This is a genomic window from Planktothrix pseudagardhii, from assembly GCF_904830925.1.
Taxonomy (GTDB): domain Bacteria; phylum Cyanobacteriota; class Cyanobacteriia; order Cyanobacteriales; family Microcoleaceae; genus Planktothrix; species Planktothrix tepida.
The window spans coordinates 1,903,159-1,960,829 of sequence record NZ_LR882967.1 but is presented as its reverse complement, the minus strand read 5'-3'; the positions used below and the strand labels follow the sequence as shown (position 1 = coordinate 1,960,829).

General features: G+C 39.9%; 47 protein-coding genes and 1 pseudogene (2 of these 48 only partly in view). 20 read left to right on the top strand and 28 right to left on the bottom strand.

Annotated features, from left to right (window positions below; all coding sequences use genetic code 11):
* On the bottom strand, positions 1–139 hold the 5' portion of the coding sequence (locus tag NMK36_RS08360) for an NB-ARC domain-containing protein (RefSeq protein WP_254173516.1). It extends 3,554 nt beyond the left edge of the window; only the first 139 of its 3,693 coding nucleotides appear in the window; the start codon lies at positions 137–139; the stop codon falls past the left edge of the window.
* A gap of 383 nt (positions 140–522) precedes the next feature.
* Complete coding sequence (locus tag NMK36_RS28945; protein WP_306341364.1) at positions 523–813, bottom strand: DUF2949 domain-containing protein; 291 nt, start codon at positions 811–813, stop codon at positions 523–525.
* A 376-nt stretch (positions 814–1,189) separates the two neighbouring features.
* On the opposite strand from NMK36_RS28945, the gene NMK36_RS08350 reads away from it, so the two are divergent.
* Positions 1,190–1,990 (top strand): DUF362 domain-containing protein, encoded by an 801-nt coding sequence (locus NMK36_RS08350; RefSeq protein ID WP_072720503.1) that lies wholly within the window; start codon positions 1,190–1,192, stop codon positions 1,988–1,990.
* Here NMK36_RS08350 and NMK36_RS08345 read toward each other — a convergent pair.
* The 6 genes from NMK36_RS08345 to NMK36_RS08320 all read right to left on the bottom strand — a co-directional run bounded on the left by NMK36_RS08345 (position 1,965) and on the right by NMK36_RS08320 (position 9,193).
* Positions 1,965–4,013: a HAMP domain-containing sensor histidine kinase gene (locus NMK36_RS08345; RefSeq protein ID WP_254173515.1), complete on the bottom strand. Its 2,049-nt coding sequence runs from the start codon at positions 4,011–4,013 to the stop codon at positions 1,965–1,967. The two genes, NMK36_RS08350 and NMK36_RS08345, sit on opposite strands and share 26 nt — an antisense overlap.
* Positions 4,014–4,105: 92 nt before the next feature.
* Positions 4,106–5,452, bottom strand: coding sequence for an ABC transporter substrate-binding protein (locus NMK36_RS08340; protein WP_254173514.1), 1,347 nt, complete (start codon positions 5,450–5,452; stop codon positions 4,106–4,108).
* A gap of 128 nt (positions 5,453–5,580) precedes the next feature.
* Positions 5,581–5,835 carry a hypothetical protein gene (locus tag NMK36_RS08335; protein WP_072720504.1) on the bottom strand — a complete coding sequence of 85 codons (255 nt, stop codon included), beginning with the start codon at positions 5,833–5,835 and terminating at the stop codon, positions 5,581–5,583.
* 59 nt (positions 5,836–5,894) lie between these two features.
* Positions 5,895–6,530 (bottom strand): ABC transporter substrate-binding protein, encoded by a 636-nt coding sequence (locus tag NMK36_RS08330; protein WP_245824308.1) that lies wholly within the window; start codon positions 6,528–6,530, stop codon positions 5,895–5,897.
* A 26-nt stretch (positions 6,531–6,556) separates the two neighbouring features.
* Positions 6,557–7,702: a GGDEF domain-containing protein gene (locus tag NMK36_RS08325; RefSeq protein WP_083580101.1), complete on the bottom strand. Its 1,146-nt coding sequence runs from the start codon at positions 7,700–7,702 to the stop codon at positions 6,557–6,559.
* 117 nt (positions 7,703–7,819) lie between these two features.
* Positions 7,820–9,193, bottom strand: coding sequence for a GH1 family beta-glucosidase (locus tag NMK36_RS08320; RefSeq protein ID WP_072720506.1), 1,374 nt, complete (start codon positions 9,191–9,193; stop codon positions 7,820–7,822).
* Positions 9,194–9,488: 295 nt separating this feature from the next.
* On the opposite strand from NMK36_RS08320, the gene NMK36_RS08315 reads away from it, so the two are divergent.
* Entirely contained in the window at positions 9,489–10,097 is a 609-nt protein-coding gene (locus NMK36_RS08315; RefSeq protein ID WP_186440415.1) for a hypothetical protein, read from the top strand.
* A gap of 94 nt (positions 10,098–10,191) precedes the next feature.
* Positions 10,192–10,398, top strand: coding sequence for a hypothetical protein (locus tag NMK36_RS08310; RefSeq protein ID WP_072720508.1), 207 nt, complete (start codon positions 10,192–10,194; stop codon positions 10,396–10,398).
* A gap of 163 nt (positions 10,399–10,561) precedes the next feature.
* Here the strand turns inward: NMK36_RS08310 and NMK36_RS08305 are convergent, their stop codons facing one another.
* From NMK36_RS08305 to NMK36_RS08260, 10 genes are all read right to left on the bottom strand, one after another.
* A complete protein-coding gene (locus NMK36_RS08305; protein WP_254173513.1) occupies positions 10,562–11,125 on the bottom strand; it encodes a CVNH domain-containing protein in 564 nt (187 codons plus the stop codon).
* 158 nt (positions 11,126–11,283) lie between these two features.
* A complete protein-coding gene (locus tag NMK36_RS08300; protein WP_254173512.1) occupies positions 11,284–12,372 on the bottom strand; it encodes a hypothetical protein in 1,089 nt (362 codons plus the stop codon).
* 119 nt (positions 12,373–12,491) lie between these two features.
* Positions 12,492–13,328 (bottom strand): hypothetical protein, encoded by an 837-nt coding sequence (locus NMK36_RS08295; protein ID WP_254173511.1) that lies wholly within the window; start codon positions 13,326–13,328, stop codon positions 12,492–12,494.
* 143 nt (positions 13,329–13,471) lie between these two features.
* Complete coding sequence (locus tag NMK36_RS08290) at positions 13,472–14,644, bottom strand: hypothetical protein (RefSeq protein WP_254173510.1); 1,173 nt, start codon at positions 14,642–14,644, stop codon at positions 13,472–13,474.
* Between the two features lie 126 nt (positions 14,645–14,770).
* Entirely contained in the window at positions 14,771–16,075 is a 1,305-nt protein-coding gene (locus tag NMK36_RS08285) for a hypothetical protein (RefSeq protein WP_254173509.1), read from the bottom strand.
* Between the two features lie 211 nt (positions 16,076–16,286).
* Positions 16,287–18,017 (bottom strand): hypothetical protein, encoded by a 1,731-nt coding sequence (locus NMK36_RS08280; RefSeq protein ID WP_254173508.1) that lies wholly within the window; start codon positions 18,015–18,017, stop codon positions 16,287–16,289.
* Between the two features lie 135 nt (positions 18,018–18,152).
* A complete protein-coding gene (locus tag NMK36_RS08275) occupies positions 18,153–18,704 on the bottom strand; it encodes a hypothetical protein (RefSeq protein ID WP_072720911.1) in 552 nt (183 codons plus the stop codon).
* Positions 18,705–18,855: 151 nt separating this feature from the next.
* Positions 18,856–20,412 (bottom strand): tetratricopeptide repeat protein, encoded by a 1,557-nt coding sequence (locus NMK36_RS08270; RefSeq protein ID WP_254173507.1) that lies wholly within the window; start codon positions 20,410–20,412, stop codon positions 18,856–18,858.
* Complete coding sequence (locus NMK36_RS08265; RefSeq protein ID WP_254173506.1) at positions 20,403–21,233, bottom strand: RNA polymerase sigma factor; 831 nt, start codon at positions 21,231–21,233, stop codon at positions 20,403–20,405. Before NMK36_RS08265 ends, NMK36_RS08270 begins: the two co-directional genes overlap by 10 nt.
* A gap of 280 nt (positions 21,234–21,513) precedes the next feature.
* Entirely contained in the window at positions 21,514–23,943 is a 2,430-nt protein-coding gene (locus NMK36_RS08260; protein WP_254173505.1) for a CHAT domain-containing protein, read from the bottom strand.
* 424 nt (positions 23,944–24,367) lie between these two features.
* Between NMK36_RS08260 and NMK36_RS08255 the strand changes: the two genes are divergently transcribed.
* The 9 genes from NMK36_RS08255 to NMK36_RS08220 all read left to right on the top strand — a co-directional run bounded on the left by NMK36_RS08255 (position 24,368) and on the right by NMK36_RS08220 (position 38,636).
* Positions 24,368–25,774, top strand: coding sequence for an FAD/NAD(P)-binding protein (locus NMK36_RS08255; protein ID WP_072720907.1), 1,407 nt, complete (start codon positions 24,368–24,370; stop codon positions 25,772–25,774).
* Between the two features lie 102 nt (positions 25,775–25,876).
* Complete coding sequence (locus NMK36_RS08250; RefSeq protein WP_072720905.1) at positions 25,877–26,263, top strand: hypothetical protein; 387 nt, start codon at positions 25,877–25,879, stop codon at positions 26,261–26,263.
* Between the two features lie 141 nt (positions 26,264–26,404).
* Positions 26,405–26,527: a hypothetical protein gene (locus NMK36_RS28760; protein WP_281250357.1), complete on the top strand. Its 123-nt coding sequence runs from the start codon at positions 26,405–26,407 to the stop codon at positions 26,525–26,527.
* 156 nt (positions 26,528–26,683) lie between these two features.
* Positions 26,684–33,496 (top strand): HAMP domain-containing protein, encoded by a 6,813-nt coding sequence (locus tag NMK36_RS08245; RefSeq protein ID WP_254173504.1) that lies wholly within the window; start codon positions 26,684–26,686, stop codon positions 33,494–33,496.
* 210 nt (positions 33,497–33,706) lie between these two features.
* Positions 33,707–34,090 carry a response regulator transcription factor gene (locus NMK36_RS08240; RefSeq protein WP_072720901.1) on the top strand — a complete coding sequence of 128 codons (384 nt, stop codon included), beginning with the start codon at positions 33,707–33,709 and terminating at the stop codon, positions 34,088–34,090.
* Positions 34,083–35,522 carry a sensor histidine kinase gene (locus tag NMK36_RS08235; protein WP_254173503.1) on the top strand — a complete coding sequence of 480 codons (1,440 nt, stop codon included), beginning with the start codon at positions 34,083–34,085 and terminating at the stop codon, positions 35,520–35,522. The genes NMK36_RS08240 and NMK36_RS08235 overlap by 8 nt, the downstream gene beginning before the upstream one ends.
* Positions 35,523–35,657: 135 nt before the next feature.
* Entirely contained in the window at positions 35,658–37,760 is a 2,103-nt protein-coding gene (locus tag NMK36_RS08230; RefSeq protein ID WP_254173502.1) for a hybrid sensor histidine kinase/response regulator, read from the top strand.
* 44 nt (positions 37,761–37,804) lie between these two features.
* Entirely contained in the window at positions 37,805–37,948 is a 144-nt protein-coding gene (locus tag NMK36_RS08225; protein ID WP_072720896.1) for a hypothetical protein, read from the top strand.
* Positions 37,949–37,997: 49 nt separating this feature from the next.
* On the top strand, positions 37,998–38,636 hold the full coding sequence (locus NMK36_RS08220) for a Coq4 family protein (RefSeq protein WP_254173501.1): 639 nt from the start codon (positions 37,998–38,000) through the stop codon (positions 38,634–38,636).
* 44 nt (positions 38,637–38,680) lie between these two features.
* Here the strand turns inward: NMK36_RS08220 and NMK36_RS08215 are convergent, their stop codons facing one another.
* Positions 38,681–41,011 carry a heavy metal translocating P-type ATPase gene (locus NMK36_RS08215; RefSeq protein ID WP_254175170.1) on the bottom strand — a complete coding sequence of 777 codons (2,331 nt, stop codon included), beginning with the start codon at positions 41,009–41,011 and terminating at the stop codon, positions 38,681–38,683.
* 460 nt (positions 41,012–41,471) lie between these two features.
* Here NMK36_RS08215 and NMK36_RS08210 point away from each other — a divergent pair, with 460 nt between their 5' ends.
* The 4 genes from NMK36_RS08210 to NMK36_RS08195 all read left to right on the top strand — a co-directional run bounded on the left by NMK36_RS08210 (position 41,472) and on the right by NMK36_RS08195 (position 42,910).
* Entirely contained in the window at positions 41,472–41,681 is a 210-nt protein-coding gene (locus tag NMK36_RS08210; protein ID WP_072720892.1) for a DUF2997 domain-containing protein, read from the top strand.
* Between the two features lie 46 nt (positions 41,682–41,727).
* On the top strand, positions 41,728–42,114 hold the full coding sequence (locus NMK36_RS08205; protein WP_072720891.1) for a DUF1257 domain-containing protein: 387 nt from the start codon (positions 41,728–41,730) through the stop codon (positions 42,112–42,114).
* Positions 42,114–42,572, top strand: coding sequence for a ferredoxin (locus NMK36_RS08200; RefSeq protein WP_072720889.1), 459 nt, complete (start codon positions 42,114–42,116; stop codon positions 42,570–42,572). Before NMK36_RS08205 ends, NMK36_RS08200 begins: the two co-directional genes overlap by 1 nt.
* A gap of 128 nt (positions 42,573–42,700) precedes the next feature.
* Positions 42,701–42,910, top strand: coding sequence for a type II toxin-antitoxin system HicB family antitoxin (locus tag NMK36_RS08195; protein ID WP_072720887.1), 210 nt, complete (start codon positions 42,701–42,703; stop codon positions 42,908–42,910).
* 150 nt (positions 42,911–43,060) lie between these two features.
* On the opposite strand, the gene NMK36_RS08190 is transcribed toward NMK36_RS08195, so the two are convergent.
* Positions 43,061–43,687 (bottom strand): AHH domain-containing protein, encoded by a 627-nt coding sequence (locus tag NMK36_RS08190; protein ID WP_254173500.1) that lies wholly within the window; start codon positions 43,685–43,687, stop codon positions 43,061–43,063.
* A gap of 224 nt (positions 43,688–43,911) precedes the next feature.
* Between NMK36_RS08190 and NMK36_RS08185 the strand changes: the two genes are divergently transcribed.
* On the top strand, positions 43,912–44,832 hold the full coding sequence (locus NMK36_RS08185) for a transposase (protein ID WP_254172698.1): 921 nt from the start codon (positions 43,912–43,914) through the stop codon (positions 44,830–44,832).
* Between the two features lie 205 nt (positions 44,833–45,037).
* On the opposite strand, the gene NMK36_RS08180 is transcribed toward NMK36_RS08185, so the two are convergent.
* The 7 genes and pseudogenes from NMK36_RS08180 to NMK36_RS08150 all read right to left on the bottom strand — a co-directional run bounded on the left by NMK36_RS08180 (position 45,038) and on the right by NMK36_RS08150 (position 52,721).
* Positions 45,038–45,322 carry a YiaA/YiaB family inner membrane protein gene (locus tag NMK36_RS08180; protein ID WP_072720879.1) on the bottom strand — a complete coding sequence of 95 codons (285 nt, stop codon included), beginning with the start codon at positions 45,320–45,322 and terminating at the stop codon, positions 45,038–45,040.
* Positions 45,323–45,434: 112 nt separating this feature from the next.
* Positions 45,435–46,322: a 2OG-Fe(II) oxygenase gene (locus NMK36_RS08175; RefSeq protein WP_254173499.1), complete on the bottom strand. Its 888-nt coding sequence runs from the start codon at positions 46,320–46,322 to the stop codon at positions 45,435–45,437.
* A gap of 153 nt (positions 46,323–46,475) precedes the next feature.
* The gene (locus tag NMK36_RS08170; RefSeq protein ID WP_072720877.1) at positions 46,476–46,949 is read right to left on the bottom strand and encodes a ribonucleotide-diphosphate reductase subunit beta; all 474 of its coding nucleotides are present in this window, start codon (positions 46,947–46,949) and stop codon (positions 46,476–46,478) included.
* Between the two features lie 387 nt (positions 46,950–47,336).
* On the bottom strand, positions 47,337–47,663 hold the full coding sequence (locus NMK36_RS08165; protein ID WP_245824329.1) for a ribonucleotide-diphosphate reductase subunit beta: 327 nt from the start codon (positions 47,661–47,663) through the stop codon (positions 47,337–47,339).
* A pseudogene (gene ltrA, locus NMK36_RS08160) lies at positions 47,647–49,456 on the bottom strand (group II intron reverse transcriptase/maturase). Before ltrA ends, NMK36_RS08165 begins: the two are co-directional and overlap by 17 nt.
* A gap of 554 nt (positions 49,457–50,010) precedes the next feature.
* On the bottom strand, positions 50,011–50,322 hold the full coding sequence (locus tag NMK36_RS08155) for a ribonucleotide-diphosphate reductase subunit beta (protein WP_245824328.1): 312 nt from the start codon (positions 50,320–50,322) through the stop codon (positions 50,011–50,013).
* A 140-nt stretch (positions 50,323–50,462) separates the two neighbouring features.
* On the bottom strand, positions 50,463–52,721 hold the full coding sequence (locus NMK36_RS08150) for a ribonucleoside-diphosphate reductase subunit alpha (protein WP_072720876.1): 2,259 nt from the start codon (positions 52,719–52,721) through the stop codon (positions 50,463–50,465).
* Between the two features lie 430 nt (positions 52,722–53,151).
* Here NMK36_RS08150 and NMK36_RS08145 point away from each other — a divergent pair, with 430 nt between their 5' ends.
* Positions 53,152–53,553, top strand: a complete 402-nt coding sequence (locus NMK36_RS08145) for a DUF4346 domain-containing protein (RefSeq protein ID WP_072720875.1) — start codon at positions 53,152–53,154, stop codon at positions 53,551–53,553.
* Between the two features lie 97 nt (positions 53,554–53,650).
* Here NMK36_RS08145 and psb30 read toward each other — a convergent pair whose 3' ends face one another.
* Entirely contained in the window at positions 53,651–53,782 is a 132-nt protein-coding gene (gene psb30, locus NMK36_RS08140) for a photosystem II reaction center protein Ycf12/Psb30 (RefSeq protein ID WP_072720874.1), read from the bottom strand.
* Between the two features lie 178 nt (positions 53,783–53,960).
* Between psb30 and NMK36_RS08135 the strand changes: the two genes are divergently transcribed.
* A complete protein-coding gene (locus tag NMK36_RS08135; RefSeq protein WP_254173498.1) occupies positions 53,961–54,749 on the top strand; it encodes a Uma2 family endonuclease in 789 nt (262 codons plus the stop codon).
* Positions 54,750–54,891: 142 nt separating this feature from the next.
* On the top strand, positions 54,892–57,671 hold the 5' portion of the coding sequence (gene ileS, locus NMK36_RS08130; RefSeq protein ID WP_254173497.1) for an isoleucine--tRNA ligase. The gene runs 112 nt beyond the window's last position; 2,780 of the gene's 2,892 nt are visible here — the first part of the coding sequence; it begins with the start codon at positions 54,892–54,894; its stop codon lies off the right edge, out of view.

Below are 57,671 nucleotides of genomic sequence, written 5' to 3'. Positions count from 1 at the left end.
ACTCTAAAGCAATTTCATGATATTTCTGACAATACCAAGTTCCCTGAATGACCGCTCGTTGTGCATCATTCAGGTGTTTTCCGGTTTTTTCAAAAACCAATGTATCGGTAATTGTCAGAGCCTCTTCAAAGTTCATCATGATCACAGATGCAACCAAGTTCATTACTAAGAGTGTATCCTGAACTTTTCTATCATAAGGTTAATTTTGAGTTCTTTGAGGAGATGGGGAGATAAAGCGATATTTCGTCAGGTTTATTCTGCTGTAACCGAAGGGTGAATGATTAAGGGTGATGTCGTCTCAAAAACAATTCCTGAAAAATCGACTGAAGGTTTAAACAGATAGGGATGGAATAATTTGTAACCCTTGAATAAGATTAAAGTCAGCCTTCAATGAAAGCTGACTTCGGGGAGTTAAATTGAGATTGTGGGCGTTGAAATCGTTTTGTTAAACGTCTTGACATAAACAAAATTTTTTCATATTGGATTAAGACACTTTTCTAAAATGGTTTAACCCCTGAAGAATTAAGCCACCAAAGAAGCCGAAAGATTAACGGTTTCCGTTCGTGAAGATTCGCAAAGATCCGGATGGGGATACAGTGTCGGTTTCGTTTCCATGATGCTGCCAAATCGCTCTAACCAATCAAAAATTCGATCAAGTTGTTCGAGTGTAATTAACCCATACTGCCACAGGATCATTGGTAACTGACCTGAATCCTGTTCTGGGTGGCGGAGTGCCATTGCAATTGAAGAAGCCGGGATCGCTAACTCCCACCGTAAAAATTGAATCAGTTGTGCTTGTTTAGGGGAAATCATAATTGAGGTTCCTACAAAAAAGAGGGGGTAAAAGTTAGACAACAGTAGAAATAAGATTCTACGATATTAATTCTATAGGGAATTGAGGGAAGTACAGTGATAGATATCGGGTTACTTCTGTGATTTAATCAACTGAATTGTGTGATCATCATCACAGGGGAAGGGATAACTTGACTGAGTTTCTACGAAATTTTGTTTTTAGAGTTCCCTAGAGACAATGTTGTTACGGTTTGGGTCAACATTGTTTTTTTATGATACCTTGTTCTTGAACTTTGAGTATCCTAGCTTAAAATTATTTGACAAAACTCTATTCATTAAAATTTTATTAAAAATTCATTAGAAAATTTCCCCTAAGATTACTATTTGAGATTGAGTTATGAGTCGTGATCGAGTCCAGGTGATCGGGTCGTCGAATTTTATCTATGAACCGCCCCAATCCGCACTAACGGCAAAACGGATTTTAGTGAAACCCAATTTAGGCTATCCTGTCCCGCCTCCTGTTACGGTCAGTCTGAAGGTATTAGCAACGGTACTGACCACTCTGCGACAGAAAAATCCCCAAGCTGAAATTTTCATTGTAGAAGGGGTTTGTTCTCCCGTGTCCCTGAGTGAAATTATTCGTCGTCTTGGGATTGATCAAATTTTAGGAGAAGGGATAGAAGTTTTTGATGCGGATACCTTACCTCTGACCGAATATCCGAATTTTTCCCCTCAACCGGTGCGGTTTAAATCCATGTTTGCTCCCAGACTATTAATGGAAGTAGACTGTCGGATTAGTGTGGCGGCTTTTAAACGAACAACTCTCAAAGGAGAACCCTTAATTTCTGCCTCTTTAAAAAATTTATATGGTTTGTTTCCTCGAAAACATTATCATGCTAGAAGTCTCTCCTCACGGGGACAATTACATCGTCCTTCTGTGCCGTTGATCTTACAGGATGTCTATTTCTGTATTGGACATTTATTTGATGGGGCTGTTGTGGATGGCGATCGCCAATTTATTAGTTTGGATTGGAAACCGGATCGAGGAAAATCAATTTCATTAGAAAAAGTTTTTTGGGGAGAAGATTTAATTGGTGTTGATCGAGAAGCCTGTCGGGTTGCGGGAGAAATGATTCCTAGTTATTTAGAACGGATTGATCAACTTCGCCAAATCACCCTGACTCAGAACGAAGAATAGGGAGTTTAATCATAAATTGTGTTCCTTCTCCAATTTTGGAGTCACATTTGAGTTGACCTTGATGCTGTTCAACAATAATTTTATAACTAATAGATAATCCTAACCCAGTGCCTTTACCAACAGGTTTTGTCGTAAAGAAGGGATCAAAAATTCGCCCTTTAATATCTGGAGGAATCCCTAAACCATTATCCCGAATTTCAATAGCAATCCATTCTTTATCCATCACCGTTGTCTGAATTATAATTTGAGGTTGTTTGATCACACAGGTTGGATTTTGATGTTCCCAGCATTCTTGTAAAGCATCAATAGCATTCGCAAGTAAATTCATATAAACTTGATTGAGTTGACCAGGATAGCAATTAATTAAAGGTAAGTCACCATAGTTTTTAATGACTTGAATTTCAGGGCAATAGGGGAGAGATTTAAGACGAGTTTGTAAAATTTGTAAGGTACTGTCAATTCCCTCATGAATATTAATTCTTTTTTGTTCAGATTCATCTAAACGGGAAAAGTTTTTGAGAGATAAAACAATTTCTTTAATTCGGTTAGCACCATCTTTCATCGATTGATAAACCTGGGGTAGATCAGTTTTAATAAATTCCAAATCAATTTCAGCAATAATTGCTTCAATTTCTTCCTGGGGTTCGGGATAATTTTTTTGGTAAACTTCCACTAATTGAATTAAATGTTTACCATAATCAGATGCAAAATCTAGGTTGCCATAAATAAAACTCACAGGATTATTAATTTCATGGGCAACCCCTGCTACTAAATGCCCTAAACTGACCATTTTTTCATTTTGAATCAGTTGAGATTGAGTTTGTTTTAATTCTTTTAAAGCATGAATCAGTCGTTGATTTTTATCTTCTAGTTCTTGAGTCCGTTCCGTTACTTTTAATTCTAAATTTCGATTATAATCTTCTAACTGATGATAATAAATTTGTAATTGAATCGTCATTTGATTAAAGGTTCGGGCGAGTAACCCAATTTCATTCTCACTTAAAATGGGGACTGTTTGCTGAAAATTTCCTTGACTAATAACACGGGCTGTTTTTACAATCGCTAAAATGGGTTGCACAATTTGGCGACCTAAAAAGAACATTGCGATCGCCATAACTCCTGATAAAATTAATCCAATCAATAAAATAGAACTGGCTAACTTACGGGCAGGAGTAAAAGCTTCCGTTTGAGAGCGTTCTACAATTAAAGCTAAATCTTTATTAGATAAAGAATAATAAACCCCGATCACAGGAACCCCTCGATAATTTCGATATAATCCTTCCCCACTTTTTCCCTGCATAGCTTGTTCAATTCCATCACTATTAATTCCATCAGGAAATTCATCTGATCCTAGCTTTTGAGACGCAATCAGAACATAACGATTAGATAAACCACTTCCCATATTTCCAACTAAATAAGTTTCTCCGGTTTTATCTAAATCAGTGCGTTGACGAATCACCTGATCAACTCGTTCTAAGTTTAAATGGGCTGCTAAAAGTCCTAAGCGTTTACCGTCTTGATCTAAAATTTGATCCGCTAACGTAATTTGGGGATAACCTGTAATGGGTGAACGATAAAAATTAGAAACAAAAGAGTTTTGATTATCCGATTGAATATCACTGTATTGCACTAAGGGTTGATATTTGCCGATTTGAGATGGGTCAGTTGAAACTAAAACTCGACCGCCACGAGACAAAATAAAAATTTCTTTTAACCCCGATTTTTCTCTCGTAAATGAACTTAAAGAAGCTTGTAATGACCTTTGAATATTTTTATAATCCTCACTAGATTTATCCAGGGTAAATAGTGTTTTTGCAGGAGTCCGAAGTTCAGGCATTTGAGCTATAGCTAAAACCACTTGACTTTGATCAAAGACCCAATGGTTGAGTTCTTCCCGTTTTAAGGAAGCTGCCATATTTAGTTCATTAAAAATTGAGTTTTTTAAGGATTCTTTAGCTTGATAAAAAGCCATATATCCAACGAGAGAAACAATGACTAACGATAAAATCAGAAAAGAACTCACAAGCTGGAATAATAAGCTTTTTTTCCAAAGATTCATAGGAAAAATTAGAATAGATGAAAGGGGATAAAATGTTACGATAAATCGGGAAGTAATCACTTCTGTTGCCACTGATCAAAAATTTCTTTGATCCGTTGAATTGCCTGATCGGTTGCCTGTTCTGGAGAGACCCCTTGAGTTAATACGGCTTTAATCGCTTGACCCCAAATATTTTCCGTTTGAACCTGAGCATAAGCGGGGTTGATAACATGATATAAAGGTTGAGTTTTATTGGATTGAAATTGTTGAGATGCCACTTTTAAATGAGGATCATTAGGATTTTGCCAAAAAGGATCATTCCAAAGTTGCCTCATAACCGGGAAATACCTTCCCCCAGTGCCTTGAACATAAGCACTAAGATTTTTAGGTTCAATGAGATAGGTCAGAAATTGTTGTGCTAGTTTTGGATTCTGAGCTTCCGAAAAAACCACCGCTTCTTTAACAGAAACTAAATGTTTCATCCGTTGACCCTTGGGGGTATTAGGAAAGAGTGCTGTCACCAGTTGATGTTGATAAATGTCTTGATCTTCCCGTTGGGAACCCGGAATGGATAAACTCGGATTGAGGGTCATAATGGTACTACGGTTCAAGAAATTAGTATTATTATCCGCATTCAACCAATTAATCGCAGCCGGGGGAACATTTCCCTGAAGATAAAAATTAGTATATTCATTCAAGGTATCTATAATTCCTTGACGAACAGTGGGTTGATCTAATTGTAAATTTCCCTGCTCATCGAAAAGTTGAACATCATGGGCAATTAAAAATTGTTCAAAAATTAAATAAGTATCTGAAGATTCAACGGACATCGGTAAACCTAAACCATAAATTTCCGTTTGTCCCGACGTTTTTAAATTAGCTTGAGCTTGTTGCCAAATCTGCCAAAATTCTGACCAATTTTGAGGTAAATTTTGAGGATCAATTCCCCCTTCTTGAAGTAATGCTCGCCAGTAGTGAATATGAAGCGTTTGCTCCATTAAGGGAATGGCATAATAAGACCGTTTTTGAGTAGCTTTATTCTTCAGATAAACTGATGCGATAGCACTGGGTTCATATAAGCTTTGAATCGGTTCCATCACCCCAGAAACATCCGCTAATTTTCCCTCCCAAGCCCATTGAGGAATTAAGGTAAAATCAGCCCGTTCGGAAAATAAAATATCTGGAGGATTTCCGACTTTTAAGGCTGTAATCGCTTCTTTTAAGGTATCATCTTCACTAAAAAAAGACAGCTTAACTTGATTCCCCGTTACTTGTTTCCAGTTCTCGACCACTTTTTCAATTGCTTCATCTTGTTCTGGATAATATCCTCGATTCCACCAGATGGTTAATTCTGATTTTTGTTGAATATTCTCAGGCTTTTTAGGGGATTGACTTGTACAAGTGATTAAAACGAAACTGACCATTAACAAGGCTATAAATCTTGCAAAGTGACGGGAAAATAAGTTTATTCTCATGGTTAGAACCATTTGGAAAATGTGGAGAAATTTAGGGTTTAGAATCAGGCAACTTGAAAAAGCTATCTTTTATTAGTTTACTCCTGAACTTTCCACTCGGCAAATATTGTTTGAATTTCAGCAATAGCCATCTCCGTTGCTGCTTCTGGAGATAAACCCTCAACAATGACCTGTTCTATTGCTTTTCCCCATACATTTTCAGCAAAAATTTGGGAATAGGGTGCAAACAGAATCGAAGACAACGGCGCAACAAAACGAAATTGTTCTGATGCGACCTTGAGATGGGGATCATTCGTATTATTCCAAAATGGATCTGATAACAGTTGTGGCATAACGGGGAAATAACGTCCAGCAGACCCTTTTAAATAGTTTAAAAGGATTTCTGGTTTTGCTAAAAAAGAGAGAAAACTTTTAGCTTCCTGGGCATGGGGAGAATTTTCATTTGTACCTCTTGCCAAAAAGCCCAGAAATTATTCCAATCTTTGGGAATATCACGTTCTTGAAATCCGGCTTCTTCCAGTAAATCTCGCCAATAATGGAGATGTAAAGTTTGCTGCTGAAGAGGTACACCGTAATAGCCAAATTTCTTAGATGTCTGATTGTAGAGATAAACCGATTGAATCGCGCTGGGAGTATAAAGGGTTTTGATAGGTTTAATAATATCGGAAACCTCAGCAACTTTACCTTCCCAAGCCGCTTTAGGATTGACGGCAAATTCTAACCGTCGATTATAAACAATATCGGGTAAATTTTGGGTTTCTAAGGCGTTTAGTGTTTGTTTTAAGTTTTCATCATCACTAAATAATGTCAGTTCTGCTTTGAGTCCAGTTTGTTGTTCCCAAGCTTTAATCACCGTTTGCAACGCTTCATCTTCTTCGGGATAAAACCCTTTTGTCCACCAAATAGTTAAAGGCGACTTGAGATTAGAAGTAGAGGTGTTTTGAGATAAATGTTGAGACTGTTCCGCACAAGTCACTAAAACCAAACTTATTATAAATAATAAGCTAAAAATCAAAAATTTTTTCATATTAACGATTGAGATTTCATTCAAAGTTAACACACGGATTTTTGATTCCGTTTCAGGCGTTTTTGGGTATACATTAATTCATCTGCTTGAGTGACTAATTCTTCCAGACGAGTATGATAACTGGGATTAAAATTAATACTGCCAACACTCATCGATAACTGAAAACTGAAAAAGCTATTTTCATTAAACTGATCAATTTCGTATTTTAAACGACTTTCTATATTTTCACAATAACCGATACAATTAGGAGCAAAAATTACAAATTCATCTCCTCCCAAACGGGCAACAATATCAGACTCTCGAAAGGTTTGTTTCAAAACTTGAGCCATAGCCCGAATCAAAGCATCTCCCTGGTCATGACCCCAAGTATCATTGACTATTTTTAAGCCATCTAAATCTATGAAAATGATCCAACAAGATGTGTGTAAACGTCGAGCTAACTTTAATTGTTGTTCAGCTAAAACAAAAAATCCCCGACGATTTAATAATCCGGTTAGTTCATCCGTTAAAGATAATTGTCTGACTTCTGCTTCTGCTTTTCGTCGTTCTCCAATTTCTTCAGCTAATTGTTGATTTAAAGTTTGTAATTGGGAAGTACGATGGCGGACTCGTTGTTCTAATTCAGAATAAACTTGAACATTTTCCATCGCTACTGCGGTTGTATCGGCTAAAGCTTGTAATAATTTCACTTCTTCAGCAGTCGGTTGATGCAAAATTGCCCAATAAATTCCAATCGCCCCAATCGGGTCAAGGGTACGAATGGGAACCATTGCTAAACTCTTAACAAAGGTGGGTTGATAGGCGGCATAGGGAACTCGTTCATCCCCATAAATATCAGAAATAATTGCAGGTTGACGATGAATCATTGTCCAACCTCCAAGACAAATTTCTATCGGAAATCTTTGACCTTTCCACAGAGGAGCAATGGAATCTTCATCAGCATAAAAACATTGATCCTGATCTCGCAAAACAAAACTCGCCCCGTCAGATTTGGTCAGTTCGCGGGCTGCGTGTTTAACAATCGTCATAATGGTTGGCAAATCCCGCGCCAGAGAAAGTTCCTGCACAACAGTAATTAACCGTTCCATCGCTTGATAATACCCAGGTTGGATACTGTGAGGTTCGCCCGATTGGAGAGCCGGGGTAATAGGGGAAGAAAGTATTGTATTCATAACAAAAGTTAGCTAGGAGAAATAAATAAAAATATTAAACTCTCGGCTAAAACTGAATTTTTTGCTAACACTTTGAGTCTAAGTTGTTTCTGACTTCCCCTAGGCTTAAAGATGAGGCTAAACGACCCGATTTTGCCGAATACATTCAGCATACCATTGAAAACTGGCTTTAGGGATGCGTTTTTGTGTAATATAATCCAGATAAATTAAGCCAAAACGACGTTGATAACCCCAAGCCCATTCAAAGTTATCCATTAAGCTCCAAACGAAATATCCTTTTAAGGGATATCGTTCAACAAGAGCACGATAAGCTGATTTAAAATGCTGACGTAAATACATAATCCGATCCGTATCGATGACTTCTCCTTGGGGAGTTAATTCATCTTCGGCTGCACAGCCACTTTCTGTAATTAAAATAGGTAAATCTGCTCGATCTAAGGTTTCACTGATATGACGAATTCCCCAATAAATACACTCAGGAACGATATTCAACCAAGGCATATTCATGCGAGGATATCCTTTAGGTAGTCCCAGAAATTCAAACCCCTGAGAATTATCAGATGCACGGACATAAGTTGCTGAGTAAATATTTAATCCTAATTGGTCTAAGGGCTGATGAATAATTTCTAAATCTCCGGGTAAAATATCCGGGGCTTCATTTCCTAATAATTCCAATAAAACGGGACTATAGGAACCGGTTAAAGCCGGAAAGATAATTCCCCCATTTTCACCACAAAGGGCAAAGGCTTTTTGGGCGGCTAAAATATTTTCTGGTGTTTCTGTAATGGGAACTGTTACCGCACAATTATCGACTAAAGAAACGGTACAAGGAACCGTCGAATTTGCCCGAATGGCTTGCACCCCTAACCCATGAGCTAATAAGGCATGATGGGAGGTTTGCCAAACTTCTTTGGGGCGGGAAACAATGGTTCCCGGTGCATGGGGAGGAAGGGCATTGACTTGATAACCTAAATGGGTAAAACAAGGAATTTCATTAATGGTCATCCAAGAGGTAATGCGATCGCCTAATTTATTAACAACAACCGCCACATAATCGGCAAAATCCTGAGCCATTTCTCGACTACGCCAAGACCCATATAAATCCTCTAAAGCTTGGGGACTATCCCAATGAAATAAAGTCGCATGGGGGGTAATTCCATTCTTTAATAAGGTATCGACTAAACGTTGATAAAAATCCAGTCCAGCTTCATTCACAGTTCCTCGTCCATCGGGAATAATTCGCGACCAAGCAATACTAAACCGATAATGTTTAATTCCTAATTCAACCATCAGTTGAATATCTGTTTCATAACGATGATAATGATCACAAGCAGGATCACCCGTTTCCCCATTTAATACCCGTCCAGGGGTTTGACTAAAGGTATCCCAAACACTGGGTTTCCGTCCTCCCTCCGCCACAGCACCTTCAATTTGATAAGATGCTGTCGCCACTCCCCACATAAAATCCGGTGGAAATTGATTCCTCACCATTGACAAGAAGCTCCTCAATATAATAAATTTATTCAACAGAGAATTCTTTAATTAGAAATAGTTTAACAGCAACAGAGCCAAGGATTGTGATTGCTAGAGGAGATAAATCAGTGTTATTATTGAGTATTTACTGCGAGGATATTATTTAAGGAAATTCTATAGAAGTGTTAGAATAATAGGAACGGATAGCCCTATCGTGCTACCCAATTTTTTGTGACCCTAGACCGGGGTTGCTTCCAAGCGAAATAAAACGGTATATTCCTTACTGTTGAACAATCCTAATTCAATGAGGACTATGATGCTAAACCGATTCAAAGCAATTTATAGGATAGTGATTTTAGGTTTAGGGTTGGTTTTCCTCCTGGGAATCACACCTGTTTGGGCGGCGAAGTCTCTTCCTGAACCGAATGATCGAGGAAATTATATGACTAAATCCGATCATTTATATTGGCAAGTGGTTGATTCCGATCCAAATGGATTAAATTGTCGCATGGGAAATGCCCCGATTGAAGAGATTTGGAATCCTGATAACCCCGGATTTCCAGCTATTAGTAGTTGGCCGGCTGTCACCACTTTAAAACCGGATGAAGTGTTCCGGGCACAACCGAGCTATGGCGGTTTTGTAATTACCTTTGATGATCAATTTCTACCTTGGATTTTTGTTAAGAAAAAACCCGATGGCACACCTGCAAACTGTTTTGTAAGGGCGAATAGTGCCTTAATTAAACCTGTTGAAGAACCAATAGATAATAACGTTTCTACCCAACCGATTGAAGAACCAATAGATAATAATATTTCCACCCAACCTGTTGAAAATCCAACGGATAATAACGTTTCGACTCCAGCCGTTGAAACGCCTCCCGAACCCAGTATTGACGACACTGAACCCTTTATTGATTTGTAATCACCTCTGGTTTCTAGGTTCAACCTGGAAACCAGAGATAGGAAATGCTGAAACCTGTTTTAACTTTTGTTATCCGTAGAAGATGTTCAACAATATGGAGACAAAAGACACTGATCTTAAACAGCAGGGTAAAAATTGGACTAAAATTAATCAGTCTTTGGTTAGTGCCAGCGACGATAATTTGTTGGCATCTTCTTCTCAACGCTATGATAAATTTATTCAACAAATCATCGTTTTAAGTCAGCAAAACTTTGGATTATCTGAAGTGCAACTTCAATCTCGCTGTGGCAATGTCTATTAAGTTGTGAGGTATAATTTTCCTCGATGCGATCGCATTTCTCATAAACATAAAAAGCGATCACGCTCCTTTGGGAAAGATACGCGATCGCCCTTCATCAAAAATAGCTTAACAATAAATAGCAAATGGTGATTGAGCAACTGACTCAAATTCAACCCAAATTTTTTTAATTCCAACTTTCTCGGAATCTGTTGAGATAATCCTCAAATTCTTGATCGTTATCGAAATGGGATCTGAACTCTTGATCTGCTCTCATCTCGCTAATAATTCTTTCTACATCCTCATTAGCCTCAGCCTCATTAAAGGCGACTGGTTCATCTGTTGGCTCACTGGTATATTGAAGTTCTCCATCAATGTTTTCAATTCCAGTTAGACGGAGACTGGTTGAAACATAATAACCCGCTCTGGTTCGACATCGAGCAGAAATGACATCTCCACGAATCGAGATATCATCACAAGACTGATCAAAATTAGCAGGTCTCCAAGAAGAAGTGACCTTGAGAGTTCCATCAATATTTTCAATCCCTTTCAACAATAAATCAGTCTGATTCAGTGATTGATCTCTTCTTCTGCAAGTCGCTTCTAATACCGAACCGTAAATATCAATATCTTCGCAGGTCAGTTGATAACTACTTGAAGCAGCATTAGCAGACAAGGGACTGGTAATCAGTGCCAAGCTAACAACAAATATTAAGACCGAGATCGCCTTAATCCAACGATTTAAGTTCACTTTAATTACTCCTTGTATTTGTGAGTTTTTACCTAAAGATTGAGGTTTGTCTTTCCTTTCTACACTAATAAGACGTTTCCCAAGCTCAATTTCTGAATTTTTTGAGTTAGAGGCGTTTTTTTCTAAATCAATCCACCAATAAACTCTCTTTTGTCACTTTATAAGTTCGTGGTTAAATTTGCCACCATTCCATTGAGTTCGCTAATTTCACTTAAGATATCCGGGTCACTGAAAGACTTAAGGGCATCCCCATACTCTTTGACGTTCCCGGCTTTTTGTATTGCCAAGTTGATTCGCTTTTCTAGGTGATCAGACAGTTGGGAGATTTTATTGGTTAATACTATTGCCTTCTGTAACACAGGAGTTTCTATTCGTAAAGTTCTTAAACTTTTCTCAATATAATAGGCTTCTAAAAACCGGATTGTTTCCGGCTTCCGGGTTATAGCTCCTGCGGCTTGGATGTAATATGTTCCACTGTTGGCTAAATTTGGCCCACCGGCAGTAGCTTGATCAAGGGCGGGGACGGCGCAGTTCATGAATTCTTTGGAGCTAAGGTCTGTTTTGCAACCGTTGTAAACCGCCACTTGATAGATTCGGTCTATTATATAGTAAAGTTTCATCGCTTCTTTAAAGTTTTTTAGATTATCATCATTATCAGATCCAACAAGTCTTTCTACGCAGGGAAGAAATGTGAAATATATATAGCCAGTCTTACCTTCAGGTACAGGTTTATTAGCTTCACAATGGTTGATAACAAAGTCAAAAAAGTATACATACTTATTATCGCCGAATATACTGATGTCGCGTGTTATAGGGTTTGGAGAAAAAACTTTATATTCCAGAGTGATATTTTCATTATATCCTTGATTTGCCTGCTCTTTTTGTAGCTGATTGATTCTATTAAGACGATTTTCGTACTCTCTCTGAGATTCATTGCTCAACTGCTGAAAATCTGTGGCATTCTTCCGGGCTTCGGTTTGAATTTTCTGTAATTGACTGTCTATCTCTGACAGTGTTGCTTTACCACTCTCGTAAGACAGATTGGGGAGTTTTTTAATCGCTGTTAGTACGCCATCTAACTCTACCTTAACGTTAAATATGTATGACTGTAGCGTGCCATTATAATCCAATGCCAAAGCGGGTGTTGGCACAAAAAGCAGTACAGCTAGAATCAAAATTACCAAGGTTTTCCACACAATCTTGGCTTGATTTAGTAGGTCTTTCTGGGTAAAAAATTTTATTTTCATACTCCGTTGGTTTTGGGAACTCATAAATTAAATCAGTAGTTTCTGGGTTTAAATTTAGATAGCAATAGATAGCGATGATTGCCATCTATTGTGTGGAGCCTTATAACTTACTGAACCTGTTATAAGTTCGTGGTTAAATTTGCCACCATTTCATTAAATTCGCTAATTTCACTTAAGATATCCGGGTCACTGAAAGACTCAAGTGCATCCCCATACTTTTTGACGTTTCCGGCTTTTTGTGTTACCAAGTTGATTCGCTTTTCTAGGTGATCAGACAGTGTGCAGATTTTATTGGCTAATACTATTCCGTCGGACAACTTCTGGTTATCATTCTCTAACTTGGCTCTACTGTCTTTTAAAGCGTTCAGCCTAGACCGGATTAATAATAGATCTGACTTATTTTTTTCCAAATACTTCCTGAAATTATCGGCTCCTTGGATAAACTGATTGTCCACTTGCGCTCCCAGTTTTTTTGCAGCCCGTTGAATGCGCTCTAGTTCACTTTGTTTTTGCTGGTATTCCACTTCATTCCTCTGCACTTCCTTCTCCAAAGCTTGTTGGGAGACATATAGCTTGTTGATCTCATTAAGAAGTTTATTGGACTCTTTTTGACCTTCATCGCTCAACTTCTGAAAATCTGCGCTATTCTTCCCGGCTTCGGTTTGAATTTTTTGTAATTGACTCTCTATCTCTGATAGTGTTGCTTTACCAGTCTCGTAAGACAGATTGGGCAGTTTTTCAATCGCTGTCAGTACGCCATCTAACTCTACTTTAGCATTAGATATATAGGACTGTATTGTGCCATTATAGTCTAATGCCAATGCTGGTTTTGGCACAAAAAGAAGTGCAGATAGAAGCAAAATGACTAAGGTTTTCCACACAATCTTGGCTTGACTTAGTAGGTTTTTCTGGGTAAAAAATGTCATTTTTATAATCTGGTAGTTTTGGGTGTCCATAAATTAACTCAGTAGTTTCTTGGCTTAAGTTTACATAGCAATAGATAGCGATAATTGCCATCTATTGCGCCTATTTCCTAAGTCATGTCTAAAAGGTATTTTGTGAACCTTAGCTGATCAGCGCGGATGGCTGAATGGGTGTTCTAAATTCCTTGAGAGACTTTATTACTTAAGTTCGTGACTAATGTAGCCAAATCTTTGATTTCACCCAAGATCTCCGGGTCACTGAAAGAAGAAAGTGCATCCGCATACTCTTTGACGTTCCCGATATTTTGTTTTGCCAAATTGATGTCGTTTTCAGCTTTATTGCAAAATGAAGACATTCTAGTGGCTAGGACTGCTGCTTCAGCTATTGTCTGCCTGTTGCTCTCTAACTTGGTTTTATTTTGTTCTAATGTATCGATACGAGACTGCTTCGACCTGAGTTCTGCTTTCTTGCTTTCAACGGCATTGCGGAGTTGCGAGATCCGATCCAATCGGAATTTTAGATCATTTCTGAGCGGTTCAAGTTCTTGATTTTTACCTTCGTATCTTCTTATTTCTTCATTGAACGAGCTTTTAAGCCCTAGTGGATCAAAGGTTAGTCCATCTAATTCCCTTCTAACGTGCCTCGCCGCTGCCAAATTATCCTGTATCTCGCGGTTCAGTTTTTCGTACTTATTGTAAGCTTCGTCATACTGACTGCCCTCAAGACCTAATTCACGTTCTACCATGGGTAATTCTGCTTTCTTGGCTTCCACTTCTCTCTTCAAAACCTGTTGCTCTTGATACATTGTGTTGATGTTATTCAGAAGTTCTTCATATTTTTTCTTTTGCTCACTGCTCCAAGTATCAAACTGTTTGGCACGGTTGCTTGAATCCTCTTTAAGTTTTTGTAGTTGACTGTCTATCGTTGCCAGACTTTCTTGACCTTCCTTCTCAGGGAGGTTGGGAAGTTCCTGAATTGACTTTAGTATACCCTTGAAATCTACTGTAAGTTTAGATATGTAGGATTGTAGCTCCTGGTTATAGGCAATAGATGGATCTACACTTGCAGGAGAATTAACTGTATTCTTAATCAGATTAATGACTGGATTGAAGTCAATTTTCTGAAGCTCATTAGAGACTTGATTCAAGTCACCTTTCTGAATATCATTAACGACTTTATTTAAGTCAACTTTCTGAATTTCATTAACAGCTTTATTTAAAAAACTATTAAAGTCAAATGCTAATGCAGGAGTTGGGAAAAACAGCAGTAAAGATAGAATAAAAACGACTAACGTTTTACCTATGAACTTGGCTTTACTGAGTGGTATTTTAGTCGAACAAAAATTCATTTGTATACTCCGGTAGTTGTGTTTATCCATGACTTAATTCAGGAGTTGGTGGATTAACTTTAGATAGCGATGATTCCCAATCTATTGCAGGTATTCCATCAGCTATGAGCAGGCTTGTTCTCAACCTTAGCCGATGGGATTTGTAGCCTGTTCTAAAGCTTGAATCTGCATATTGACAGAACCGAAAAGTTTTTTAGCTAACTCAGGTGTTAGTTTTTTAGCCGTTTCGATTGAAGGTTGTGTCTGTATATTAGCTGCTACTTGATTTTCCAGAATTTTTGCTGCCACTAAAGATTCCTTAGAAATTCCATAGACAGCCATCCATTGAGATAAGCTCCGCAAGAACATATTAATAAATTGCTGGCTAGAATATCTCTGAATCTTCTTCTCTAAAGATAAGCTTTCGTGGGGTTGAAGGTTTTTGAATTTTTTAAGGTTATTACAGTAGCTCTCCATTGAATACCAGAAAATTGTTTCCTGCTTCAATGAAACCACGATTGTAGAGAGTGCTTTATATACAGTCTGGAAACTCTCAACAGATCTGGCAGCATCAGAAATACTGCTTTCGATGCTGGAAATTTGTCCTGCATATCTGCTAATTTTTAAAAGAGTTTCAATTTTTTGTTGCTGAAGACGTTGCATTTCACTAAAGTATCGAGAATTTTCTTGAGCTATCAGTTCCTTTCTTGGGTCAGGAACATTGACTCCAAAAAACCCTAAAAAACCGGCAACAAAACCGCTAAAGCCTCCACCAGCAGACTCTTCTATTTTCAAGAGGGAATCACAATGATCTATAATCAGCTTATCAATATCTTTTAAAAGATTATCTTGGTAGATTTTCGCGTTTGTCTGCAATTCATTAAATTCATTCAATTCTTTAGTTAGGTTAGTCTTTTCAGCATAACTAAGATTCCGTAAATTTAATGAATTTTTACTGACATCGTAGGACTGATTATAAAGATTTTCAAAACTATCCCCTAAAGTTTTGGCATAAATACCCATCTGGTTTGCAATCTTCGCGCAATACTCTAATTGAATACCGGCTAATGCTTCTTTACCTGTCAATAGATATTTGTATATTTTAACTAGAGCGATCATGATTTGTTGACATTGACTGATATATATGTCGAGTGTGTTAATACATTGGCCGGAAATTTTATGCAGTGAAAACTGGATTCCAGCGACTTGGGACTGAATCTCTGTTCCCGCCGAAGCATTGAATGCTAGAAACACTAAATCCCCAGAATTTTGCAAATTCCGCACTAACGAATCCATTGACAAAACTCCAAGAATCTGGGTCCTAGAATCAGCCACAAATTTACTGTCAATTGTTTGAGGAATTATAAGTGTCTCTATCTTTTCTTTATTGGTTATATAAGGTTCTACCCAAAGGCCCAGATTATCTTGTTTCAGTATTGTTAAATCGCTCATTTTACCTACATGATTGATGTATGGGTTAAGAATGTTAGAGTGGGTTAGTAATTGTTTTATGTCGTCAACACAGGGGTTGAAACAAAAGGGTGTGAGGAAAGGACAAGAGCTAGTGAGTGTTGTGGAGCAAAGCATCACAACACCCAATATCTTAGAAGTCTCGCTTTATTAGGGTTTAAGCAAGCTTAGATAAATAGCTCAAGTTTGATTTTTAAGGAACAAGCACCGCTTGAACATCTAAAGTTGTCAGTTCTGCATTAAGATTTTTAAGAACTGATTGAGCTAAGGCTGGTGCTGCTTTTTGCCCTGCTTCAATTGAAGGTGCGGATGCGATGTTAGCTCCAACTTTTTGAAATACCTCATTTGAAGCAACCAGATATTTTTTAGAGACGCTATTCACAGCCACCCATCTACAGAGCAGATCAAGGGCTCCTCTCATGAAAACTGGTTGAGAGTAAGCCTTACGCCGTTTCTCCTCAGATTGGATTTTCATAGCGCTTTTCAGTGACTGTTGAGCCCTTGGGGATTGCAACCTTTCACAGAAATTCGCCATTGAATCCCAAAATAATGCTGTCTCAGTCAATGCAACGTGGGCTTGGGCGAGAGCGCGAACTGCACATTCGAGGCTTTCAATCGCCATAGCTGTATTATCAATGTCGATTTTTGTATTTGAGACTCGTACTGCATATTCTGCAAGTTTTGCCATCGTTTGACGGCTATCCTCTGCAAGTTTATTCCGGGCATTGAACAAATTAAGTTTGTGAGTTGACGCCCGCTCTAGTGCAGACTGTGAGGAACTTGACATTTCTTTCAAGTCCTGTGACATCCGATCTGTGGCTTTTTGAAGACCTTCGAGGGCTAGTTTTGCTTGTTCTAACTGCTGCGTTAATAATTGGTTTTCTTGGGTTTTTTGTTGGAGTTTCTGTTTTTCAGCTTCTTTTGCAGGCGAATCAGGCAGGTCTTTTATATTTTTGTTGCACTCAACAATTTCTTGCTCAACTTTAAGTTTTTTTCGCTGAAGTGCAAGTTCCTCTTTCGTGGCTTTCTCCAAATCAGCTATTGATGAGTCTACCTTCTTTATCGTCGGGTTCGTCGATGAGGTTTGGGTGTTAGCTGCTGAAGTGCTTCCACCGCCTAAATTTCCCCCTATCAATCCCCCAGTTTTTGCAGCAGCGAACATTTGAACTCCTGCACCAAAAGCCGCAGACAGACCCCCCATAATTGTAGAGGCGAGTCCTAGATCAAAAGCCCTTTGGGACTCTCTTTGCTCTATCTGTTTAGCTTCCTCATATTCTATATTGATTTGTTCTAGTGATGATTTAATCTGCTCTTGAAGCGTCTCAGCGTTTTTCTGAACGGCCGCCAACTCAGCTAAACCCTGCTTTAACTTTTCTCGGTCTTCATTCTTAATATTTCTTAACTCCAGTGACTCATTATGTACAACGGTACAGTCAGCTATAATTTTCTTAAAACGAGCAGCTAAAGCTCTGGCTTCCTGAGCCATCTCTTTTGCAGTCTCTCCACACTGTGAAATTATATCCACAGCTGCCTCTTCCTCAATCTGATATAAGAAGCTATAAGCCGAGAATATATTCTCAATGACATCATCAGACTTTGTTACAAAACCTTGAACTGTCGTTATGCAATCTGTACAAGCTTCATAGAACGATCTTTGTAGGTCAGACATCTTGACCTGGATATTCGGTACCCCTGACAAGGCATTAAATGCCAGGTACATCAAATCACCAGTAGTTTTTAAGTTCAATATGACTTTTTCAATCGATAAAGTCTGCAAAATTTCCCTTTCAGCTTCAACAACTAACACAGATGTGTAGCTTGGTTTAACCAAAAGTGAATAGATTTCCTCTTTTCCATCCGTTTTGATGACTAATTGGAGCTTGTCCTCATTGGGGTCAACTTTAACAATTGATGATTCGCCCATGTTATTTACCTGTAAACTGATTTTTTTTCGGGGTAGCCCGGTTCCGGGCTTAGGCATCTGTATCTATAAGACGATCTCAGATGGCAATTTCTGAATTTTTTGAGTTAGAGACTGTTTTTTTCCCTTTTTCAGGCTTTATATGCCGAACTGCGCCTTCAATGCTTTGTTATCAGTGGAACTGAACCATTCAGGTGTTGCCAGATCTGCTGTTTGTAAATTCGGGATATATAACTGAAAAGCATCAGGCCACCCTCCTAACGCTTCAGGATAATACACACCGTCGTATAGCGTCTGATAAATTGGGTTTTTGGATACAGGCTGTGGCGCGTAGCGACCCCAAAAAGCTTCTTTATCGTTCAGAAGCTTTGTTTCCATATAGTAAGTCAAGCTATTCCACTCAATGGTCACTGCTGATCTGTCTCGAACATAAGCCAAAAATATTTGACTTTTTGCAATAGAATCTTTTAATACACCTTTTACTCCCCGTGTATCATCCTTGAATGGGTCATAATTAGACCACCAAGGAGTAATTGGGGGTGTAAAACGATGAATATTTGGATTTCTTGACGGCTTATAACCAGTAAGCTTCCATAATTTCATCCCTTTGGGGAGGATTACTAATGTCGCTTTTTGGTCTAGGAAGGCTTGTTTCACATGATCCGGCTGTTGATTCCATTGGAGTGGCATTTAAGACCTCATGTTTTTGATTCAATCGAGCTAATTTTGTGTGCTCTGTTACACTTTAAAGACGATTTCCAACCTCAATTTCTGAATTTTTTGAGTTAGAGGCTGTTTTTCCCTCTAACTCAATGCCACTAGAAACTCATCTTCAACGCGGTTAATCCTTCCGCAATAAAGCTTTTAGCCGTTTCAAAGCCACTTCAACCTCCCCACGAGCCGGATAAAGTAACTGTTGACTCAAGGCATTGCGATAAACCTTGATTGCCCCTACAACATCCCCTAACCCCTCTAAAGCCCTCCCTAACCAGTAATCAGCTATAACGGGGTTGAACATCCTCAGTTCCTGACTTCGCACGCAAGCTTCTTCCCACCACTGGTGACTCGCCCCATCATTCCCCAGTACCCGATAACTTTCTCCTAGCCACACCGCAGCCGAGACAAATTGCAGATATCCCCCATTTTCGGGTAAAAACTGCCATCCTTGTTGTAGTACCTCCACCGCTTCTTGGTGTTTATGGGCTAAAGCCAACACTCGGCCATGACGAAACCAAGCATCCGGTAACAGAGGCTGAAGTTGAGTTCCCTGGAAAGAAATACGACATCCCCTCTCAATCTCCTTAAAGTTTTGCACCAGCACCCGCCCTGCTGTCGGCCAAACACTCCAACGTTCAGGAAATCGCTCCAGCATTTCTTGCACGATCAAAGCAAGACTTTCCTCTTCTGCTTGGAGAGAAACTTGGGTAGAGGTAATCAAAATTTCACACAAGGCTCGATAGATTTCACAATCATTGGGATAGAGACGATAAGCTTTCAGCATCACTTTAACTGCACTCTGATAATCCCCCCGGTGAAATAAACACAGCCCATAGTAATACCAACCACGAGGATTATTAGGGTGTTCTTCAGTAAACTCTGTTAACACCCTGACTCCTTGCTCCCAATCTCCTCGAAAAATGTGGTAATAAGCTAAGGATTTATGGACTGCGGCTCCATGAGGTGCCTGTCGTAAAGCAGAGCTAATCATCTGTTTAGTCTGCTTGCCCTTTTCACCAGATACCCACCTCATCGTGCAACGCCAATCCAACTGTCGTTGAAGTACCTGCAAATCATCAGGAGCTAAGACGATTAATTGATTCAGTCGTCGCTGTGCTTCCTGATAATTCCCCAGTTGGAGCAGTCCATCATAGCTATGAATTAAAGCCACAATATCATCTGGGTTGATGGACAAAATCCTGTTAAAGGCTTGTAAAGCCCCTATAGGATTCTCTCTCCCCATCTGCAATTGTCCCACAGCCAGCCAGTAAGCAGTGTTATCTGGTTCTAGGTTAGCCGCAGTTTCAAACGCAATAATGGCTTTTTCCGTATCACCTTGACAAATAGCAATCAATCCGCTAATGTTCTTGCTTAAAGCTTCAGTTTCTGAGAAAGCTAAGGCTCTTTCATAAACCTTAATTGCCTCAGTTTTCCGTTGCATGAGTTCCAAAAGTTTCCCCAACTTCAACCACAGATTTATTAATTGGGGTTGTCGTTCAAGGACTTTGTGATACTCTTCAATCGCCAGCGACCATTGACCCGTGGCGTAGAACAAATTAGCTAATTCCAACCTTTTTTTCCAGCCAGAGGGATACTGCTGCACATACTGACTTAATGTTTTCAGTTTCTGGTGTTGTCGGGTTGGTTTTTCTTCTAAAACTAGGTGAATATTCAATTCCACCCCAGAGGACTGGGTGAGTGATACCAAGCATGAGGCAGTGTTTCGAGACATATTGCACTTAGTTGATAATTAAGGAAACGATCAAAGCCCTCTTTTTGTCGCGAAGGTAGGGTCATCTCTGAGTCAGTCCTGATCATTGCATCCGAGTCGAAACTCTCTACTGCGGTTATCTTTTTTTTGCCGGATAAGTTAAAAGGCAATAGAGAAGATTTTTCTAACCCTGACAAATACCTTGTCAATCGTTTTTGCACAATTCGTCGTGCTTGTGAAATCCGTTTGCAAAGGTTGTTGTAGGATATCTTTAGTTCTTGTGCTATGTCCTGATAGGATTTCTCTTCAATGAAGTGCAGGACAAAGGGTTCCCGCAGTCTAGGTGGCAAATCCTCAATCACACGGTGAATAATTATTGCTAGTTCGCACTCCAAAGCCCAACTTTCAGGACTCTTGGAGGACGAAACAAGCCCATCATCCCCTTTTTCAACAATTATTTCCAAGCTCTCAACCCGATTACCTAACATCTTGTATTCTCGATGTTTATCCATACAGAGGTTATAGGTTAGTCGGGTCAACCAAGCTTTAAAGTTAGCAATGATATCACTGCCTTGTTTAAGCTTCTCTAGGGCTTTGAGCATCGCTTGGCTGAGTACCTCTTCGGCATCAATAGCATTCCCTCTCATCCATTTCAGACAGCAATGATAAAGATAATCTCGATAGTACCCCCATTGCTGCCAAAATAGCTTTTCTCTCTCTTTTGTGCCATCCGAAACTGTCTTTACAGCTTGGGCAATTACTAAGGGATGTAAGGTTTTATTACTATTCATTTTTTCAGTGCAGGGGATTTAACTTAATGGGTTCGTTATGTCATCCTCCTAAAGGATTATTCCACAAATAATTTAGGATTTCTATAGCCGTGTTGAAAATAGTTGGAAAAATTTACATTTAATTTACATTTATCATAAAAAACTGGATGAAACCAGGTGAAAAAGACTTTCCCGCCTAGGTTTGCTGTATCAACTTCTATCAATCATGGTATTTCCGTGACTGCTATAGCTAATAATTGTGTAACTTTGTTAAGTTTTGTTGATTTGATTGATTAATCATCTATTTGTTTTCTTGTAATAATTGCCAATCTCGAATTAACTCTTTAGACCACATCCAATTTTTAGATAATTGATTGGTTTTAAATTCTGTGGGAGATTCACTCATAACTTTATCACCAAATTTAGCCGCTTTACTTAACATAAATTTTTGTTGTTTTTGAGGTAAAGTTTGAGAAAATTTACGCCAAACCAATCCTAAACCTGCATAAGCGGTTAACTTATCGTGTTGTTGTACTTGAGTTAGTGTATTATTAGCCGTTCCCGGTTTCGCTTTCCCCACTAAAGCAGGTTCAGAAATCTCTAAAACTTGAGTCCAAGCTTGATAGGCATTCTCTAACTTTCCTTCGGTATAATAAGCAAAACCCAAGGCATTTTTATATTCAACAGATTGAGGATTTTGTTGAGCAGCTTTTTCCCAATATCGACGCACATCATCAATTTTATAATCTGTACTTCCCTGTTGAATGGATTGCCAAGCTAACCGACCATTGAGAAAATTAACAATCGGATGATTGAGATCCTGAACCTGTACCGCCGCTAATGCCGATTTTGCTTTTTCTAATGCGCCTCGATCTAATAATTCTGTGGTAGCTTCTTCTGCTGCTAATAGATTTCTTTGATAAAATTGTTCAACGGCAATACCTAAAACATAATCTGTATTAGCTGTTTTTAAATCTGTAGCTTGAGGTTGATTAGAATTCGCTCGAACTAAGGTGGTTTCAGAAGACGTTCCTTCACGGTCTAATCGTTGCGATTGTAAAGCTTGATTTTGACCGAACCAAATCCCAAAACCGAGAGCCAGGAAGATCAACGGAAGTCCCCATAATAATCGTTTTCCCTTTAACCCATCAACAGAGGTGATACCCGATGGAGAAGAAGTTGATTTTGGCGAGACTGACGTTAACTTGAACGAGTCGGATTTTTCAACCGTTGTCGGTTTTGGTGTAGGTTCTGTCACCGTTGACTGACGCAAAAAATCCCCAATAAAATCTGTATTTCCTAATTCATTTCTTCCCTCATTTTCAGGGACAAAATCATCTAATCGATCTTCAACGAGATCGCCTAAATTATCATCATAAACCAAATCATCTAATAGCTCTTCAACATCATCCTCGTTCATACTATCCCATTCAGATAATGATAGGGTTTTAGAAGGTGGTTTTAACTTTAAGCCTTGTTCGGCAGGAGTAGAAGGCAAGGGTAAAAATTCTGGGACTTCCAGAATAGAATCATGGGGTTGACTTGCAGTTAAATATCCATCAAATTCTCGATGTAAATATAAAATCGGTAAAGCCCAATACAATTGATGGGAACCGTAAGAGGAAATTAATCCTTGTCTAGCTCGACTTAAACTTAAATCAATCGGATAACCCTGATTCAGATTTCGATATAATAACCGCGTTAAGGTCAATGCCACATCATCGGGAATGCGTTCAGCCATCGCTAACACCCCTGGAATTCCCCGCTTCACCGCATATTCAGCCAGATTCAATTGGGCGGTATCATCACTTACATTGGGTGTATTTCCATAGGCTCCCCGACAGGAATTTAACACCACCATCTGCACCCCATTATTGACTAATAATCCTGCTAAATCATCCCCACTCAGGGTTTCTGTTAACCCCGTCCGACGACTGACTAAATATAATTCTCCCCCAGAAGCACCTAAATTGCTATGTCCGGCGTAATGAAAAACTTGATATTGACCTTGTTCTAAGGCTTGGGTGAGTTGTTCGCGATCGGGTTGTTCTAAAATAGTCAGTTGAATATCAGGAGTTGTCGGTTCTAAGGTATTTCTACTGCGTCCATTTTCCCGTCGTAGTTCTTCTTGTAAATGCAGCACTTCCCGCTTCAGGTGTAGCGTGTCCTGGTCAGTGGGTGCCGCAATGGCGATTAAAATTTTTAAGGGTTGATTGGGTTTTCTAACCTGGGTGTGGAGAATAGAATTCATCCCCGGTTGGTAACGGGAAAACACCACATCCGTTCCTGTTGCTATAGGACGATCTGCGGCGTGTAACACTTCCCAAGGCAAACTCGATAACCGTCTACCTTTTAAGCCTAATCGTAATTGTAATAATTCCCGACGATTTTGGGAGATCGCTTGGGCGCAAGTCCAACTATCGCGTAACGTTCCTTGAAATAACCCATGATAAAGCTGTTGACCCAATTCAACTAAACTTAATAAAGGGGGGTCACTGGTTAATTGAGTTTCTGTTTTTTTCCCCACAGCCCGAAACGGAGCCACCGTTTGGCCTTCTAATAACCCTAAAAGAGGATCATTCATTAATTGGCGAGTGTGGGCTAACCATTCATCCACAGGCCATTTAACTTGTTCTTCGGCTAAAGGAACACCGGATGCGACTTTTTCTGTTCGCACTAAATATTGATTGTCCCCAACCGGGGTGACGGAAATGTGAAATTCCTGAGTCATTATGATTCTGGAGTTGGGATTTGGGAGCTAAGGAGAACGGGACGTTTTCTTGTTGTCTATGTCATTTGTAATCTAGGACTAAAACTGGAAATATTTTGCGCCTAAGTCCAGGGTAACGAATGTTCTGAAAATTTGCCCGTCTGGAGGCGAAAGTTCACGTCTTTAGAATCTCCCCTTTTTAGGGACTTACGACGGAAATATCAAGAATTCAGGATGTGATTAACCCGCTTCCCGATGGTGATCCATCCTATCCTGTCATGTCTGATGGATTGTCTTTACTTTTCAAATGTATTACGATACAATTAAAATACATTTAGACTTAAACTCAGCTAATCAACTGCTACCACTCTCCGGGATAGCAGTTGATTTCTATCAAGCTCTATGCTGGATGGCTGACAATTCACGATCAACTTTATTTTGATTTATGACTCAAAGCGTTGCGATTGTAGGTGGTGGTTTTAGTGGGGTGATGGTGGCAATTCATCTCCTACAAAAAACAACTTATCCTTTAGATATCTATTTAATTGAACACAGACCCCAATTTGGTGAAGGAATTGCCTATAGTACCGTTTCAGATCAGCATTTACTCAACGTTCCTACGGGAAAAATGAGTGCATTTTCCGATCAACCGAATCATTTTATCCACTGGCTTAATACTCGTTATCCAGAACAGTTAATTACATCTGAAACTTTTGTTCCTCGACGTTTTTATGGTGAATATTTACGTTCAATTTTACAGAATGCTGAACAAAAAGCGGCGATGGGAGTGCGTTTATACCGAGTTCGAGATGAAGCGATCGCCCTTCATCAAACCCCTGATTATTTAATCATTACCTTAAGCAGTGGAAAGCAACTTACTGTTGATCAATCTGTTTTAGCGATTGGGAATTTTCCCCCCGCTAATCCTTCTATTTCTAATCCTTCATTTTATCAGAGTTCTCGTTATATTCCTTGGGCTTGGTCTGAATCCAAATTACCTTTGCGATCGCTGACAGAACCCATTTTATTAATTGGCTCAGGATTAACAGCCATTGATATGATTGTCTCCTTAAAAGAACAAGATTATCAGGGAAAAATTTATGTTGTTTCTCGACGGGGTTTATTTCCCCAAGCTCACGCAACAGTAGAACCCTTTCCCCCTTTCTTAAATGCAAAATCTGCACCAATAACTATCCGTCAATTATACCATAAAGTTCGATTAGAAATTGAAAAGGCTGCCCAAAAAGGGTATGATTGGAGAGCCGTAATTGATTCATTACGACCAGAAACTCAATCGATTTGGAATCAGCTTTCCCCTCAAGAAAAATCCCGATTTTTGCGCCATGTTCAACCTTATTGGGATGTGTGCCGCCATCGAGTTGCACCCATGATTTATCAACAGATTCAAGACTTATTAAACCAGAAACAGGTAATTTTTCATGCGGCTCGCATTTTAGATTATTTTGAAAATCCTGATAGTGTAGAAGTCATCATTCGTGAAAAACACAATCAGAAATTATTAAATTTACGAGTCAGTTTAGTCGTAAATTGTACGGGTTCTGGCGTTAACTATCAGACACTTAAACATCCCCTGCTTGTTAACTTATTGAAAATGGGTTTAATTCGTTCTGATCAATTAAACTTAGGTTTAGAGGTCGCTGAAAATGGGGCGTTAATAGATCAACAGGGAAATATTTCTCAACAATTATATACTTTAGGTTCTCCCTGTAAAGGATGTCGCTGGGAAACAACCGCAGTTCGAGAAATTCGGGAACAAGCTGAACATTTAGCAACTGAATTACTAAACCAGTATTTTTCCTCCTCTGCTCAGTTCTTCATTAAGACAGACTAAATCTTGAGGTAAACTTCAACCTTTTGAGAGAATCCTAATCTCAGTCTTTTCTCTTACCTTAAGGGAATGATTATGAAGATTAATGGAGGTTAAGGGACACAAATGAAACGGATTCAAGATTTATCAAAAAACGGAATTAAAATGTTATTAGGAGTATCAACTTTACTCCTCAGTTATCCTTTGACCGTTGGGGCTGTTCCTGTACCCATTAGGACAAGCGTTTGTACAGGATATACAGGAGATAATAACGCCACAGAATGTGTCCAAGGCTTTAATGATGGCTATCAACAAGGAGTACAACAAATTCAAAATTATAATTCCAGTAATCCTAACACAAATCCTTCTAATCCAACTCCTAGCCCCAATGCTGTAAACGCCAGTGTTCCGGGTACAAGTTCGGAATATAGAACAGGCTATACCTCCGGTTATCGAGTCGGTATTCAGGATGGCTATCAAAATAATCTATCTCCCGCTAATAGCAGCTTTTAAAACTGTTGACGGTTGACTATTAACTTTTCTCAAGTTTTACATCCCCCAACTCTTAAAAACAGAGTTCCTGGGGGGTTTAATATAAAATCCTTAAATTATAATCCTACAGATGTTTTCCTAAAACCCATGTAGAGACGTGCCATGGCGTGTCTCTACTTAGGGAAAAAACAAAAGATTGGCTATGTTCTAAACGCTATTTTAAAACTTCCTAAAAGTGATGATTGTGTTGAGGAAGTCTTGAATTATATTAATAACCCTAAATAACAAGATTAGCAGGACTTCAGATTATAAGTCTTCTATCTTTAGATAGAGATACTTGGAATAGGTTTATACCTGATAATAGTTGCCATCTCATTTCAGAAATTAGTCTAAGTCATCAATTTTCTTCTATTAAAAATAATACCTTCTAAACGTCAGCTTATGTCTACAACACAATTAGCCAAAGTCAGCGATCAACTTGATGAAAAACAACTCCTCAAAACCTTAGTCGCGGTTAAAAAAGGCGACTTTTCCGTGCGAATGCCTTTAGATCAAACCGGAATAGCGGGAAAAGTTGCCGATACCCTCAATGATATTATTGAACTCAACCAAAGAATGGCCGCCGAACTCGAACGCATCAGCAAAGTTGTCGGTAAAGAAGGCCAAATTAATCAACGGGCTACCCTCGGTTCTGCGGGAGGGTCTTGGGAAGCCAGCGTTAACTCCGTAAATACCCTGATCACCGATCTCGTCCAACCCACCTCAGAAACGGCCCGTGTTATTCGGGCGGTAGCCAATGGGGATCTGTCCCAAAAAATGGCTTTAGATATAGAGGATAGGCCCCTCAAAGGCGAATTTCTACAAACCGCCAAAATTGTTAATACTATGGTGGATCAACTCTCTTCCTTTGCTTCAGAAGTCACACGGGTAGCACGGGAAGTGGGAACCGAAGGAAAATTAGGCGTTCAAGCGGAAGTTCAAGGAGTAGCTGGAACCTGGAAAGATCTCACCGATAACGTTAATTTAATGGCGGGAAACTTGACCGGACAGGTGAGAAATATTGCCGAAGTTGCCACGGCTATTGCTAATGGAGATTTATCGAAAAAAATTACCGTTGATGTTAAAGGGGAAATTCTCGAACTCAAAAATACCGTTAATACAATGGTAGACCAATTAAACTCCTTTGCATCAGAAGTAACACGGGTAGCACGGGAAGTGGGAACCGAAGGAAAATTAGGCGTTCAAGCAGAAGTAAAAGGGGTGGCGGGAACGTGGAAAGATTTGACGGATAATGTTAATTTAATGGCAGGAAACTTAACAGCCCAAGTGCGGAATATTGCAGAAGTAACGACGGCGGTAGCGAATGGAGATTTATCGAAAAAAATTACCGTTGATGTTAAGGGTGAAATTCTCGAACTGAAAAATACGATTAACACAATGGTAGACCAATTAAACTCCTTTGCTTCTGAAGTAACACGGGTGGCGCGAGAAGTCGGTGCAGATGGAAAATTGGGAGGACAAGCAGAAGTTCGAGGCGTTGCAGGAACTTGGAAAGATTTGACGGATAGTGTTAATTTTATGGCAGGTTCCTTAACAGCCCAAGTGCGAAATATTGCCGAAGTAACGACGGCGGTAGCGAATGGAGATTTATCGAAAAAAATTACAGTAGATGTTAAGGGTGAAATTTTAGAACTGAAGAATACGATTAATACAATGGTGGATCAGTTAAATTCCTTTGCTTCAGAGGTAACGCGGGTGGCGCGAGAGGTGGGAACGGAAGGGAAATTAGGTGTACAAGCGGAAGTTCGAGGGGTTGCAGGGACTTGGAAAGATCTCACCGATAGTGTTAACTCAATGGCGGGAAACTTAACGGGACAGGTAAGGAATATTGCGGAAGTTGCCACTGCTATTGCGAATGGAGATTTATCGAAAAAAATTACAGTTGATGTTAAAGGTGAAATTTTAGAACTGAAAAACACCGTTAATATTATGGTGGATCAACTTAACTCCTTCGCTTCCGAAGTAACACGGGTGGCGCGAGAAGTGGGTTCAGAAGGAAAACTCGGAGGACAGGCGGAAGTTCGAGGGGTTGCAGGTACTTGGAAAGATTTGACCGATAGTGTTAATTTTATGGCGAGTTCCTTAACGGGACAAGTGCGAAATATTGCGGAAGTAACGACGGCTGTTGCTAATGGGGATCTGTCTAAGAAAATTACTGTTGATGTGAAGGGTGAAATTTTAGAATTAAAGAATACGATTAATACAATGGTAGACCAGTTAAATTCCTTTGCGTCAGAGGTAACAAGAGTTGCAAGGGAAGTAGGAACAGAAGGCAAGTTAGGCGTACAGGCGGAAGTTCGAGGAGTTGCAGGTACTTGGAAAGATTTGACCGATAGTGTTAACTCAATGGCGGGAAATTTAACTGCACAGGTGAGAAACATTGCAGAAGTAACGACGGCTGTAGCTAATGGAGATCTGTCTAAGAAAATTACCGTTGATGTTAAGGGTGAAATCTTAGAACTGAAGAATACTATTAATACAATGGTGGATCAATTATCATCCTTTGCGTCAGAAGTAACACGGGTGGCGCGAGAGGTGGGAACGGAAGGAAAATTAGGGGTTCAAGCGGAAGTTCGAGGAGTAGCAGGAACCTGGAAAGATCTCACCGATAATGTTAACTCAATGGCAAGTAATCTCACAGCCCAAGTGCGGAATATTGCCGAAGTTGCGACGGCTATTGCTAATGGTGATTTATCGAAAAAGATTACCGTTCAAGTGAAGGGTGAAATTTTAGAACTGAAGAATACTATTAATATTATGGTGGATCAACTTTCCTCCTTTGCTTCTGAAGTAACACGGGTGGCGCGAGAAGTTGGTTCAGAAGGAAAATTAGGGGTACAAGCGGATGTTCGAGGGGTGGCGGGAACGTGGAAAGATTTGACGGATAGTGTTAATTTTATGGCGGGTTCCTTAACAGCCCAGGTGCGGAATATTGCGGCGGTAACGACGGCTGTAGCGAATGGAGATTTATCGAAGAAAATTACCGTTGATGTTAAAGGTGAAATTTTAGAACTGAAGAATACTGTTAATACAATGGTGGATCAATTAAACTCCTTTGCATCTGAAGTAACACGGGTGGCGCGAGAAGTCGGTTCAGAAGGAAAATTAGGGGTACAAGCGGAAGTTCGAGGGGTGGCTGGAACTTGGAAAGATTTAACCGATAGTGTTAACTTTATGGCGGGTTCCTTAACAGCTCAAGTGAGGAATATTGCCGAAGTAACGACGGCTGTTGCTAATGGAGATTTATCGAAAAAAATTACAGTAGATGTCAAGGGTGAAATTTTAGAACTGAAGAATACGATTAATACAATGGTAGACCAGTTAAACTCCTTTGCTTCAGAGGTAACACGGGTGGCGCGAGAGGTGGGAACTGAAGGAAAATTAGGGGTTCAAGCTTATGTAAAAGGGGTGGCGGGAACTTGGAAAGATTTGACAGATAATGTTAATTTAATGGCGGGAAATTTAACAGCCCAAGTGCGGAATATTGCAGAAGTGGCGACGGCTATTGCTAATGGTGATCTGTCGAAGAAAATTACTGTTGATGTGAAGGGTGAAATTCTCGATCTGAAAAATACCATTAATACAATGGTGGATCAATTATCTTCCTTTGCTTCAGAAGTTACACGGGTAGCCCGTGAAGTGGGAACCGAAGGAAAACTCGGAGGTCAAGCGGAAGTGCGAGGGGTAGCTGGAACCTGGAAAGACCTCACGGATAATGTTAACTCAATGGCTGGAAACCTAACAGCCCAGGTGCGGGGTATTGCACGGGTGGTGACGGCTGTTGCGAATGGGGACTTGAAGCGCAAATTAATGTTAGAAGCCAAGGGGGAAATTGAAACCCTGGCTGATACCATTAACGAAATGATTGATACTCTGGCGACCTTTGCTGACCAGGTAACAACGGTGGCGCGGGAAGTAGGAATAGAAGGAAAACTCGGCGGACAGGCGAAAGTACCGGGGGCGTCGGGAACTTGGAGAGACTTAACGGACAATGTAAATGAACTGGCGGCGAATTTAACAACTCAGGTGAGGGCGATCGCAGAAGTCGCAACGGCTGTTACAAAAGGAGATTTAACCCGATCTATTTCCGTTGAAGCTCAAGGAGAAGTGGCAATTCTTAAAGATAATATTAACCAAATGATTGCCAATTTACGAGAAACAACCCAAAAGAATACCGAACAAGATTGGTTAAAAACAAACCTGGCTAAATTCACTCGAATGTTACAAGGTCAACGAGATTTAGAAACGGTTTCTAAACTGATTTTATCAGAATTAGCTCCCTTAGTTTCGGCTCAACATGGGGTCTTTTATTTAATGGACTCGGGAGACAATCAATCCTATTTAAAACTTCTCAGTACCTACGCTTATCGGGAACGGAAACATTTAGCAAATCGCTTTCATTTAGGGGAAGGATTAGTCGGACAATGTGCCTTAGAAAAAGAGCGAATTTTAATTACTGAAGTTCCTGAAAATTATATTAAAATTAGTTCAGGATTAGGAGAAGCAAATCCTTTAAATGCAGTGGTTTTACCCGTTTTATTTGAAGGACAAGTTACGGCAGTAATTGAGTTAGCATCCTTCCGGCGCTTTAGTGAAATTCACTTAATGTTCTTTGATCAATTGACAGAAAGTATTGCCATTGTGTTAAATACCATTGCGGCGAGTATGCGAACGGAAGAGCTCTTAAAACAATCAACAGCTTTGGCTGAAGAATTGCAAAGTCAACAAAAAGAACTCCGCGAAACCAATGAACGATTAGAACAACAAGCCCGTTCCTTAAAAGCCTCCGAAGAACTGCTGAAAAGTCAACAGGAAGAACTGCAACAGAAAAACGAAGAACTCGAAGAAAAAGCACGATTATTGGCTGAACAAAATACAGAAGTTGAACGGAAAAATGGAGAAATTGAACAAGCTCGACGGTCTTTGGAAGAAAAAGCCGAGCAACTGGCTTTAACCTCTAAATATAAATCGGAATTTCTGGCAAATATGTCCCATGAGTTGCGAACTCCTCTCAATAGTTTGTTAATCTTGGCGCGATTATTATCGGAAAATTCTGATAGTAACCTCAGCTTAAAACAAGTGGAATATGCCCAAACTATTCATGCGGCCGGAACCGATTTACTCGGATTAATTAATGATATTTTAGATTTAGCTAAAATTGAATCCGGTACAATTTCCGTTGAAATTGATCAAATTCTGTTCTCCGAACTGCAAAATTATATTGATCGAACCTTCCGACAAGTTGCCGTTGATAAAGGATTAAATTTCCTGGTTGACTTTGATTCTAAACTCCCCAAAGGCATTTACACAGATCCCAAACGTCTGCAACAAATTCTTAAAAACCTGCTTTCCAATGCCTTTAAATTTACTGAAAAAGGACAAGTTACCCTGCGCGTTGAACTCGTTACCTTTGGTTGGAGTCACGAACAAAATACTTTAAATCAAGCGGATATGGTGGTGGCTTTTTCGGTCATTGATACCGGAATTGGAGTTCCTCCTGAAAAGCAACGCATTATTTTTGAAGCCTTCCAACAAGCCGATGGAACCACCAGTCGCAAATATGGGGGTACGGGTTTAGGATTATCAATTAGTCGAGAAATCGCTCAAATTCTAGGGGGAGAAATTATCCTCACCAGCACTTTAGGAGTGGGTAGTAATTTCACCCTGTATTTACCCTATCACTATCAAATTCAAGAGGTCGAAGAAACCTCAGAAACCCGTCCCACCGGGCCGATCTCTTCCCCCCATTTTCGAGAACGGTTACGCTCCACACCCGCAGCCTTCGGTTCCTTGCGTTCCATCAGCCTACCTTCAGAACATCTGAGAATGGCAGAACCAGAAACCCAAAAGCTCCAAAATAACGGCAACTTAACCGACACTGCTCCAGAAGAACAGTCTTCTTTGGCTTCTACGCCTACCCTCGTTCAGAAAGCGACTCAAGCCTATGCTCGACCCCAAACCGAGGCTCAACTTTCGGCGGGAGTGAAAATTCGAGATGATCGAGAACTTCTGCAACCGGGCCAGCGCGTTTTGCTGATAGTTGATCAAGATGTCGCTGAAGCACGTTTACTCCTAGAAGTGGCACGACAACAGGGTTTCAAAGGAATTGTCGCTTGTTCGAGTGATGCGGGTTTAACCATGGCGCGGGAATTCAAACCCTCAGCCATTCTTCTGGGTTTACAGTTCCCCGGCGTTGAGGGCTGGACAGTCTTAGATCGGTTAAAACATGAAATTACAACCCGTCACATTCCCGTTTATGTGATTTCCGAAGAAGATGCTCAACATCGGAGTTTACAACTCGGAGCTCTAACCTTTTTGAAAAAACCCATTAACCGGGAAATCTTAGTTGAACATATTGCCAAACTCAAGGCATTTATTGGAACATCTGTGAAAAAATTGTTAATGCTAGAAGGCAATCCTGAACAACGTCAGAGTATTATTGATATTATCGGAAATGGGGATATTTCGATTTCTTCCTTTGAAGCTGGGGAAGCCGCTTTAACAACTCTAAAAGCCGAACCGTTTGACACTGTGGTGGTCGGTTGGCAACTGACAGATATGAACGGAATAGAATGGCTAGAACAGTTAGAATCTGAAGAAAATTTAAGTACCATTCCGATTGTCTTTTATCATCCTCAACCCTTAACGAAAAAGCAAGAAACAAATCTGAAGAATTTGGCTAATAATATTACTCTTAAATTCGCCAAATCTCCCGAAAGTTTACTGGATTTAACAGCTTTACTTCTGCACCGAGTTCCGGCGGAATTACCGGAAGCAAAACGACAAATCCTGGAGGTGTTGCGTCAAACTGATGCGATTTTAGCCGGGAAGAAAGTGTTAGTCGTCGATGATGATGTGCGAAATATTTATGCGATCACCAGTATGTTAGAACGACATCTTATGGATGTGATGTATGCTGAAAATGGCAAAGAAGCGATCGCTAAATTACAAGCCACAACCGGAATTGATATTGTGTTGATGGATGTGATGATGCCCGAAATGGACGGTTACGAAACCATGCGAGCGATTCGGGCTGTCCCTAAATTTGAGAGCTTACCGATTATTGCCTTAACGGCTAAAGCGATGCAAGGCGATCGGGAAAAATGTCTTGACGCTGGAGCTTCCGACTATATTACCAAACCCGTCGATACAGAACAACTCCTCTCCCTCCTCCGCGTCTGGCTCTACCGTTAGATGGAGTCACAATACACCTGAAGTATTAGATATTAGAGGTGTTGTCAGTCATCGGTGTTCAGTCATCAGTGGAAGAGTTAACCGTTAGTCGTTAATCATCTTCAACAGTTAGCCAGGGAGGACACTAACACTAGAAAACTGATAACTGATAACTGATAACTGATAACTGATAACTGATAACTGATAACTGATAACTGATAACTGATTCCCATGACTCATGTTCTACTGGTCGATGATGAAGAAGCGTTGCGTGCGAGTTTGACTTATGCCTTAACCAAGGACGGCTACACCGTGACCACAGCCACCGATGGCATGACCGCCCTTAAACTATTCCATAAACAGGTTCCTGATGTCATTCTTTTAGATTTAATGCTACCGGGAATTGATGGCATGGAACTGTGCTGGCGAATTCGAGCTTTTTCTAATATCCCGATTTTGATGTTAACGGCGAAAGACCAAGACATCGATAAAATTTGGGGCTTAGAAGCGGGGGCGGATGACTATGTAACCAAACCCTTTAATACTCGTGAACTTCTGGCTCGAATTAAGGCCGTTTTACGCCGTCGTCACCCAGAAGAAAACACCAGTGATTAAATCCATGAGCGTCGGTTTTCCCCAAATCAAACTCAGATGGAATTCTATCCATCTCAAGTTGTTAACCACTTATCTGGTTTTAACAGCACTCGGAACGTCTTTGTTAGCGGGTTATATCCTCTTTTCCTTCTACGCTTATTTTATGCAAACCCGACAGGCGGAATTAGAGGACTGGACAGGGGCTCTGAGTGAAAGTGTGGCTGACGCTTTGGAAGAGAAAGATCTCCAACGGGTTGAAGTCATTGTTCAACGTTACGGTGCACCCCAAGCCTTCACGCTGCGGGTTTTTTCCCCCGAAGGTCGTTTACTGGCTAGTTCTAGCCTCGAAACGGACATTCAGGTGAAAGACTGGTTTGCTGTACCTGGAATGCGACAAGCGTTTAACCAGCAAACGGCCAAAGGACTCGCTAAAGGAGTTTTGTCCCAAGAAGATCGCTTATTTGTTGCCCGTCCCATTATTCGTAATCAACGAATGTTAGGGGTATTACGAATGTCGATTACTTTGGCTCAATTTCAGGCGAAGTTTCAAACGGTGATCTGGACAATTTTAGGGTCTCTGGTGGTAACATTCCTCTTGTGTGCGGTAATTAGTGAATGGTTTACCCGCAGTATTGCCCAGCCCATTCAGGCGATGTCTCTGTTTGCAATGCGTTTGGGTAGTGGTCATCTTGGCGAAAAATTAACCCTGAATCAAAGCGATGAAGTCGGGCAGTTAGCCTTGGAATTAAATCGCATGAGCGAACGATTAGCGGCTCTGGATCAGGAGAGACGGGCTTTTTTGGCAAATGTCTCCCATGAGTTACGGACTCCGGTGAGCAACGTTTATGTTACCCTAGAAGCCTTAGCCAGTGGAGCGGATCAAGAACCGGAACTGCGCCAACGGTTTATGCAGACGGCTCAAGAGGAAACTAAACGTTTATCCCAACTCATTCATGATTTGTTAGATTTGGGACGCTTAGAAGCCGGAATTACGGAGCTAGAAACCCAACCGTTACACCTGCGGAACTTGATTAATCGGGCTGTTAGAGCGATGGAATCCCGTCTGAGACGTGCCGATGTGGAAATTACCCTCAATATTCCTGATGTAGAACTCCAGGGCGACCCAGAACGCTTGTTACAAGCCTTTCTCAATATTCTGGATAATGCGATTAAGCACTCCCATCCTCAATCTACCGTTTCTCTGAAGGGAACGGAGGAGGGGTCTCAGGTGGCTGTGGAAATCCAAGATCAAGGCAAGGGAATTAGTCCGACGGATCTTCCCCATATTTTTGAACAGTTTTACACCGCCGAGCGATCGCGTCAAGGTCGAGGAACGGGTTTGGGTTTAGCCATCGCCCGTCGTATTGTAGAAGCTCATGGGGGAAATATTACGGTCAAGAGTTACTTGGGTAAAGGTGCTATTTTTACGCTCTATCTTCCCATTCATCAGTAATCAATTATCAGTAAACAGTCATCCTTGTAAAAGTTAGGGAAAAGGGAAATAGACCATTGTGCGAAGCACAGTAATCAATATTTTTACCCATTACCAATTGATAACTGATAACTGATAACTGATAACTGAACTAATATGCCTAATTCTAAAGTTAATATCCTTATCGTTGATGACCATTGGGAGAATCTACTCGCCTTGGAGGCTATTTTAATCTCTCTGGGTCAGAATATTGTTAAAGCATCTTCTGGGGAAGAAGCCTTAAAATGTCTGCTGCAAAATGATTTTGCCGTAATTTTATTAGATGTGCAGATGCCGGGAATGGATGGGTTTGAAACAGCAAGTTTAATTCGACAACGCGATCGCACCCGCTCGACACCGATTATATTTCTCACGGCTTTTAGTAAAAATGAAAATTTCATGTTTAAGGGATATTCTTTAGGGGCGGTAGATTATTTAATTAAACCCCTAGAACCGGAAATTTTATTATCCAAAGTAACGGTTTTTGTAGAATTATTTCAAGCGACAATTGCCTTAAAAAAAAGTGAAGAACAATTTCGCTCCTTAAGTGCTTGTTCACCAGTGGGAATTTTTGTAATTGATATAGAAGCTCGATGTACCTATACCAATCCTCGCTTTCAAAGCATTTTTGATCAGGTCAATGAAGCAAGTTTTCCTGAAGGCTGGTTAGAATTTGTTCATCCCCAGGATCGAGATCAAACTGGGGAACAGTGGTTAACTTGGATTCAAAAAAAACAGGAATATTCCCAGGAGTTTCGCCTGAATACTCCGTCTAATTTAGTGCGCTGGGTGAAGATGAAAGCTGCCCCCATGATTTCTTCCGATGGTGATTTACTCGGTCATGTGGGAACCATAGAAGATATTACAGACCGCAAACAAGCCGAAGAAGCTCGTGCTCAGTTTATTCGGGAACAAGCGGCTCGACAACAAGCCGAAGAAGCTAATCGTTTAAAAGATGAATTTCTAGCTACCCTTTCCCATGAACTCCGCACTCCATTAAATTCAATTTTAGGTTGGTCTAAACTTTTAAGAAATCAGAAATTTAGTGAAGATAAAACTCGAAAAGCCTTAGAAACCATTGAACGTAATGCTAAATTACAAGCGAAACTCATTGAGGATATTTTAGATATTTCGCGGATTATTATTGGAAAAATGCAGCTTAATAGGGTTCCGGTTAATATTATTTCTGTAGTGGAAGCTGCTATTGATGATTTATATTTGAGCTTTGCAGAAAAAGAAATTGATTTAAACTTTAAACATTCTCAATCTCTTGCTTCTAAACTCCATCATTCTTATTGGGTAGCAGGAGATGCTCGTCGCTTACAACAAATTATCTGGAATCTTTTATCAAATGCCATTAAATTTACACCCCAAGGCGGTGCTGTTGAGGTAGAATTATTGATAGAAACTAGCCAGGAAAAAGCTCAAAATAATTTTAATTTCAAGGATTTGTCTACAAACTCCTGGGTGGTGATTCAGGTAACAGATACAGGAATTGGGATTCCTGGAGAATTTCTGCCTTATGTGTTTGACCGTTTTCGTCAAGCAGATGGCAAAACCACTAAATATTATGGGGGGTTAGGTTTAGGATTAGCCATTGTTCGTAACTTGGTGGAAATGCAAGGGGGAACGGTTGCGGTCGAAAGCGCCGGAGAAAACCAAGGCGCTACCTTCAGCGTTCAGTTTCCCTTACTGGACGTGAATCTCGATTCCTATACCCCACCCGAAAACTTGGAAACGGCGGAGGGGGTAATACCGCAAGCAGAATCGGTTTTGGCGGGGTTACGGGTCTTAGTGGTAGATGATGATTCTGATACCAGAGAACTGTTAATTCAAGTTCTGAGAGAGTATGATATCGAGGTACAGGCGGTGGCATCGGTTCAGACTGCGATCGCAACGATTGAGCACTCTTTACCGGATTTGATCATTAGTGATATTTGTATGCCAGATGAAGATGGTTATTCCTTGATCCAAAAATTGAGATCTCTTGAACTCACCCACGAAGGACGGCTTCCGGTAATTGCAGTTAGTGCTTTTACTCACTCAGAAGCGGTGAATCAGGCAATGACGGAAGGTTTTGATGGGTATCTATCCAAGCCTGTTCTTCCGGGTGAATTAGTCAGTACCATTACTCGGTTGATGCAAGAAACTCAATATCGTTATGTTTCTAAATCTAAAGAGTTTCAAGAATCTCGGTTCACCAATCAGTTCACCGCTTAAAATGAAGAGTAACCTCCTATGCTGATTAAGGGAAAACGGGATTTATGGAACGTTCAAAACTGATTGCTTATATTACAGGTGCGATTTCAATTCTGCTGGCACTGGCTTATTTATTAATTGTTTCTGTATTGGATTTTCGAGGAGAAATGTTACCTGCACCAATCAGCCAAATTCCCTTAATTTTATAGTAGGGAACGGTTGAATTAAAAACAAAGTCCCAAATATTACTTAAATACAATGACTCAAGATAAACACGCAGCAATTTTTGATATTTTTTTAGATCTTGTTAAAGCTCCTTATGGAGATTTGTTAGGTGTTGGCAAACTTTCCAAAGAACTTAATGATGATTCTACTTTAGAACAGATTGTCAATTTTCTTCGTCAAAATCCTCAAGGTGAACGTGCATTCAAAGAGCGTCCCCTTTTAGGAAATATTGATTTACAGCAACTTCATGAGCTACCTCAAAATACTTTGGGTTACATTTATTCTGATAAAATGCTCAAAAATAATTTAAAACCTGTTCCCGTTGAAAAAATAGAAGATAATGACTTCTCTTATTTGGCAATTCATATTGGTGAAACCCATGATATCTGGCACATTGTAACAGGTAGTGATACTGATAAGCCAGGTGAAGTTCAATTACAAGCTTTTTGTGTAGCGCAGTTACATCATGATCGTTTATTTATATCGCTCTTATCTAAAAATTTACTCAAGACTGCCATTGAAGAAATAGAGTTTGCTGAATCTATTATGGATGCTTTAACGAAGGGATGGACTATGGGAAAAAAAGCTAAACCCCTGTTTGGAATCCAATGGAATAGTCTCTGGGAAAAGCCATTAGAAGATATTCGCCTTTCTTTAGATATTGCTGTTTAGTCTTTATCTATTACATCTATAAAGAATGTGCTTAAGCACAACAACTAAGGTTTCATGTGACGACGCAATAATAATGAATTGGTGACAACACTCACCGAACTTAAAGCCATCAAAGCACCTGCCATTGAAGGACTTAATAAGATTCCAAATTGCGGAAATAATAATCCAGCCGCCAGGGGAATCGCGATAATATTATAACCGAATGCCCAGAATAAATTTTGACGAATTTTATTAAAGGTAGCGCGACTTAATTGGATAGAATCGACAATATCCATTAAAGAATTTCGCATTAATACAATATCTGCGGTTTCATTAGCAACATCCGTACCCGTTTCTAACCCTATCCCAATATCGGCTTGTGCTAAGGCGGGTGCATCGTTAATTCCATCTCCCACCATTGCCACAACTTGACCTTGTTGTTGTAAAGTTTGAATCACATTCACTTTACCTTCGGGTCGAACTTCGGCAAAAATATCCTCTGATTTTAAGTTTAGCTCAGAAGCGATCGCAGTAGCAACGGATTGGCGATCGCCCGTTAATAAAATCACCCGCAACCCCATATTTTTTAACTGTTCAAGGGTTAATTTAGCATCGGTTTTTAAGGGGTCACTCATTGCCATTACCCCAACAACTTTACCCTCAATGGCAATATAAACCATCGTTTTTCCTAAAAATTCCGGTAAGGGTTGAGGCGGAATAATATTAGATTCAATTAATCCCGCTAAATTCCCCACAAATACCCTTTTATTATCAATTATTGCGGATACTCCTAAACCCGGTTGAGTTTGAAAATCAGATGCGGTTAATAAGGGTAAATTTTGATGGTTCGCTTCTGTTAAAATCGCTTCAGAAATGGGATGATTTGAACCTTGTTCTACCGTTGCCGCGAATTGTAATATTTCTTGAGACGATAACCCAGAAATTGAAAGGCAATCTGTTATTGTGGGAGAACCTTCTGTTAAAGTTCCCGTTTTATCAAAAACAATCGTATTCAGTTGGTGGACTCGTTCTAAAATATCCCCGCCTTTAATTAATAATCCTCGTTCTGCACCCATTCCTGAACCGACTAAAATAGCTGTGGGTGTTGCTAATCCCAAGGCACAGGGACAAGCGATGACTAATACCGCAATGGCTAATTTTAAACTTAATAATAAAGGCGCATTTGTGGCAATTTCTACCCCCGCTAAGGTCATCACATCCGGCCAAATTCGAGTTCCTAACCCATACCAAAATAAAAAGGTTAAACTCGCTAAACTCATCACCAAATAAGTAAAATATCCTGCGACTGTATCCGCTAATTTCTGTATCGGAGCTTTACGAGTTTGAGCGGTTTCTACTAACTGCACAATTTGTGCTAAAATTGTATCGGAACCCGTGCGCGTTGCTTCGATTAAAATCACCCCAGATTGATTAATTGTTCCGGCTGAAATATTATCATCAATTTGTTTTAAAATTGGCATGGATTCCCCCGTTAACATCGATTCATCAACGGTGGTTGTCCCAAATCGAATTTCTCCATCAACGGGTATTTTTTCACCGGGTAAAACTTGTAACCATTCCCCGACTTTGACTTGTTCGGCGGGAATTTCCACACTATTTAAAGTTCCGGTATCCTGAGATTGAGGGGGTATTAAACGCGCTGTTGTGGGCTGTAATGCAATTAACGATTGAAAGGCGGTGGCGGCACGTTGTCGAGCGTACTGTTCTAAGGTTTTTCCTAATAATATAAATCCCAATAACATTACAGGTTCATCAAAGAAACATTCCCAACCCAATTGGGGAAATAATAAAGCAACAAAACTGGTTAAATAGGCGGTTAAAGTTCCCAGTCCGACCAATGTATTCATATTGGGAGCATTGTTCAATAAACTCCGCCCGCCATCAATAATAATAGAACGTGCCGGAAATAATAAGGCAATGGTAGCTAGTCCCCAATGAAACCAAATATTACTCAGTAAAGGAATATGGGGAAAACCAAAATGATGTAAATGTCCAATACTTGATAACAATAACAACAGACCACAAGTAACAATGCGTTGAATTTGTTTTCCCATGTCTTGGCGATGTCGCTCTTGTAACGCCTTTAATTTGTCCGTAGCGCTAGACGTTAAACTGCGAGGTTGGGTGGGAAACCCAGTATTAGTTAAAATTTCAGCTAAGTTTTCCGGCTTAATTTGGTTGACTGCACATTCAACCGTTGCTACTTCTGTTGCTAAATTCACCGCAGCCGAAATGACTCCCGGTTGTTGGATGAGTTGACGCTCCACCGCTTTAACACATCCAGCACACTGCATCCCTCCCACATCTAAAATAATTGTTTCCGTTTGAGGTGGGGATAAGGTTTCATCCGTAACAGGTTTGGGAGCAAGTTGCATAACGGTTTGGGGTCGTAACAACGCAGTGCAGATCACAGAGATTATAGAACAATTGGCGGTTGAGGGTTGACGGTGAACTGTTACAGAGCTACGCATTACAGTTGTAGAAACGCTACGGCATAAATAGGCGCGTGTAGAGACGCGCCATGGCGCGTCTCTACTAAATTCAGCAAACCCTCTCAGTGCTTACTATTGCCTATTGCCTATTGCCTATTGCCTATTGCCTCCCCTATACAACCTTGATCTCAAAGGCGGATAAACTTAACATATAATTTACCTACTGCTTCAGGTATTAATAACTTTTGTTAAGTTGTGACTCGTTTTTGATCCATTCGTCACAATTGATGTACGGACATTTCGAGTCAAACCCACTTCGACAAAGCGCTTGTAGCCTATCCGACGGTTCAACCGCCGACGTCGAGCTATTGTGCCCTGTATTTTCTCGCCATTCCCCTAGCCTATGGAAACTTTAGAATTCATCATCTATCCAGACGGCCGTGTGCAGGAGAAAGTCACTGGCATTGTTGGGGCTTCTTGTGCAGAAGTCACGGCTGCACTAGAAGCCGAATTAGGCATTGTATTAACTCAGGAAACCACTTCTGAGTATTACGCCCAGAACCAACAACAGTCAGATAGTGCGACAACCCATGTGGGTTCGAGCCATTGGTAAATTCTGTTTTTGAGTTCACTAAACATCTCGTTGAAAATCGCCAACTATGTCACACTTTAGCCAAATCAAAACCCAAATTCGTAATCTTACCTCATTACAAACTGCTTTAAGCGATCTGGGCATTGACTGGAAAGCTGGCCCCAAAGAGGTGCGCGGTTATCAAGGTCAAACCCGTCCGGCTCAAGTCGTCATTGAGCAAGACAATGGCTATGACCTAGGCTTTACTTGGAATGGCCAAGAATACGAGTTTGTTGCTGATTTACAATTTTGGCAACAAGCTGTTCCCGTTGATCATTTTTTAAGCAAAATCACTCAACGGTATGCTTACCAAACCGTTGTTAATGAAACCGCCAAACAAGGGTTTCAAGTTTCAGAACAACAAAATCATCAAGATGGTTCCATCCGCTTAGTTTTACAACGCTGGAGTGCCTAATGTCTGATGGGTCTGTATCGCTAACTGATCCCGTTTCCGAACGGTCTGGGTTAGAACCGGAACTGGGCGGATTTTTGCGAAATGCGCCGGAACGGTCTGGGTTTGAGCCAGAACTCGGCGGTGCATTACGGCAAAAAGGGGTTTATGTGGATGAACTCACCTGTATCGGGTGTAAACACTGTTCTCACGTTGCTCACAATACCTTTTTTATCGAAGAAAGTTATGGTCGAGCTCGTGTTTTTCGACAGGATGGCGATTCAGAAGCGTTAATACAGGAAGCAATTGATACTTGTCCGGTCAATTGTATTCATTGGGTTGATTACACTGAACTGAAACGTTTAGAAGCAGAACGTCAAGAACAGGTAATTCCCGTTGTCGGTTTCCCCGTCGAAGCCGCGATGGCACGTCGGAAACGCCACCAGGAACAACGGAAACGAGAGAATTCTCCAACCGAATAACTTTTTTCTGGTGGGCTAAAAACTGCCATTTTTTATATTCATTTTATGGAATTAGGCGAAAGGAGAATTTTCTTCTTTTGCCTATTTTAATCTTTCGTCTTAAATATAATAAATTAGGAGAATAAAAAATGCTACGGTATGAAATAGTGATTTATTGGAGTCATGAAGATCAAGCGTTTATTGCAGAAGTACCAGAGTTACCTGGATGTGCTGCGGATGGAGCAACCTATCAAGAAGCATTAGAAAATGTAGAAATTATTATGCAAGAATGGATGGAAACAGCGCAAGATTTAGGACGTTCTATTCTTGAACCTAAAGGACGATTATTGTTAGCTTAATACGGCTATAACGAATTTATAAAAATTTGTAGGGGCGGGTTCTTCCAGAGCTTTGTAACTTCACCAAAATATTACTAAACTCGCCCCAAGCCTGACTGACAAGCAGATATTAGAATAACTGATATTGCAGATGATTCAACCGTTATTTTGTTAAATATTATTGATTTTACCAACTCCTCTCGCCCTCATTTCCTCTATCATGTCAGTTAAGTATTGGATCACTTCTTCTATAACCTCCATAATCGCATTAATATCCTTTTCTTGTCTACACTTTACTAACTCAGACCATCTTTCATCAAGAATATCCTCTACCAGTTTTGAGTATTTTGGATGAGTTCCTGTATGAAAATAAAAAGGCAAATTTAAAAAATTTATAGGGCTGTTTTCATCAAAACAATTATATCTTTTAGCTGCTATGATCAATTTACTTTTTTTACAGACTTCCAAAGGTATAATGTGATGTGCTTTATCTGAATTACTCGATTTCTCAATTGAAGAAGATCTTCTCGTAATCTTCGTGATAACTGCTAAATCTTCAGGAGTAAACTTATCTCCCTGAACTCTTGCAGCGCGTGTTAATATTACTAATAATTCTTCACAAGTTAAAGTCATCTCATGAATTTTAGGATTCTTAGTCTTTCTTTGTTTTATTAGTCGTAGTTTTTGGTTATTAAAATCAAATTCTGCAAAATAATCTCCTGGCTGAATATTAAGATGTTTTGAGAGCCAAGAATCTTTATCAATTCTAATTTCAAAATCTCTCTTTTCCTGTCCCATTAGCCTACTCTCCGTCCTAGTAACATTACCAATTGTATAAATAATTTATAAAGCTCATCTAACTCATTATCATTAAAAATTTCTTGGAAACGTTTATTATATTTTGAACGATCCAATTTTCGGAGTTTACGAATAATTTTTTGCTGTTCATGATTAGACATCTCCAAAATAGAAAAAAGGAGGGGTAAAAAGATGATAAAATTAAATTTTACCCCGGATTAGAGATGAGTAAATTAAGAGACTATCTGGACAAGAATCCCCAGCAAGCAAAAAGGCTATTAGGGATGGAATATGAACAGATGATAGAACTCATTCAAGCTGCGGAGTTATTAGAAGAAGAAAAACGACAGGAAAAAGAAAAAACTAAAATCAGGTTGATTAAAGCAGGTGGGGGTCGTCGGCAGAAATTATCTGTGGAGGAACAAATCTTACTGACTCTAATTTATCTGCATCAAATGCCCACATTTCAAATGTTAGGGTTACAGTTTGAAGTCAGTGAATCAACAGCGAATGATATTTTCCATAACTGGATAAAAATCTTGAGAGAATTACTACCAGCGAGTTTGCTAGAGCAAGTAAAAAAAAACGAGAGTGATTGGGAGTGGGTAGAAAAAATTCTGGTGGAATTTGAGTTAGTAGTAGATAGCTATGAACAGCCCAGGGAAAGACCAACAGACAATGAAGAGCAGAAAAAATATTACTCAGGAAAGAAAAAGACACATACCTTTAAAAATCAAGTCATTGTCATGCCAAATGGAAAAGAAATAGTGGATGTAGCTGTGGGTTATACCGGAGCAACAAGTGATCTGAAATTGTGGAGAGAAAGAAGCCAGGAATTGGGGAATAATCAAAAATACAGAGGGGATAAAGCTTATGTAGGAGAAACAGCAATTAATACACCACATAAGAAACCGAGGAATCAAGAGATATCGGCTGAAAAGCAAGAAGAAAATCGATTAAAAGCTAAACAAAGGATTGTAGTCGAACATTTAATAAGACTGATAAAAATTTATCGAGTTGCTTCAGAAAGATTTCGGTTAAAGAGGCAAAATTATGAAGCAATAATCTTGACAGTATGTGGATTAATAAGATGGCGAATAGGAGCGATTGTATTACCATCTAAGAATTGCCCAGAATTCTTTTGAGAAATGATTGCATATCAGAGATAAAATTCATTAGTTATTATTAATGTGACTGAAAAAGCCTATGAATCCGTTACTTTTGGAGAAGCCGGCACAGGAGTGCTAGAGATTCCAAAAGTAGCGATAGAGGGCATTTGGAGATTTTCGGAGATGTCTAATAGGTATGACTAGGTGCGTGCGAGAAGCTCTTACGCACCCTACTGATTAATTACTTTATTGGGTTATATTCAGCTAATAATTTCTCTAATTTAGCTTGATCAACTTTAGATAACAGTTTTTCGGCTTCGTGATTATCTCGAATTGTTTTCGCTAAGGTAAAAGAGGAACCCACCGAGAAAGTTAATCCCATTCCCATAAATCCTTTGACCCAAATATCAACGGGGAGGTAAGCAATCCCAACCGCAGTTGTAGACACAGCAAGAATAAACGAAACCCAAACTTGAAGAATCCAAGCGGGTGTGTCTTTTTGTGCAACCATTTGTTTATTGCTCATTACTGTTGCTCCCATTTTGTATTAGTTTGGGTCTATCTTAATGGGGGTTGACAGAACTTGTTAATAATAGTAGACAGTTTTTGAAACTGTACACCCGACCACGATAACTAGGTTATTCAGCGCGTAACCAACCATTGAGGGTAAAGCGTCCATCTTCAAAGCGTCGGGACGGACAACTAACGGGCATAACTTCATGTTTACAACGACTATCAAAAAAAACGATACTATTATTATGAGGTTCAATATCAATAAATTCCCGTTCATTCAAGGCATAACCATTTTGCCATTCCGTTGCATAGAGTCTTAAATTTCCCCCCGAAAAGTTTTTAGGTTCTTTATAAAAATAATAGACATAGGAAATAATACGAGTATTGGTTTCAGGACTTCCAGAATCATTATGAATTTTATAAAAACAGCTATCATTATGAGCCGTTAATTGCATTTCGACTTGAGAGATGGTAAAAGGTGAAAGATTCAATTGCGTTAGAATAGAAGGTAATGTAGCAATTAATTTTTTACGAAGAAATTCATAAAATTCAGGGAATAAAGTTGCATAGAGAATAGAAGATTTACGATAATTAGAAGCCTGAGTTGTTGTTTGAGAAGCCACAAATTTACTCGATTGTTTTAAGGCAATTTTTAAGGCTTCTTTATTTTCTTCTAGGGTCAAAAAGTTTTCAATTTGCACATAATTAGCTGGCAAAATTGTCAGATTATTCTCTGCAACAATTGGGGCTGAAGTTGGGAGGACTTCAATAGTTTTTGCTGGGAGTGGGGAAACGGCAGAACCCTTAGAAACAGAAGATAAGTTTAAAGATTCAAGGGGAGTAACAGAAGAACCTCCTGTCATCTCTAATATTTTTAAAGCAATATTCGCTCGATCAGAAGGAGAAACTTTCTGATCTTTAAGCAGAGTTTCTAAGGTTGTAATTGACTGATTAATTAAATTTTGAAGTCGGTCTTTTGGAATTAGGGTATGTGTAGGGGGGATAGTGTTCATGCAGAGTTCGAGCAAACAGTGTTAGAAAGCTATTCTCTCTATGTTTACATACATTTTATCTCCAGGGTAGAGACACATCGTAGAAGCAGATAGAGACGCGCCTGGGCGGAGTCGGTTCATACCGTCAGGCTTCTGGCACGTCTCTACGAACGGTTAAATTTCGTCCCAACCACTGACGCCGGAAGACATCACATAACTGGTGACGCTGGCTTCAAAGAAATTGGCTTTAGTATGGGCTTCTTTTTTGGTATCAGAGAAGCGTTCTAAATGGGTATAGGGACTTTTACTGTACTTTTTATCGGTGTAAAGGGGTTCTAAACCGATAGAACGCAACCGAATATTGGCTAGATATTTGGTGTATTGTTCGGTACTAGATTCCGTGATTCCTAAAATATTGTTGCCCACAATATGATTAGTCCATTTACATTCATGTTCAACGGCTGTGTTGAACATTTCATAAATTTGATCAACGGAATGAGTAAACACTTGCATGGCTTCAGGAATTAACTTCTGGAATAACCGAACATGAGAAAGTTCATCACGGTTAATCATTTTGAATATATCAGCCGATCCCGGCATTAACATCCGTGACGCTAAATTGTAGAAGTAGATAACGCTACTACCCATCCTTTCAGTAGGGGCTAGAACATACCATTATCTTTAACCTGTCGTTTTTAAGATTTTTAATCTGATAGACAACACCTGTTAAACTTGCCATACAGATCACTATTAAATCAGATGATAAATCCATTATCAAAGTCAATCCGTTTATGGTCAAGTCGGTTAAAGATACTCACCCTCTGTTCGTTGAACCTTCTCCTTTTATGCGGAGCTTGGCTGCTGATTGCCCATTGTAAAGATTAGATCCCTTGCGGCTTCCAATCAATCCTTTAACTTTTTTCTGCTCTCGCACAGCCGCGCTTATCATTTCTAATTTCGCTTTGGTATAAAGGCTTTAGGGAGTTCCAGCAATTTGATGAGTTTTCACTAACATCTCGCGGTGCTAGGGGGCCATTAATTTAACCCATTGTAGAAGTAAAGCCCTTCTAACATATAATCGGCTAACAGAGCAATGAAATAGTTTTCAGCCGTGGAATCATCAATATATTTTTGATAAATTCCGGCAATAAATTCACAGCGATCGCGTAAAACTTCATCTGTTCTCCAAAAATCATAGACAAAATTTCTCCGATCCGATGGAATAATCGTCTCTATCATGTATTGATAGGACTGATTGTGCATTGCTTCTTGAGAAGTTTGTTCTGCCATACACAGGCTAATTTCTGGGGCAGTTACACAACTTTTCAGATGAGGAATAGTTAAACTAAGCAATAACCTCACGGTTACTGCTCGTCTTCAGAACCGGACTTGAGACTTTCACCTCATCCGGCTCCTCAATGATTTGGCTCTTGTCATGAGTACCTTGAGAACTGTCATCTCTGACGGTTTTCTTGTCGTGGCAATGTCGATGTAGAAGTTGAAGGTTTTTGTACTCATCTTTTCCGCCTTTTGATAAAGGAAGGATAAGTCCCGATTTCTAGTACATCTTCTTCTTTAATGTACAATCCGCATTCTGAGCATTTCCCATTTTGTTTCTTCAAGAGCATTGCTACTCTTTTAGGAACTTCCGGGCGTTTGCCCATTCTTTGACTCCAGTATTTCCAGTTACCATCATAGGGCGATAGATTTTCTTTGACTTTGACATGGGATTTTATAGGAGTATCTGCATGGAGTAGTAGTCGAGTTAATTTATCCTCCTTACGACAAGCAAATACCCAGTTTCTATTTCCCTCAGAATGCCAATATCTATTCGCCACCCATTTATCAGTTTTATTCTGATGACGATGTTTACCCCAGCTTAACAATTTGTAGAATATAAGATGATCTATTTTAGCATAGATATCTTTACTCACCACACCCGAAAAATAATTGCACCATCCCCGGATTATCGGGTTTAAGTTATCAATCAAAGCCTTTTGGGGTGCTGATTGATGTTTGTCAATCACTTCGCTGATGTTTTGATAATATTCCTTAATCGATTGCCGACTGGGTTTGATGAGGGTTTTGTATCCTAGTAATCGTCCACCTTTTGTGGTTCTTCCAGAGTGATGTTTTCCGACTTTGTATTGTCGAACATTAAACCCTAGAAAATCAAATCCAGGTTCTTGATTCTCATACGGGTTAAGAGTATGAGTTATTCTGGTTTTACTAGGTTTCAATTCCAATCCCATGCCTTTTAACCATTCAGAAATTATTTCTTGACATCGTTGGACAATGGTTATGTCTTCGTGAAGAATCACAAAGTCATCGGCATATCGGATTAAGCTTATTGCCTTAGCTTTATCTCTGGGTGATAATTTTCCGGGTAAAGTTTTAACAAATTCCTTAATCTGATATTCCATCCCATGAAGGGCAATGTTAGCCAGAAGTGGAGAAATGACCCCTCCCTGTGGCGTACCCTTTGATGTCGGGAACAATTGCTTACCGTCCATAACTCCGCTTTTCAGCCAAGCCCGAATTTGTCTTCGTAATTTGGGATAGGTATTGATTTTATTGAGCAATTGTTCATGGTCGATGCCATCAAAGCATTGAGCGATATCCGCATCAAGCACAAACTTGGGTTTTTGCTTAATGGCAATAAAGATTGCTTCGATTGCATCATGGCATGAGCGTCCTGGTCTGAACCCGTATGAATTGGGTTCAAATCGTGCTTCCCATTCAGGCTCTAATCCTAGTTTGACTAGGGCTTGTAATGCACGGTCATATATTGTTGGTATTCCCAAGGGTCTTTTTTCTCCATTCGGTTTAGGTATCCATACCCGCCGCGTTGGTTTAACTTTTGACCCAAGTTTCAGGTTTTTTACCAGATTTAGACGTTGTTTAGGGGTTAATGATTTAATCCCATCAACACCTGCTGTCTTTTTACCTTGGTTATCCTGAGTCACCTTTCTGACCGCCAGCATTTTTGCTGACCAGGACTTCATCAATGTTTTCTGGAGTCTGCGAACGACTTTAACATCACCACGACTTGAGGCTCGATAGATTCTCTTTTGCAGCTTATAAATTCGGCGTTCCAACTTGCGCCAGTTCACCTGATTCCATTCCACCGTAGTCTTTAAACTCGTATTAGACATATTTACTACTCATTGAAACTCTACCTTCCAAATCATCGTGAGTCTGTCTGCATATCTCAGGCATTACCCTGAGCTTTCGCTTCTGACTCAATCCTTCCACCTCGCTGCATCCGGTTAGCACCTACTCGGAATATTCGACCTTTCCGAGAGCATACGAGGGGTTACTTCGTTCCAAATGACCATTCTATGTACCTTTAGAGTGATGCTCTACGCCGGGTTTCTGGGAAGTGCATGGTGGTCTATTGCAAATTAGCCACCTCCATTAGCCTTTGCCTTTTGGCTCCAGGGTATCAGCCCTATTTCCCTGGTTTCAGGTTACGACGCTTCAGACACATCTTCGTTGTCTACTCATGGGTACTTTGCTCAACAGTTATCGGTTACGCTGATTCAGCTAGACTCCCGATAGTCTGCCTTTTCGCCCCGCTTTACGGATTGATGGCTAGTCGCTACCGTAGGGGTGATGCTGTCACTCTTGCACCTAGAGGGTAGGATTTTCACCTACATGGTCATTTAGTTGTCAAGGTTTTTCCAACCTTGCCGACTCCACATCAATCTTAGAGACTGACTTTTGAGCCGAACGAATCGCACTTGCAGGTTTGAATGGAATCTAAAAACGTTAAATAGGATAGAATTCCATCAAAAGCCCAGCGTTCATCGGGAGTTAAATTAACATAATCCACGACATCTTGAGTAATATCTAATTTTTCAGGTACCCAGAAATTCTCGCGCATTTGTTTGTATAATCCCACAGCCCAGGAATAACGCACGTCGTTTAACTGCATTAAATTTGTGGTTTCTCCAAACCAAATTGAACGATGAGCAATATCATCGTTTCCATTGGGGTTAAAAATGGGATTTATGGGCATCTTTAAAGGTTTTTTATGCCCATTTTTATCCATTGCTGATGATGAAAAGAAGTCTAGGGTCATACTTGTAAAATAGAGTAGTGCAAGATTACTTTATCTTACAAGTATGACATAGTGCTATAAGCTTAACAATTTAACTATTAGTTTGCACAAGCCACACAGCTATCATCGGCTTCTTTGAAACTATCACGCTGTACAGTCCTGACATAATAAACGGCTTTACACCCTTGTTGCCAAGCTAAAATTAATGTATCAAAAATGTCTTTAGCTTTGATGGTGCGATCAGGTTCATCGGGGAAATAAATTCCTTCGTTGAGATTAAACATTAATTCCATTGAAATTCCGGTATCAATCCATTGTTGAACAGTAGCAACTGCTTTCACAACAATTTGTTGATTGAGGCTTTTATTTTCCGGGTAAAACCAGAAATGATCTCGCAGAAAAGGTGGCGCAATGGGTACGGTTCCTTTTGCCCATTTGTCATAGAAAAAACGACTATAACAAGGTAAAATACTCGCAGTACATCCTTGCACTAAGGAAGAAGATGTGTTAGGAGCGATCGCAGTAATATGAGAATTCCGAATTCCATATTGTTGAATCTCTAAACTTAATTTTTGCCAGCGTTCTTTATTTCCAGCGTGTTGTAAAAACCACTCTACAGGTTTCGCCCCAATTAATTTTCCTTGACTCCAAGTGCTGCCTTTAAAGGCTGGATAAGCACCTCGTTCTTGTGCCAATTCCATTGAGGTTTGAGTACAATAAAAACCGATATCTTCAAATAGATGACTAATTTCGGTTAAATGATTATAGGTTAATCGATTTTTGGCTAACCAATCCGCTAATCCCATTGCTCCAACCCCAATAGTACGATATTTTTGATTATGGTGTTTACTCGCTTCAAAGGGCGCATTGGTAATTTCGATGGTATTGTCTAACATTCGCACCGCAATTTCACAGATTTCTGGGAGTTCTTCTAGTTCAATATTAGCCAAATTCAAGGAATCTAAGTTGCAAGTGTGTGCTTCCTCTCCGGGTTTAACATTACTCCATGATTCTTGGCACAAATTCCCCCCCGGAATATACCCTTCATGTTGATTCGGATTGGCTCGATTTGAGGTATCTTTAAACCATAAATAGGGCATTCCTGTTTCCACTTGAGAACGCATCATTAACTTGAACAGTTCCCTAGCATTTACCTTTTTATAAAGGGTAATTTCTGTATCTAAATTTTCTTCTATTTGTTGATAGGCTTTTTCAAAGGATTCACCCCAAGTTTCTGCTAATTCAATCCCTAATTTTTCCCTAATTTCATAGGGATCAATCAGTGTCCAATCTTCTCGATTAATTACCCGACGCATGAATTCATCCGGGATGACTAATTGCGGAAAAATATCATAAGCTTTGCGACGTTGATCCCCATTTTCGGTCTGCATTTCCAAAAATTCGGGAACGTCTAAATGCCAGATATCTAAACTAACCGTAATTGCCCCCGCCCGACGACCGCCTTGGTTAACCGCGATCGCAGTATCATTTAATAATTTAATCCAGGGAATAACGCCACCAGAGGTGTTTTGTTTCCCCATGACCCAACTTCCCGTCGCCCGAACTCGACTAACATTGGTTCCCACACCCCCGCCATTTTTAGAAATCCTAGCGGCATCTTTGATGGTGTCAAAAATGCTTTCTAAGTTATCATCCATTGCTGTAATAAAACAGCTACTTAATGAACCATGAGGAATCCTTAAATTAGCTAAAATGGGTGTAGCTAATGAAATTTTGCGTTGAGCGATCGCTTGATAAAATTTTCGCGCCCAAAATAACCGATTTTCGGATGTTTCAACAATTGCTAATAGTAATGCACAGGTTAATAAAGCCTCTTGGGGTAATTCCTCAGACAACAAATAGCGTTTACTTAACAAAACCGCCCCAGCATAATCATAATCTTTATCCCATTCTGGATTAATCCAACTCCCAGCTTCTTGAAGTTCTTCTACGGTATAGGTTAAAATCCTAACGTCATATTGTCCCTGTTCAACTTTGTTGTGAACCGTTCTACAATAGTCGCCGTATTCATAACCACGACGGACTAAGGTATCTTTCCATAAACTCCAAATATGCAGTCTTCCGGCTACATAACGCCAGTCTGGGTCAGAGGGACTGCATAATTCTAGGGCGCAATTAATTAAATTATCCTGAATTTCTCTGGTGGTCACACCATTGCGGAGACGGGTGGTGAGTCCCGCTTCTAAGGTAATGGGGTTCGCCTCCATCCCCTCACAAGCCCAGTTGACAACTTCTCGAATTTTAGACACATCTAAGGGGGCAAAACTGCCATCCCGTTTAATAACTTTAATATCTTTGTTGGGGGTGATGGTAATCGACGGTGATGTTGATTGCATGGTCAATATTTGTACCAACTTCTATAATAAATTCACGCCTTACCACTTTACTCTAATTCCATATTTAGTGACAGGGATTGACAAAAATCTTATTTTACACTATATTTAGTGTAACATTTGATAACTCTACTTAAAATCCCACTTATTAGCATTATTAAGTTGCCCAAAAAAACAACCCCAAAAACAGATGTTGGGGTTGTTTGATTCTCAAAAATAGCAAGCACTCAACCCTTGGAAAATTGAAGATAATGTAGGCGATGTTTTAGAGACCGCTTTAAACTGCATAAAATCTTGTCCGGGCTGGTTCTGTAACAATCTTTGAGAGTTAAAAATAATCTAAATAAACCCGTCTCTAGGGAGTTGATGAAAATTTATTGTTGCAATGAGATAAACTGTAAACAGGTAACTTTATCAATCCATTATTAATATTGTGTTTGCTCAATCAACCACTACTCCCAACGCTCAAGAACTCGCTGCTTTAGATGATCAGCTTTCTAATCGTTTTATTCATCTTGACCCGTCAGGATATTTTATTATTTATATTGATCGAGAAGCTCGGTTAATCTGTGCCGAACATTATACGAACGCTATTAATGAAAAAGGATTAGCCGTTGATCCTGAAACGGGAGAACCTTTCCCTTGTACTGGGAGTTTGAAGCGAACACCCACGACGGTTTTTCAAGGAAGAACGGCTAAAGAATTAGGAATTAAAATTACTGAAGAAACTCAACCCTATCCGATTAGTTGCTTAGATCATGCGTTGTATTTAGGACGGGAATTTGTGAAGGCTGAAATTGCTTTAACCACAGGACAACCCTATATTCAAGACTAAAAAATATAGAGTTAGAAACCGGGTTTCTGACCCAGATTTTGATGATGAAATCCAGATTTTTGTTTAGAAACCCCGTTTCTGGTAAGTCCTGATGTCTCTACAGATCGCCGCCGCGAAAAGCCAGTAACACGATGACTACGGGGCCAGCAACCACAATCAAACCCAACATTGTAAGCTGTGCAATAAGCTCAAAGTTGATATTGCCCAAAAAACTTGTAATTGCGTCCATTGTTCCTCCCAATTTGACCCAGTAAGATATTGAGTGTTTATAAAAATCAACCGTTGATCTTACCAGGCGATCGCACCATCATTTTAAGAATTTTCACAAAACGCAATACAACTCAACCCAGTCAAACCAAATCACAAGCTACCATAGGGAAACAGAACTCAACCCCCCTGTGTTTGCTATGGTTACAACGGCAAATCTTTCTTCTCCTCCAACTCAGGATGAACTACCCTACTCCGATGGAGTTCCGATGGAAAGTCAACGTCACGTCCAGCAGATGACCCTGTTAATTCTGACCCTGCAACCTTGGTTAAACGGGCGAACCGATGGCTATGCAGGGGGAAATATGTTTGTGTATTTTAGTTTAGAACAATTGAAAAATCGGGATTTTCGCGGGCCTGATTTCTTTGCGGTGGTGGGTGTTCCCAAGGGAGAACGCAAAAGTTGGGTGGTTTGGGAAGAAGGAAAAGCCCCCGATGTGGTCATAGAATTGTTATCAGAAAGTACGGCAAATACCGATAAAACCGATAAAAAATTAATTTATCAAAATCAATTACGAGTTTCTGAATATTTTTGGTATGATCCCTTTAACCCTGATGATTGGGCGGGTTTCTTCCTGCAACAAGGAATTTATCAACCGTTAATTTTGAACGAACATCAGCAATTTATTAGTCAATCTTTAGGATTATCATTAGTGCGTTGGTCAGGAATTTATCAAGGGACTGAAGCAGTTTGGTTACGTTGGGCGACTTTAGACGGGGAATTACTTCCTTTAGGAGAAGAAATCGCAGAACAGGAACGTCAAAATGCTAAACAAGAACGTCAAAATGCAGAACAGCAACGTCAACGGGCTGAACAAGCTGAATCTCAACTGTGTCAAGTTGCCTTGAATTTATTGCAAAATGGAATGACGATGGATCAAGTTGTAGAAATTACGGGATTATCTTCAGAACAAATTCAATCCATATAATTAAACCGTAGGGGTGAGGTCTTCTCACCCTTAAGATTAGGAACGCGAAAGAGTTGAGTCCTGAAGGACTTACTACAATTTGTGCGAATTAACGTTAAGATAAAATACGAATAAATTATTGAGAATCGCTCAGGATACTGCTGTGACAGAAGCCAAGTCTTATAAAGATACCGTCAATTTGCCCCAAACAAAATTTGATATGCGGGCAAATGCTGTGAAACGGGAACCGGAAATCCAAGAATTTTGGGCTGAACAGGAAATTTATCAACGCCTGTCAGAAAATAATCCGGGTGAATTATTTATTTTACATGATGGCCCTCCTTATGCGAATGGGGCGCTACATATTGGTCATGCTCTCAATAAAATTCTTAAAGATATTATTAATCGCTATCAAATTTTACAAGGTCGTAAAGTTCGTTATGTTCCGGGGTGGGACTGTCATGGTTTACCCATTGAATTGAAAGTATTACAAAACATGAAAGCGGGGGAAAGAGAACAATTAACCCCGTTAACATTGCGTCATAAAGCCAGAGATTTCGCCTTACAAACCGTTGAACAACAAAAAGCGGGTTTCAAACGGTATGGGGTTTGGGGCGACTGGGAAAACCCCTATTTAACCTTAAAACCTGAATATGAAGCCGCCCAAATTGCGGTATTTGGAAAGATGGTTTTAGAGGGATATATTTATCGCGGACGCAAACCCGTTCACTGGAGTCCCAGTTCTAAAACCGCCTTAGCAGAAGCGGAATTAGAATATCCTGAAGGTCACGTTTCTCGCAGTTTATTTGCTGCCTTTAAACTGTTAACGGTGGCTGAACCCTTGCGGGAATTATTCACACCCTTTTTATCAGAATTAGGGGTTGCGATTTGGACAACAACTCCCTGGACAATTCCGGGTAATTTAGCTGTTGCAGTTAACCCCGCGTTAAATTATGCTGTTGTCGAAGTCGGGGAAACTGAAAAACCTGTTCAGTTTAAATATTTAATTGTGGCAGAAGATTTAGCGGAACAATTATCAACAACGTTGGGTTATCCGCTAACGATTAAAGCCACGTTTAAAGGCAAGGATTTAGAACATTGTACCTACAAACATCCCTTGTTTGAACGGGAAAGTCCGATTGTTTTAGGGGGGGATTATATTACCACAGAATCCGGTACAGGATTAGTTCATACTGCCCCCGGTCATGGTCAAGAAGACTATATTGTGGGTCAAAAATATGGTTTACCAATCTTATCCCCCGTTGATGATCATGGAAACTTTACTTCCGAAGCAGGAAAATTTGAGGGATTGAATGTTTTAGGAGAGGGAAATGGAGCAATTGTTGAGGCTTTAATAGAAGTTAATTCTTTGTTAAAAGAAGAGCCTTATCAACATAAATATCCCTACGATTGGCGTACAAAAAAACCCACGATTTTTAGAGCCACAGAACAATGGTTTGCTTCCGTTGAAGGGTTCCGAGATGCCGCTTTAAAAGCCATTTCCGAGGTGCAATGGATTCCCGCCCAAGGGGAAAATCGGATTACTTCTATGGTAGCAGATCGCAGTGATTGGTGTATTTCTCGACAACGCAGTTGGGGGGTTCCGATTCCGGTTTTCTATGAGGAAGAAACCAACGAACCGCTATTAAATGAAAGCACAATTAATCACGTTCAAACTATTATTGCTGAAAAAGGTTCGGATGCGTGGTGGGAGTTATCCGTTGCAGAATTATTACCAGAAGAATACCGCAATAATGGCAAGACTTACCGCAAGGGAACCGATACAATGGATGTTTGGTTTGATTCGGGTTCTTCTTGGGCTGCGGTGGCGAATCAACGCCCGGAATTACATTATCCGGCGGATATGTATTTAGAAGGTTCTGATCAACATCGCGGCTGGTTTCAATCCAGTTTATTAACCAGTGTGGCTAATTACGGTCATGCTCCCTATAAAACGGTTTTAACTCATGGATTTGTTCTCGATGAAAAGGGAATGAAAATGAGTAAATCCTTGGGAAATGTGGTTGATCCAGCGATTGTAATTGAAGGGGGTAAAAACCAACAGCAGGAACCTCCCTATGGTGCGGATATTCTGCGGTTGTGGGTGTCATCGGTGGATTATTCCTCTGATGTTCCTCTGGGGAAAAATATCCTCAAACAGATGGCGGATGTTTACCGAAAAATTAGAAATACTGCCCGATTTTTATTAGGGAATTTGCATGATTTTGATCCAAGTAAAGATAGCGTTAAATACGAAGAATTACCGGATTTAGATCAATATATGCTTCACCGGATCACGGAGGTTTTTACTGAAGTAACAGAAGCCTTTGAAAGTTATCAATTCTTCCGATTCTTTCAAGTAATTCAGAATTTCTGTGTCGTAGATTTGTCGAATTTCTATTTGGATATTGCCAAAGATCGCTTATATATTAGTGCGCCTGCTGCGTTTCGTCGGCGTAGTTGTCAAACGGTGTTAGCGGTGGCGTTAGAAAATTTGGCAAAAGCGATCGCTCCTGTATTATGTCACATGGCGGAAGATATTTGGCAAAATCTCCCCTATTCTACGCCCCATAAATCGGTATTTGAAGCGGGTTGGGTAACGTTAGAAAAACACTGGGAGAAGCCCGAATTAGGGGCGTTATGGCAACAGTTACGACAAATTCGTAGTGAGGTTAATGTTGTCTTAGAAAAGGCGCGTCAAGATAAGATGATTGGTGCGTCTTTAGAAGCGAAAGTGTTGTTATATGTAGCGGATGAGAATTTGCGTCAACATTTGCAACAAATGAACCCCAAAACAACAGAATTAAAAGCAAAGAATGGAGTTGATGAGTTACGATATTTGTTCATCTGTTCTCAAGTTGAATTATTAGAAAACCCCGAACCTTTAAACGGGTTACAGTATTGTCAACAGTTAGAAGGTTTGGGAATTGGTGTTGTGAAAGC

Coding starts and splice junctions, on each gene's coding strand:
- NMK36_RS28945 (WP_306341364.1), bottom strand. CDS start 813: ATGATTTCCCCTAAACAAGCACAACTGATTCAATTTTTACGGTGGGAG.
- NMK36_RS08350 (WP_072720503.1), top strand. CDS start 1,190: ATGAGTCGTGATCGAGTCCAGGTGATCGGGTCGTCGAATTTTATCTAT.
- NMK36_RS08340 (WP_254173514.1), bottom strand. CDS start 5,452: ATGGTCAGTTTCGTTTTAATCACTTGTACAAGTCAATCCCCTAAAAAG.
- NMK36_RS08335 (WP_072720504.1), bottom strand. CDS start 5,835: ATGCCACAACTGTTATCAGATCCATTTTGGAATAATACGAATGATCCC.
- NMK36_RS08330 (WP_245824308.1), bottom strand. CDS start 6,530: ATGAAAAAATTTTTGATTTTTAGCTTATTATTTATAATAAGTTTGGTT.
- NMK36_RS08325 (WP_083580101.1), bottom strand. CDS start 7,702: ATGAATACAATACTTTCTTCCCCTATTACCCCGGCTCTCCAATCGGGC.
- NMK36_RS08320 (WP_072720506.1), bottom strand. CDS start 9,193: ATGGTGAGGAATCAATTTCCACCGGATTTTATGTGGGGAGTGGCGACA.
- NMK36_RS08315 (WP_186440415.1), top strand. CDS start 9,489: ATGATGCTAAACCGATTCAAAGCAATTTATAGGATAGTGATTTTAGGT.
- NMK36_RS08310 (WP_072720508.1), top strand. CDS start 10,192: ATGGAGACAAAAGACACTGATCTTAAACAGCAGGGTAAAAATTGGACT.
- NMK36_RS08300 (WP_254173512.1), bottom strand. CDS start 12,372: ATGAAAATAAAATTTTTTACCCAGAAAGACCTACTAAATCAAGCCAAG.
- NMK36_RS08295 (WP_254173511.1), bottom strand. CDS start 13,328: ATGGACACCCAAAACTACCAGATTATAAAAATGACATTTTTTACCCAG.
- NMK36_RS08290 (WP_254173510.1), bottom strand. CDS start 14,644: ATGAATTTTTGTTCGACTAAAATACCACTCAGTAAAGCCAAGTTCATA.
- NMK36_RS08285 (WP_254173509.1), bottom strand. CDS start 16,075: ATGAGCGATTTAACAATACTGAAACAAGATAATCTGGGCCTTTGGGTA.
- NMK36_RS08280 (WP_254173508.1), bottom strand. CDS start 18,017: ATGGGCGAATCATCAATTGTTAAAGTTGACCCCAATGAGGACAAGCTC.
- NMK36_RS08275 (WP_072720911.1), bottom strand. CDS start 18,704: ATGCCACTCCAATGGAATCAACAGCCGGATCATGTGAAACAAGCCTTC.
- NMK36_RS08265 (WP_254173506.1), bottom strand. CDS start 21,233: ATGAATAGTAATAAAACCTTACATCCCTTAGTAATTGCCCAAGCTGTA.
- NMK36_RS08260 (WP_254173505.1), bottom strand. CDS start 23,943: ATGACTCAGGAATTTCACATTTCCGTCACCCCGGTTGGGGACAATCAA.
- NMK36_RS08255 (WP_072720907.1), top strand. CDS start 24,368: ATGACTCAAAGCGTTGCGATTGTAGGTGGTGGTTTTAGTGGGGTGATG.
- NMK36_RS08250 (WP_072720905.1), top strand. CDS start 25,877: ATGAAACGGATTCAAGATTTATCAAAAAACGGAATTAAAATGTTATTA.
- NMK36_RS28760 (WP_281250357.1), top strand. CDS start 26,405: ATGGCGTGTCTCTACTTAGGGAAAAAACAAAAGATTGGCTATGTTCTA.
- NMK36_RS08245 (WP_254173504.1), top strand. CDS start 26,684: ATGTCTACAACACAATTAGCCAAAGTCAGCGATCAACTTGATGAAAAA.
- NMK36_RS08240 (WP_072720901.1), top strand. CDS start 33,707: ATGACTCATGTTCTACTGGTCGATGATGAAGAAGCGTTGCGTGCGAGT.
- NMK36_RS08230 (WP_254173502.1), top strand. CDS start 35,658: ATGCCTAATTCTAAAGTTAATATCCTTATCGTTGATGACCATTGGGAG.
- NMK36_RS08225 (WP_072720896.1), top strand. CDS start 37,805: ATGGAACGTTCAAAACTGATTGCTTATATTACAGGTGCGATTTCAATT.
- NMK36_RS08220 (WP_254173501.1), top strand. CDS start 37,998: ATGACTCAAGATAAACACGCAGCAATTTTTGATATTTTTTTAGATCTT.
- NMK36_RS08215 (WP_254175170.1), bottom strand. CDS start 41,011: ATGCAACTTGCTCCCAAACCTGTTACGGATGAAACCTTATCCCCACCT.
- NMK36_RS08210 (WP_072720892.1), top strand. CDS start 41,472: ATGGAAACTTTAGAATTCATCATCTATCCAGACGGCCGTGTGCAGGAG.
- NMK36_RS08205 (WP_072720891.1), top strand. CDS start 41,728: ATGTCACACTTTAGCCAAATCAAAACCCAAATTCGTAATCTTACCTCA.
- NMK36_RS08200 (WP_072720889.1), top strand. CDS start 42,114: ATGTCTGATGGGTCTGTATCGCTAACTGATCCCGTTTCCGAACGGTCT.
- NMK36_RS08195 (WP_072720887.1), top strand. CDS start 42,701: ATGCTACGGTATGAAATAGTGATTTATTGGAGTCATGAAGATCAAGCG.
- NMK36_RS08190 (WP_254173500.1), bottom strand. CDS start 43,687: ATGGGACAGGAAAAGAGAGATTTTGAAATTAGAATTGATAAAGATTCT.
- NMK36_RS08185 (WP_254172698.1), top strand. CDS start 43,912: ATGAGTAAATTAAGAGACTATCTGGACAAGAATCCCCAGCAAGCAAAA.
- NMK36_RS08180 (WP_072720879.1), bottom strand. CDS start 45,322: ATGAGCAATAAACAAATGGTTGCACAAAAAGACACACCCGCTTGGATT.
- NMK36_RS08175 (WP_254173499.1), bottom strand. CDS start 46,322: ATGAACACTATCCCCCCTACACATACCCTAATTCCAAAAGACCGACTT.
- NMK36_RS08170 (WP_072720877.1), bottom strand. CDS start 46,949: ATGGGTAGTAGCGTTATCTACTTCTACAATTTAGCGTCACGGATGTTA.
- NMK36_RS08155 (WP_245824328.1), bottom strand. CDS start 50,322: ATGCCCATAAATCCCATTTTTAACCCCAATGGAAACGATGATATTGCT.
- NMK36_RS08150 (WP_072720876.1), bottom strand. CDS start 52,721: ATGCAATCAACATCACCGTCGATTACCATCACCCCCAACAAAGATATT.
- psb30 (WP_072720874.1), bottom strand. CDS start 53,782: ATGGACGCAATTACAAGTTTTTTGGGCAATATCAACTTTGAGCTTATT.
- NMK36_RS08135 (WP_254173498.1), top strand. CDS start 53,961: ATGGTTACAACGGCAAATCTTTCTTCTCCTCCAACTCAGGATGAACTA.